Raw genomic sequence first — 57671 nt, 5'->3', positions numbered from 1 at the left:
TGAACGAATATCTCCTGCTTTCAGCGGCTGTCACCGCGCATGAAGCCTGGATTGCCGATGCCCGGGTTACGCTCGCACTCAAGAATTATAGCCATCTCACGCCGGAATCGAAAAATGCGGTTGCCGAAGACATTGCAACTCTTGGGCTGGAGGACGATGGCGCGATCCGGCTTGCACGGATCTATATGGCCAGTGACGGGAACAAGAAAATCATCTCCGATACAATGGAAGAACTGCCACCTGCAATTCAGCGCAGATTCATCAGAAACCTGCGCAAGACGCAACTACAGCAAACCGGTTAGTTTACGGCCCGGAGTTGCAGTTGTCCGCAGATGCGGAGCAACCTCCGCTGAGGTCCACGCAACGTGACAACCTCCGGCCGGCGCCCCAGGGCGGAAGGAATTTTTATGGCGACAACTTTCGGCGAAGCGTTCAGGTCAGGAAAAACCGAATTTATCGGAAACAGTCCGACGCGCCGGCTGAACGATCAGACATCCAACCTTCTGCTGCTGACCCTCGGGATATCAGTGATACCATATGCTAGCGTGAGGCCCTTCTTCTGGGCACTTTGGGCGCTTGTCCTCGGCGGGCTTATGCTCTGGTACCTCGCAGTACTCCATGCGAAGGACTACAAGCTCCGCAGGCCCTTCTCGTCGTTCCGTCTGCTAAGCATACCCTTTCTGGCTGTCGCCGGCTGGATGGCGATACAAATACTGCCGCTCGGCCACATGACTGGCCTGTCCACTTTTACCACCCAGACCGGAACCGAAATTCACTCGACAACCCTTTCCATAAGCCCGAGCGACAGTTTTCTCGCGCTGCTGCGCTGGCTGACCTATGGTGCGATTTTTTTCCTGGTCTCTCAGGTAGCCGTTAGAAAAGGCAGAGCGCGCTACATGCTCTGGGGGTTTCTGATCATCATCGTCCTGCAGGCGCTTTACGCCTTTGTTGCGCTTTATTATCTCGGAGATGGTCTTCTTGTTGCCGACAAGACGAAGTATTTCGGTGATGCGATCGGGACGTTTATCAATCGCAACTCTCTTGCCACCTATCTTGCCTTTGGAACCGTGATCGCAACTGCTCTTTCCATCCCCTCAACGGCACCGGAAAGATATCGCGATCATGGACGGGCGACCAAGCGCTCCCCGCGTCGAGCCGGCGGATTCGCGATACAGAACCTTTACGCCATTGCCAGCCTGGCGATCATTTTCGCGGCGCTGATGACCACCCATTCCCGAATGGGCGTATTTGCCGCCTTGGGTGGCATTCTAACGACGCTCCTTATCAGGTTGCAGACAAACAGGATCCGCCTCATCGCTGTCTTCCTCGCCGTGATTGCTGCCGGCATCGGTTTTATAATTTACGGCGAAGGACTGCTTGATCGCCTCTTCCATATCTCGAGGGACACGGCCTGGCGTTTCCACCTTTACGACCAGGTCTGGCAAATGATAGCCGACCGTCCACTTCTGGGCTTTGGTGCGGACAGTTTCGTCCAGGCTTTTCCGCTGTATCACGCTCCCCCGGTCCCGACAGGGCTGACCTTCTACAAGGCCCATTCAACCTATCTCGCCAACTGGCTGGAGCTTGGGGTTGTCTTTGGTACTCTGCCTCTCCTGATCGTGGGAATCTGTCTCGCCTACCTGATGAAACGGGTGTTCGTGCACAATGACCGCAGAACGGAATCATGTGTCGCCATCGGTGTGATTGTGGTTGCCACGCTGCACTCTGTTTTCGACTTCAGCCTTGAGATAGAAGCCATTACGATGATTTTTACCGCACTGGTCGCCATGGGGACAACGGAGGCCTTGGAGACCCGGTAGTCGACGCCCGAAAGCAACAATCCTTTTTAGAACTGTTTCATATGATCTCATTCCTACGCAAACTCTTCCCGGGCTTCGAAAACAGGTCCGCAAGCACGACCGCGGCAAGCGGTCTGCGGCTAACGATTGAACACCCCCCGGAGGTCATCTACGCGATAGGCGACGTTCATGGCTGCTATGACCTTCTGCTCCAGTTGGAAGGCATAATCCAGAAGGATTCGGAAGCAATTGACGGTGAAAAGTGGATCATATTGCTTGGAGACATGGTCGACCGGGGACGGTCATCGGCACAGGTGCTTGACCACCTTCTCGCCCCGCCTCCGAAAGGCTTCAAACGGGTCTGCCTGACAGGCAATCATGAAAGAATGATGGTGCAATTCATCGAGCACCCCAGGTCCGCCCTACGCTGGCTGGACTTCGGCGGCCGGGAAACGCTGCACTCCTACGGGATCGATCCGAGAACTCTGGAAAACGCGGGAAAGTCGGAACGCAAGCTGACCCAACTCCTTCAAAGCCACATTCCCGAAGAACACGTCAATTATCTGAAACAGTTACCCTGTATGATTCAGTCCACCAAGTATATCTTCGTCCATGCCGGTTTGAAGCCTGGTGTCCCGATTGCCAAACAGGCCGAAAATGATATTTTGACGATCAAGGCTGATTTTCTAAATGATACAACCGACTACGGATTTATCGTGGTCCATGGGCACACGCCGGTCGAGAAACCGGATATCCGGCCCAACCGGATCAATGTCGATACCGGCGCTTATGCAATTGGCTGCCTGAGCGCCGTCCGATTGGAGAAGAACGCACCACCGACATTCCTGCAGGCCAAACTTTGCAGTCATCACGACACCTCGTCATCCTTCAACTGATTTTTTTCACATCCTCTTTACGATTGCGAAGACGTCTGTCCTCGATCTTTCAAGAGACCAAATAGAAAGCGCGCATTTAGATGAACGATGATGAAATCGATATTCGCCATCTTCTGGGCATTCTTCGCCGCCAGGCCAATCTCATTATAGGCACCATCGCCGTTATTCTCGCCGTTGCCATTCTTGGTGTCTTTTCAATTACCCCCCTTTACACGGGCACAACCCTGATCCTGGTTGACCCGAGCCGGAAAAATCTCCTGGATCCCGCCTCGGCCATGGCATCCAACTCGACGGATAGCGCACGGGTGGACAGTGAAGTTGAACTGGTTGATTCCGACAGTGTCCTCCTGTCCGTGATTCAAGACGGCATCACGCCGGGCGGCGGTAACCTGCTGAAGGATCCGGAATTCGGTGTCAAACTTCGTCTGCGGGACAAGCTTCTCGCCTTCCTGCGTATCAAGGACGCGCAATTGCCGAGCGGCGATGAAGCACTCGGACGGGTCCTGGAAAACCTGAACGACAGGATATCGGTCGATCGCCGCGGATTGACCTACCTGATCGCCGTTCAGGCGCAGTCGGAAGATCCCCAAAAGGCAGCCAATCTGGCGAACGCGGTGGCCGACACCTACATCCATAGTCAGCTAGAACATAAAATTACCAATGCGGTCGCCGCCCGCGATATCGTTCAGAAGCAGATCAAGGACGCGGAACAGGCCGTAATTCTCGCTGAGCGAAATTTCGACAGCTACGTTTTCGACAATGTCGACAGGTTCGTCTCCGATACCGGTCGAACAGACCTCGCCTCCCTCCGGGACCAGATCCAGTCCATTGCTTCGAACAGGAATGTACTTGAGGACAAGATCGCAGGCCTGCGAGCCAACCTGACGAGCAACAACCTGGATGCCATTACCAAAAGCCTTGGCACGGAGGCAGCCGCCGAACTGGCCCAACAGCGCGCGGACCTTCTCAAGTCACTGGACGAAACTCAGACAAGTTCGCCAACAGCAGTCAACCTGCGGGCTGAACTTAAGCGGGTGGAAGACGACCTGAAGAAAGAGGCTGAGAACAGCCTTTCCGCTTTCAAGGCAACCGCTTCGAACTACGAAACCGAAACCGGAAACCTGCGCAAGGAACTGAATACGGCCATTCTCAACAGCAACCTGCCACCGAATGTCCTTGCGCAGATATATGGCCTGCAACAGGTTTCCAAAAATGCCACGGCGCAGTATCAGACCTTGCTTGCCCGGTCACAAGCCCTGGAGACGGAAGCCGCCCTGCAGATTGCCGACAGCCGCATCGTCTCGCCGGCCTTCACGCCGACAAAACCGAGTTCCCCGAAGATCCCGCTCATCCTCGCAGTCGCGACATTGTTCGCCCTTGGCGCGGGCGTGGCTTTTGCCTTCCTGTTTGAAAATTATATCGGCGGCTTCACCAGCGAAGGTCAGGTGGAGGCCGTGACGCGCATTCCGATCGCAGCGGTCATTCCCCGTCAGGCGCATATTCAGGATGAACATTCCGTCGCGGATCACCTGGTCGATTCACCGCTATCGATGTATGCGGAATCCATCCGCCGGCTCCGGGTATCGATTGACCACATTCTTCAGAAGTCCGACCCGGTCGATACGCCGGGTACAAAGAAGCGCGGACGGGTCATCATGGTGTCCTCTGCCCTGCCCGGTGAAGGCAAGTCGACGATCGCCCTGTCGCTGGCGAGAACGCTCGCATTGTCCGGGTACCGTACAGTGATCCTGGACTGCGACCTGCGCAAACCCAGCATCCAGCGGCAGCTGGATGTGGCACCGTCCAACGGTTTGGTCGATCTTCTGACCGGAAAGCTGTCTCCGGATGATCTCACCCAGATCGTCAAGGACGATCCGAAGACGGATTTGACCGCAGTGGTCGGCGATCGCCGGGCGAATATCCCGACGGATCAGTTGTTCATTCGCAATCCGTTTGCCCAGCTGATTGCCAGCGCCTCGGCGCGTTTCGACTACGTGATCCTGGACACGCCGCCGATCGAACCGGTCGTGGACGGCCTTTACCTGGCGAAATATGCCGATCTCATTGCTTTCGTGGTCCGCTGGGCAAAAACCCCACAGCATCAATGCATCAGCTCGCTCTACAAATTGGCGGAGGCCAAAAGAGACGACGCCCAGATTGTAGCACTGCTGAACCAGCAGGAAAGCAAGAAGCTGGCCTATTACTCTGCCTATTCGGACTACTATTCCGAATAGGCGTGGTTGCGATCAGCCTCTGCAACCGCAGCGCCCGGGCAGCCTGCAGACTCCCCATGCCCATGTAAGCGCAGGACGAGAACTCTTTCGTCCTGCGCGCGCCAAGGATCAGCACCACATTGGCGAACCGCGCTTACGGTATCTTCCGGTACCTTCGACCGGACAGGACACCAGTCACCCCAAAAATGCTGCATTGCACAATTAATCTAACCGTTCTGATTTTTGATAAATACAGCATTACGCCTTCGAGTAGCACCGCAGCGCGCTGAAAATAAGTTATTTCTTTTCAATGCGTTACAAACAATTACCTTGACACCGGCTATCATTTTCGGTAAATAACTCCGAATACTGGTGACGAAATCTCACTCGCAGATGCCGGTGAAATTAACGATGAACCCAAAATTCGTTTGATTTTTTTCCGCGCTGCGGTTTAAATTTTTAACATAAAATTAATCAAGAACTTTTGCCAGATACCTAGTGATAATTAGCGGCGTTTTGAAAGGTATGACATGGGTAATTTTGTTGAGCATTCGGCGAGCCCGTTTTTTTTTACATCGTTCATAACAAAGAAAAAGAACACGGACACCAACGAAGCTGTCTCGTCCAAGGCCTTTGACAGTTTGTCCCGGTCTCAGAAAATCTCTTTGAAAGCCAAGCGGGTGGTTGATGTGACACTGGCGTCTTGCGGGATTGCCACGCTCTCGCCGCTGCTGCTTCTTGTCGCGGTCGGCATTCGCCTCGACTCCAAGGGTCCGATCCTCTTCGCTCAAGAACGCTGGGGCAAGGACAACAATCCGATCAAGGTTTACAAGTTCCGCAGCATGCGTACGGATTTGTGCGATGCGGCAGGAACCCGTCAATGCGCCGAGAATGATCCCCGCGTGACCCGTCTTGGCCGATTTCTTCGCAAGAGCAACATCGATGAGTTGCCGCAGCTGTTCAACGTCCTGAAAGGCGACATGTCGCTCATCGGACCGCGTTGTCATCCGATCGGCATGCTGGCGGCTGGCGTACCTTATGAGGAGCTCGTCCCGAATTACCATGAGCGCCACAAGATGCGCCCGGGTATCACCGGCCTGGCGCAAGTCCGCGGTCTCCGGGGCCCGACCGTACGGCCAAGCAAGGCCCGGGCACGTGTCGCAATGGATATCTACTATATCGAAAACTACAGCCTGTGGTTGGACGTGAAGATTTTATACCAGACTTTCAAAAAGGAATTTCTGAACGGAACGGGCTTCTAACGCCCCTCCTTTGTCCTCAATTTTTAGGAGTTGTTAATGGCTGACGGAAAACGCATCGTCGTTACGGGCGGCGCAGGTTTTTTGGGTTCGCATATTTGCGAGCGCCTTATTTCGCGCGGCGAAAACGTTGTCTGTGTCGACAACTACATGACCGGTGCCTTCGCAAATGTGGAGCACCTTGTCGGAAACCCGAATTTCAGCATTATCAAACATGACGTCTGCGATCCGCTCGAGATCGACGGCGACGTGGACGAGATCTTCAACTTCGCCTGCCCGGCATCGCCGCCGCGCTATCAGGCCGATCCGATCTATACGACCAAGATCAGCGTGATCGGTGCGCTCAACATGCTCAATCTGGCAGAGGCCAAAGGCGCGAAGATCATTCAGGCTTCCACGTCCGAAGTTTACGGCGACCCGACGGTTCATCCGCAAACGGAAAGCTATTGGGGCAACGTGAATTCCATAGGTATCCGGGCTTGCTATGATGAAGGCAAGCGCTGCGCGGAAACGCTGTTTTACGAGTATCACCGTTGCCGCGACATCAATATCCGCGTCGTCCGTATTTTCAATACCTATGGGCCACGCATGAGCGGTGATGATGGCCGCGTCGTTTCGAACTTTATCGTGCAGGCGCTCAAGGGCGAGAACATTACCATTTACGGTGATGGCTCTCAGACCCGCTCCTTCTGCTACCGGGACGATCTGGTCGAAGGCATTCTGCGCCTCATGAATGCCGAAGATGATGTTACTTTCCCGGTCAACATCGGCAATCAGGGCGAGTTCACGATCAAGGAGCTTGCCGAAATCGTTCTCGAACTGACCGGCTCACGGTCCGAGATCAAGTTCCTGCCGCTTCCGCAGGACGACCCGCTTCAGCGCTGCCCGGATATTTCCCGGGCCAAAAAACACCTGGGATGGGAACCCCAAGTACCGCTGCGCGAAGGCCTGAAAAAGACCATCGCCTATTTCGAACAGTCATTTCAGCACTCGTTTGCTGCGATCGCAGAATAAGCAGTAGGAACACGCCATGAAAATCGTTGTTATCGGTTCCGGTTATGTCGGCCTCGTCGCCGGCGCATGCTTTTCCGATTTCGGCTTCAATGTTGTCTGTGTCGACAACAATCAGGCCAAGATTGACAACCTCAAGAAGGGCATTCTGCCGATCTACGAACCCGGTCTTTCGGAAATTGTTCAACACAATGTGCAGGCCGAGCGTCTGTCCTTCACGACGAATCTCGCAACCGCGCTGAAAGGCGCAGACGCCGCCTTCATCGCAGTCGGAACGCCTCCCCGCCCGAATGACGGCCATGCGGACATGAAATATGTCTATGCCGTGGCCGAGGAAATCGGTCGACAGGCTGACGGCGACCTGGTCGTTGTCGACAAGTCGACTGTTCCGGTGGGAACCGGTGATGTGGTTGAACGGATCTTGCGCACGGCAAACCCGAAAGGCCGCTTCGCCGTCGTTTCCAACCCGGAATTCCTCCGCGAAGGCGTTGCCATCGGCGATTTCAAGAAGCCGGACCGGATTGTGATTGGCGCAGAGGAAGGCTGGGCCAGGGATGTGATGACCGATCTCTACAGTTGCCCGGGTTTCGAAGGCGCTCCGATCGTCCACACCTCGCGCCGTTCCGCCGAACTGATCAAGTATGCCGCCAACGCCTTCCTGGCGACCAAGATCATGTTCATCAACGAGATGTGCGACCTTTGCGAAGCTGCCGGTGGCGACATCCGTGATGTGGCCAAGGGCATGGGGATGGACAGCCGTATCGGCGAAAAGTTCCTGAATGCCGGCCCCGGTTACGGCGGCTCCTGTTTCCCCAAGGACACGCTGGCCATTGCCAAGACCGCCCGCGATCACCGTGTCGGCCTCGATCTTGTCGAATCCGTCATTCGTTCCAACGACAACCGCAAGCGGGCCATGGCATGGAAGCTGATCGACGCGCTTGACGGCGACCTCGCCGGCAAGACGGTCGCCGTTCTCGGACTGACCTTCAAGGCGCATACCGACGACATGCGGGATTCCCCGGCAATCGCCATTGTCCAGGCCCTTCTGGACAAGGGGGCAACGGTCCGTGGGTTCGATCCGGAAGGCATGGAGAATGCCAAGGCGCTGCTTCCAGGCATCACCTACTGCGCCAATGCCTATGAGGCGGCGGCGAACGCCGATGCGATTGCGATCGTGACCGAATGGCCCGAATTCGCGGAGCTGGATCTGGCGCACCTGAAGACCAGGATGTCCCGGCCGGTCATTGTCGACTACCGGAACATGATCAAGCCGGCCACCGCCAACGCCGCCGGCTTCGTTTACACCGGTCTAGGCTATCCGAACGGCAGCTTCACGCAGCAGTCTTACTATACGGCAGTGGCTGCGGAATAACGGTCCAGGAACAGCGAGGGCGGCATCCCCTGCCCTCGCATCCACTGTCGGGGCCTCGAAAGTCGACAGCCCTGTCAGAAGAAACATTCCCTGCCGGATATGAAGACGCCTGTCGGGTTTGATCAAACCGCACAGAATTTCCGATTGAGCATCTGCAAAAACCGTTGACGTACATCAAGGTGGGCGCCGCCGGCTGATTGCCTCGGATACGCCAAGAGGCCTGCCGAACGCAGCGGGATGCGGGTGCAGACAAGCGATCAGAACAGGAACAATCGAGTGGCAAAAATTCTCGTCACAGGCGGTGCTGGATATATTGGCAGCACCACGTGCAAGCTGCTGAACCGGTCCGGTCACGAAGTGATCGTTTACGACAACCTCTCGACCGGTCATTCGGAGCTTGCCAAATTCGGCAAGCTCGTGATTGGCGACATTCGCGAAACGTCGAAGCTTGCCGAGATGATGTCCGCGGAAAAGATCGAAGCCGTCATACATTTCGCGGCGAGTGCCTATGTCGGAGAATCCGTCACCAATCCAAGCTTCTATTATGACAACAACGTCGGTGGGACCCTGTCGCTGCTCAAAGCGATGACCGAGGCCGGGGTTAGTTCCATTGTCGTCTCCTCCACATGCGCCGTCTATGGCCAGCCCGACAGGATGCCCATTGACGAGACTACGAGTCTCGACCCAATCAATCCCTACGGCGCCTCCAAGGCAATGATGGAGCGTATCTGCTGGGATTTCGGAACCGCCTACGGCATACGCGCGGTTGCCCTGCGCTATTTCAATGCCTGCGGCACCGAACCGGAGCTCGAGGTCGGCGAAAGGCACGATCCTGAACCGCATGTGATCCCACGTATCCTGATGGCGGCGGATGGCGTCATAGACAGCTTCGACATCTACGGCACCGACTATCCGACCGCCGACGGCACCTGCATCCGCGATTACATCCATGTCTCCGATCTGGCTTCGGCCCATGTACGCGCCTACGATTACCTCGCGGCGGGCAACAGCTCCTTCGCCTGCAATCTGGGCACAGGAAAAGGCTTGTCGGTTCGCCAAATTCTGGAATCGGCCAAACGCATCACCAATCGGGAAATCACGGTCCTCAACAAGCCGCGCCGTCCGGGCGATCCGGCGGAACTCGTGGCAAACCCGTCCCAGGCCTACGAGACGTTGGGTTGGCGGGCCGAACACTCGGATATCGAGACCATCATGTCGTCCGCATGGTCCTGGTACCGCCAGGAAGCACAGGCGCGCGAACAGGTTAGCTAGGGCCCCCGCCGAACATCCTACGCTTGATCAGAAGCATGATAATCTTCCACGGTTCAAGGAGGTAGCGCTCAGCATAGCGGGTCGGGTTGCGGAGGAGACGATACAACCACTCCACGCCCAGACGCCCGGTCCAGCGCGGCGGCATCGCCTGGCCTCCGACGAAATATTCGAAAAATGCTCCTGAGCAAAGGGCAACCTTGAAGTCGAGTCGGTCGAAATGGAGATGAAGAAAGGTTTCCTGTCTGGGCATGCCCATACCCACGATCAAGAGGTCCGGTCGGAAGTCGTTGATTTCGCCGATCATGCGCTCGAGTTTGGATGCCGGTTCCTTGTCGGACATATCGAAGTAACCGTCCCATCCCCTGATGGAAAGAGAGGGATGAAGAGATTGGAAATAGTCGACGCCCTTGGCACAGATCTCTTCCGTAGATCCGATATAGGCAATCCGCCAGTCGGACCGGGCCGCAAGCTCGATCACGTCGCTGGCCCAATCGAGATAGGTGAGCCTGTTATCGCGGGAAACATCCGCCCCTTTGGCGCGAAGCAAGGCAACGATCGGCATGCCGTCAATGTGCACATAAGTCTCCGGCCGGGAGTACAAAGCGCTCATTGCAGCAGACTTCAGGGAGCAGTAGATTGCATGAACGTTAACATGAGCAACAACTACTTTTTTCCGAAGGCGAATGCTATCGGATATAAAGTCTAAGAGCGTTTTTTTATTAAATGTATCTACAGGGATGTCAAAAAGCTTGTAACGCGAAAATGCATTCATAAAACGATCACACTTCTTACTAATTGGTAAGTATTAGCTCATGGAGATGTTAGCCCAAAAATTGCTACCAACATGTTATTTTTGTCTTCCAACCTAATAGGAGCCATCGACACTTTGATGACTTTCATTTCCAATCGCTGATGTCATTCTCTCTTCCCTCTCAATAAAACAGCATTCGAAACGGCGTCACAGAGACACATTTCAACCTTCACCAACAGAATTTATGAAGTAGCGCAGTGACTATGAAAGAATTTCCATGAAGCTCAAAATTTTGAGAACGCTGATTGAGAAAGGCGCTGCGGCTGCGATTGTCAAACTTTCAGGGGTATCGCTTACTTTCCTCTTCCTTCTTTACGCTGCAAGAACTTCGTCTACGGAAGATTATGGGAAGTTCGCGTCCATCCTGTCACTCGCAACCATCTTTGGTTACGTGCTTGCCTTTGGTCATCACATTACAATTCTCAGGTTTTGGCCGTCGATCGACGAATTGAGAGGCCGAGAAACGGCCAACGCAGCGCTTCGGCATACATTCAAGATCATTTTGAGGATCTGTATCGGCTGGCTGGTGCTCGGAGTAATCGTTTCTTTTAGCGGCCTGAAAGTCGGAGATTTCGACAATCGGGCACTGGTTTTCTGGTTCTTTCTATTGTCCGCCGCATTTGCACTCTCAGAATTCTCGATTGGTGCTTTACGCTCGCAAGAAAGTATCTTTCTCGCGCTTTTTCCCCGTGAAATCGGGTGGCGAATACTCAGCATTGCCATGGTATTCGCATCTACAATTATTTTTACAACAACCAATCTACCCGCCATCACGGCCATAGCGCTATTACTGGTGACAGTAATCCAAGCCATAATTATTCTGAGAAAAACAAACACCAGCAAAAAGACCAAGCTGGAAAAAAGCATCAAGACGGATATCTCGCGCGCCGGGTGGGGCCTTTGGATAGGGTCGGTGGTCGATCCGATTTCAGCTCACTCCGCAACCGTCATCGTCGCAATAGTACTTGGAGCGCCGACGGCCGGCGCCTTTTTCGCGGCCGACAAGATTGCAAAACTGCTCGCCCTTGCCTTGATGGGTGTAAATCTTGTGATCTCCCCCCTGATAGCACGAAACTATTACTCCCAAAACCTCCAGGAAGTTCGCCTTCTTACACTCTTTGGATGCCTGATTTCTGTTATCGCCGCTGGAGTCGGTTTCTTAATATACTTATACTTTGGAAAATTTGCGCTTTCACTTTTCAACCCGGAATACGTGGAATACTATAAAATCCTTATTGTACTGTCCCTCGGTCAGATCGTGAATTGCGCTTGCGGGCCGGTTGGAACATTGGTTCAGATGGCCGGCTACCAAAATCTCTATGCGACCATATCGACCATTACATCGTTGGTCGGCCTGTTGCTGCTTTTCCTCCTCACAAACTGGTATGGCACCCTCGGAGCTGCGGTAGCGTCCGCCGCAACACTATCGGTCTGGAATCTGGCCATGCTGAGCACCGCATATTTAAAAATTCTAAAATCCCGCACTTGAGGTTTTAAATGACAAAGACAGAGAACAAGCACCGCATTCTCTTCATTTGCACGCAGATGGAAGCCGGTGGCGTGCAAGTTCGCGCGACATCAATGCTCAAGAGCCTCAGAGAGGAAGGATACGACGCGCGCCTTATATTTCTCTATACTAAAAGACCCATCTTCAACGACCTCGAAGGCGCCATCTCACTTAGCGCATCACCGCCGAAATCGGTTTCCGACTATGCCGGCATTTTCTCCAGACTGGCCGCCGAATTCAAAAGCTTCAAACCGACAGCAGTCGTCGGCTTCGCTCATTATTCGTCACCAATCGCATCTGTTCTGGGATGGCTGAACGGAACGAAGATCAGACTTGGAACGCAGGTTAACCCGCCTACCAGCCACGGAGTGCCTAGCAGGCTTATGGATCTGATCGTGGGTACACTGGGTCTGTATACCCGAAATATCGCCACCTCGGATGCGATTAAAGACTGCTTCAGGCGCTATCCGTCCTCATACAGGAAACGTATAAAGGTTATTTTCAACGGGGTTGATCTGAAACAATCGAAAATAACCAAACAAGAGGCTAGGTCCACCTTTGGCCTGGATCCAAGCAAGTTCTACATTCTGAATTGCGGCCGGATATCGCAGCAGAAAAACCAAAAATTTCTCATAGAGTTACTGAGCCGAGTGCCTGATGTGCACCTTGCCATCCTGGGAGATGGTGAACTCAGGCCATCTCTGGAAGAAGAGGTAGCGAAACGGGGCTTGAGGGAAAGGGTCACATTCGTTGGTGAGGTTCAGCCGTCGAAGGTCAAGGACTTCCTCAGATGCGGTGATGTGTTCTTGTTTCCATCCCTTTACGAGGCTTTTGGGCTGGCACTGGTCGAAGCCATGGCCGCCGGGCTACCGGTCATCGCCTCCAATCATCCTGCCCTTGTTGAAATCGCGGATTCAGGAGGATTGACCCTCTCCCTTGATATCGATACCTGGTGCGAAAAACTGAACGACTTGATCGAACTGAGAAAACACAGCCCAGATTCATTCTACAATCTCGGCAAAATAGCCGCCGAACGCTCCAGCCTGTTTTCTTATGAAAGAATGTACTCGAACTTCAAAAATGAAATCACTTCCGATTACTGAAGTGATTTCTCGGACCTCCACTCCAATATCTTCTTTTCCATATGGAAACATATCACCAGAAACAAGAAGAGAGCCACATCGGTAGAGCGCATTATGTTATTCTCATAAAGATTGTGACCAAGAAAAAGAATAACAATACCCACCATGAAAGACATTTTTTCTTTTTTCAGTCTCCTGATATTTGAAGCAAAATAGACCAACAGTGAAAACACCAACAGAAGCAAAGCTGCTAGGCCGGGAACACCCAACTCCATCAATGTAGCGATGTAGCCATTGTGAAAGTTCGGAAGAACCCAGCCATGCAGATTGGTAAAATCGGCCATCCTGTCCGGCGTCCAGAAACCCAATCCGAAGCCGAAAAGCTCTCTGCCGCGCAAGACATCAAACCCGTATTCCCATATCAGAAGCCTGTTGCTGGTATCGATTTCGATCGAAGAAATCACCAACATTCCACCATGAAAATTCACGAATTCACGACCGACTATGAAAATAATCGGGATAAATATTACCATAAAAAGAATGATGAACCGCGAAAATCCAAAGTGGATAGACATTGGAATAAAAAACATGAGAAACAATATCACGTCCACCAATGCACTTCTGGATCCGGTTTTTATGATCGCTATAGCGACAACAACAAATACCCCATAGTAGGCAATGCGCGACTTGGAAAGCGGCCGAGGAAGATACTTCCTGGGCATAAACAGCAGAACAAATGTAAGAGCCACAACAACTCCGAATACATTTTTCTGACCGCTAAGCCCCCTCCACTTGCCAAAATGCTCCCAGGAATTTTCCAAAGCAATACTTGGAGCAAGGAATACCAAAGCGACACTTACAAGAACATATACTATAAATGCAGCGGCAATGGATTTGAATAATTTCTCTGTATCGTACTTCCTCCCCATGATCATACTGGCAAAAACAGTAATTGAAAACGCAACCGCCCTTTCAAATGAATAACGCGTCTCCTGACTCCAGACGACTGACAAGGCGCCAAATACAACGATGAAAAGAATACAGTATGTAATCATGGTTCTGCGTTTCAAATTAAGTAGAAATTTGAAATTTCTATAGATAATATAAGAACATAAAAGAACAAAAACAGCATATCGTCCGGAAACGACATAAGCAGGATACCCCATTTCCGTATACGGCACCCATATCGAAATCAAAAATAGGAGAAATACATATATCGAGATTGCACCAGATGATTTTTCTCTTGCGCTCTGATGCCCCATGAATACTGCGTTAGCTGTCATCTTCGTTTCGGCGCCCGATTTTTCGTGCAGACTGTCATTGTTGTGCTGTCTTGATTAACAAGCAGATACTTCAAAGGATATGTTCGTGCTCCGGAAAGACGTAATATAAATGCCCCAGCTCAAACTACTGCCCCTTCGATCTCCGCCGGTTGTGGCAAACATGGACAGCCCAAGCTGATACATATCGAATGTCCGCAATATAGTTCTGGGAAGAAGCGTCGAAACCGCCTTTCGATGCGTTGAAAAGCATAGACCGTTTAATATCTTCTCATCCGGTACATACGGCCAGAAAGGGAACTTGAAATACGTCAACCAGATAAATGATAGGATACGGGACAGGTATTGGCAAAGTGTTTCGGCCGACAGGATTACCCGTGACAGCGTTTTTCCCAACGGCTTGGCCCGTTGTGTTGGCAGCGGGCGGGACACGAGAGAAAAGAGGCAGAGTACCGTAATCCAGATACCTCGGGACGTCCTCGCCCTCCGACTAATTTATCGAGCGCCCGCGCCATCCTGGCCGTGTTTGCTCTGACCGGTTCCACCCACACCCCGTAAAAAACTGTGTCACTGTCCAGCCAGTCATCGTGATCGTCGGAGCTGCGGACCTACGCCCGCGAATGCTAGATGGAACAGATCGCAAAAAACAGCCAACTATCCGCAACGAGTATCAATCCGGATGATCGCGAACCCCTTCTTTAATATACCCTTTTTCGAACCATTCAGTTCCCCGAAGACCGTAGCTTCGGATCGGCGCCGTTTACTCATTGTCATTAATTATGATGCACAGCAGCAATTGTCGCCCTATAATCACACAGTTCGTACGAACCTATGCATCGTCCTAATTTTTAGCATGTTTGTTAGGAGCATCCGCATGCACTCTTTTCGCATTTTTATGCCCAGCCTCATTTTCATCGGCTTCATTCAGACAGTCACCCCAGCAGCAGCTGAAGACCCCATGGTTGAAGTCACTCTGGCCGGCGAAGCGTACCAGGGTCCTCCCACCTTTGAAATCGACTTTGCCGGAACGAAGATAGGCGTAGGCGCTGTAGACAAGGCCATCGACACCACGACAGAAGGCCGCATTCAAAAGCTGAAAGACTGGGCGCCTTACACGCAAACCCTTTCATTTCCCATCCCTGCCGACGTGTTCACTGCAGACGGCGCCGTTTCAATCCGGCTGACCAACGACGCCTGGGGCGGTCCCGGTTCGAACCAGGATCGGAACATCTATCTGATGGGCGCCAAGATCGACGGCGTCGAGATGAGCCCGCAGGATTTCGTTTGGCTCGTCAAGGGTGAGGAATCCAGTATCGGCGCAACTGCAAAATGGGTCTCTCTGAGCAGCAACAACGCTGTCGCGGTCGCGAACCCGCCATCAGGCGGCTGGCCCTCCACCAACACCGGAGCCGCCACTCCTGTTGCAAGTGCAGAAACTGCGCAAGCAGCCGCTCCGGGTTCGGCTACGGCGGCCTGCAACACCACCCTGTCCGTTACCATCACCGGTTATGGTTCAAACCAGATTGCCGTACCTGCCGGCGGCAAGGCCCTGAAGGAACTGGCAGACAAGCTGAAAGATCAGTCCTGCGCGATCACCATCACCGGCTATTCCAGCATCAGCGGTCCCACTGCCTTCAACAAAAGCCTGTCGGGCAAGCGCGCTGAAGGTGCCGCAGCTTACCTGAAAAAGGCCGGCGTGGACATGAGCAAGGCCAAGACCATGTCCGGCGGTGAAACCAGCCAGTTTGGCAAACGCTTCGCGGCCAACCGACGCGTTGTGGTGGATGTCGCTCCGGCGAAATAGGCATCGCGAAAGGCGGCCTTCGGGCCGCCTTTCAAAAATCGCCTAATCCGCCCTTCCGATCTCACATATCGGTTCGCGCACTTGCCCGATCACCGGCCGGCGGGCCTTAGGCGGAATTGGTATTTTCCTGAGAAAAATGGTCGGGGCAGCAAGATTCGAACTTGCGACCCTCTGGTCCCAAACCAGATGCGCTACCAGGCTGCGCTATACCCCGATCGTGTCGCGTGTCGCGAACAGGTGCTGACTTATACGCAATCGTCGCGCGGACGCAAGGGGCGACACATCCCCCCAGTGGATATTGCGGCGTGAAAATCAGCCGGCGGCCTTCGCTCCGGGCAGCCTGACCTCCTGCAGCCGGTTCATGACGACCTTGAAAATTTCGACCGGCTTGTAGGGATAGTCGATAAAATCGTCCAGGCCGGCTTCCATCAGGCTCTCCTTGCGCGTTTCGCTCATGCTCGGCGGCGCCAGAAGCACCCGCCGCGAAGCGCCTGCGCCGGTCTTCCCGGTTTGTCCGGTCAGATACCGGTTCACGACGTCGCTGTAAGTCAGGATCGTAATGCTGTCGTCCTCGAACAGCGACCCGCCGTTTTCCAGGTTGGCCTCCGGCACGGTCCGCACCTTGCAGCCCAGTTCCAGGAGCGCGCCGCGGATCGGCGCGATCACCTTCGGGTTTCCGGTGACGATGGAGATCGTCAACGGCTCCTTCGAGCCGCGCAGGCGCTTGACCTCTTCATAGATCTGCTGCAGCCGGATGCGGTTGAGCCCCTCGACCCGCGAAACCTGCCGGAGATGGGCTTCGACGGTCGCAAGAAGAAGATCATAGTCGACCGGCTTGGTCAGATAGTCGTCCGCGCCCATCTGCTTGCCGGCGACGATGTCCTCGCGCATGCCCCTGGCCGTCAGGAAAATGAGCGGCACGTCATTCAAGGCCGGCATGGCGGAGCGGATGTAGGTGAGAAACGCCGGACCGTCCATGTCCGGCATCATCACGTCGCACAGGATCAGGTCGGGCTTTTTCTCGCCGATCCTCTCGATCGCGACCTTTCCGTCCGGCGCCGTCAGGACATCGTAGCCGGCGTCCTCCAGTTCCTCGCGAATATCTTCCAGGAGGAGCCCCTCATCCTCCACACACAATATAGTTGCCTTGGCTGCCATGGCCTTCTCTCCTTCAGGCAGACGCCGCCCGCCGCCGCGGAGACGCCCTTTCAGGCAGCTCTCCAGCATCTTCCTGCGCGATTGGCAGGCGGAGCGTGACGCGGGTTCCCTCGCCGACCCGGCTTTCCAGGTCGACCTTCCCGCAGTGCTTGTCCATAATCATCGAAATCATGTTGAGCCCGATTCCGGTCCCGGCAATGCCACTGGATGTGGAGGCCCGGAAGTAACGGTCGAACACCTTCGGGAGTTCCGCTTCCGGAATTCCCAGCCCATCATCTTCGACGCTAATCGACGCCCAGGTCCCGTCTACCTGACCGGTCACCCGGATCTCTGTCGCATCGGGCGAGTACTTCGCCGCATTCGACAGAAGGTTGTCGATGCAAAGCTCAAGGAGTTTCCGGTCGAAATGCAGGATCTCCGGCAGGTTCGCTGTATCGAGAACGATCCGATGGCTTGAACAGCTGTCCTGAAAGCGGCGGCAGCAATCGCCGATGGTGTCCTTCAGCGGTTGATCGCGGCTGTCGATCTCCATGCGTCCTGCCTGGGAGCGGGTGAAATTCAAAAACCGGTTGATCAGATACTGCATCCGGCCGACCGCATCGCGAATACGCGTCCCGCGCTCCAGAATGGCGGCGCTGTCGAGCCTGTCGGACCGGCGGATCAGCCGTTGGGCGTTGCTGTCGATTATGGCAAGCGGCGTGCGGAATTCGTGCGAAGCCATGGAGACGAAGTCGCGCTGCAATTCGCTGAGCTGCTTTTCCTGGTTGAGCAGCTTGACCAGTTCGTGGGCCTGTCCCAGCAGCGTGGACTGCTGCTGCTTGTATTCGGTAATATCGGCGTAGACGGAAATGATACCGCCATCCGGCGTCAGCGTGCGGTCGATCCGGTACCATCTGCCATCGGGGAACCGTTTTTCCTGGGACGGACCGTTCCGGCTCATCAATTCTTCGAACGGTACTGCCGGTTCATCCGGGAAGGTCAGCTTCAAGAGTTCGGGTACGTAAATTCCTTCCTCGATGCGCTTGTCTATCCCCGGATAAATCTGCTGCATCCGCTCGTTGGCGAGAACCACCCGACCGTCCGGCGCGGCAATGCCCATGCCGTCCTGCACCGCATTGATCGCGTTCAGGAGCAGGTCTCTGTTGTCCTGGAGTTCACGTGTGCGATCATCGAGCCGCTCTTCCAGCTGCGCCCGCACATCGTGCAACTCCCGTTCCTGGGTGCGTTCCCGGGTGACATCGGTGTAGATCGTGACGAAACCGCCATCTGCGGTCGGAGTCCCCTGGATACGCAGGATTGTGCCGTCTGGCCGGACACGCTCGAAGTCATGCGGCTCGAACCGCCGGGCCCGTTCCAATCGCAGGCGGACCTGTTCTTCCGGATCGCCAGGACCATAGTCCCCCCGCTTGGCGTTGACCCGGATCAGGTCTTCCAGGGTCGGGTTGTCGCCAATGGCATCGTCGGGAAAATTTAAAAGACGCCGCGCAGCCGCGTTGAGCAGGACCACATTCAGATCCGCGTCGATGACCGTGATCCCCTGATGCATGGTTTCCATCAGGCACCCGAGAAGCGCGCTTTCGTCAGAGCCGTCACGGATGAAGTGTCCGGTCATTTTCCCGCATCACAAGCCAAGTTCACCACACCAATTTCCGGCAAATGTATTTAGAAACTCCTACGTAAAATTGCCGAGAACATGAAAAACCCGGCGGAGAAACCGATATGAGACATCCGATGAGATTATCTTGAGGAAATATTACTTGATGGAACTTGTCTCAACCTGATCACCCGGCTTGATCCCGAGCCGCCGCGACGTGCCGGCGAGCAGTTCCAGCACGTATTGCGCCGGCCCCTGCGAGGAAATGGTCTTTTCCGAAAAAGGCGTCGTCCCTTCCGCGATATGGATGATCCGTCCCGCATCGTCGATGAAGATGATATCCAGCGACAAGGGGGTGTTCTTCATCCAGAAATAACGTTCGCCGGCAGCCTGGAACAGAAACAGCATGCCCTCGTTGAGCGCCATTCTTTCCCGGAACATCAATCCCTTCGCTTTTTGCGCGTCGGTCGCTGCAACTTCCACGGTGAACTGCTGCGGTCCCTTTTCCGTTACGATCGTCAGGGTCTCGGTCGGCAGCGGCACGTCGTCGCCGGCCGCCAGGCCAGGGCTCAAGAGACCGACCAAAAGAAGAAAGGCCACGATCAGCAGTCGGGGACGTCGAAAAGGCATACGCAGCATGAACGAGGCTCCATGTGATGGGGCTGAACAGAGCCGGCACAAATTCAGCAGGCCCTGCCTGCGATTAAAGGCCAACAAAAAAGGCCGGACCATGTCGTCCGACCCGCGCATGCAGAAGATTCAGTAATCCGGGAAACTAGTGCGAAGCTGGAATATGGGTTCCGGTTCCCACCGGCCGGATTTCGGCGGCCATGCGGCCTTTCGGTCCATTGCCGAAGCGCACCATCACATCCTGGCCCGGACGCAGTTCGGCGATACCGAAGCGGCGCAGGGTTTCCATGTGGATGAAGATATCTTCGGTTCCCTCGCCCTGGGTCAGGAAGCCGAAGCCCTTGACCCGGTTGAACCATTTCACGGTCGCCTTTTCGAAACCGCTTTCCGGGACAACCTGAACATGCGTGCGCGAAGGCGGAAGTTGCGACGGATGCAACGCCGTGGATTCGTCCATGGACAAGATCCGGAAGGCCTGCAGCCCCCGTGGCCGGTCCATGACTTCGCAGACCACCCGGGCGCCCTCATAGGCCGTCTGATAGCCGTCGCGCCTGAGACAGGTCACATGCAAGAGAATATCGGCCTCGCCCGAATCCGGGACGATAAAGCCATACCCCTTGGCAACATCAAACCATTTGATCGTGCCTGCAATCTCGACGACATCGACGGCAACATCATCCGTCAGCGCCTCGATTGCGCGGGCATCCCGAGCGGTTTTGCCCCCCATAGCCTACTGTCCCGTCTTTGGTCCGCATCACCCAACCGGAACGAAATTGCGACTCACGCACCGGCTGATTCCTAACAAAAGGATAACATTCGACTTCGATCCGGAAAGGGGGATTGTGAAACTAACCACAAGGCATTTGCATTTATTGGCCGGCTATGGCGCAAAATCCACAAAACTCTCGGCTATCGGAGTGCGGATGCAGGCCGCAGCCAACGGATCGATCGGGGTCGGATCCCTGTTGACGATGACAAGTTCGGCTCCGGCCTGGGCTGCGAGCACCGGCAATTGGGCCGCCGGATGCACCACGAGCGACGATCCGATGACGACAAACACATCCGCCTTGCGCGCCGCCTCGGCAGCCCGGATCAGGGCGTCTTCCGGCATCATCTGGCCGAAACTGATTACCGCGGCCTTGAGCAACCCTCCGCAGGTCGCGCAGACCGGACTGTGCCCGGCTTCCACCGCCAACCTCTGATCTTCCAGGGTCGCCCGCGCGCCGCACTCCAGACAGGTGGCATAAGTGCTGTTGCCGTGGAGTTCCACGAGCAGGTCTTCCGGCACGCCGGAACGCTGATGCAACCCGTCCACGTTCTGGGTGATCAGAAGCGAGAGCCGGCCCTCTCGAGCCAACTCCGCCAGTGCGATGTGCGCCGCATTCGGTTCCGCCTTGCGGAAGATTTCCGCCATCTGAAAGCGTCTGTTCCAGTCCTCCAGGCGGCTTTCCTCATCGGCCACGAAATCCTGATATTCGATCGGCTGCATCTTCGACCAGAGCCCGCCGGGGGAGCGAAAGTCGGGAATACCGGACTCCGTCGAAATGCCCGCTCCGGTCAGAACCACAATCCGCCCTGCCTCCGGTCCCAAAAAACTCTTTATCCGTTTTCGCGCGGTGGCAAGATCGGTGATTTCTGTCATATTGGACACTCTTTCTGATCAACATCCAAAGCACACGCTATTATCGACAAGGAAACGCAATGCGCTACCTGCACACAATGGTCCGCGTCCGCGATATCGATGAATCGCTGGATTTCTACTGCAACAAGATGGGCATGACCGAGGTCCGCCGCAGGGAGAGCGAGGCCGGCCGCTTCACGCTGATCTTCCTGGCCGCCTCCGAAGACGTCGGTAGCGGCAAGGAAGTCAATGCGCCGCTTCTGGAACTCACCTATAACTGGGATCCTGAGGAATATGCCGGCGGACGCAACTTCGGCCATCTCGCCTACGAAGTGGACAATATCTACGACTTTTGCGCCAGCCTCCAGGAAAAGGGCGTGACCATCAACCGGCCGCCGCGCGACGGCTACATGGCTTTCGTCCGGTCGCCCGACAATATTTCCATCGAACTGCTGCAGAAGGGCGAAGCGCTTGAAATCGCGGAACCCTGGGCCTCCATGCCCAATGTCGGCGAGTGGTAGGAAACGCTTTTTAAAGCGTCACGGGCCCGCAAACGCGGGCCTGTGAATTTCATGACAATTTGCTCTTGCGGCGTGAAGCAATACTGCCTATAAGCCTCCCCACGACGCAGCGACGTCGTCCGCGCGCCCATCGTCTAGCGGTCTAGGACGCCGCCCTTTCACGGCGGAAACACGGGTTCGAGTCCCGTTGGGCGTGCCAAACTGTACTCTCAGATGTGAGAGCGGTTCTATCGACCCCTTCCCTTGCGATAGCAGCTGTTGTTTTCACAAGCAGATCAAAGGGTTGTCTGAAGTTTGGCTTGATCTCTCCCTGGTGCCATTCGCAGTTCGACAGTAGCAAATTCGAAGCCGTTTCTTCTCGTGCGGTGTCTGACGGGCGAACAATTGGCTTGCGTTGCGGGCAAGTTCCAACAGCCGCATACCGCCTTCTATGTAAGTCTCTTCCACTTGTGAGTAGCGTTCGATCTCACGCAAAAGGCGGGTCTGCTCAGTGCGTCATTGCGCCGACATTCGGTCATAGAAAGTGTCGTCATTGCGTCCGTCGAACTTGTCCATGTACATGGCGTGCAAGCGATTAAGGCTGCCGGCGTCCGGGAAGCCATCGAAAGTGCCGGTGCCGAGCTGCGCTATCTGCCGCCCTACAGTCCCGACTTCAACCCGATCGAGATGGCGTTTTCGAAACTCAAGGCATTGTTGCGTGCCAGGACAGAACACACAATCGACGCCCTGTGGAGCACAGTTGGCGATCTCATCGCCCAGTTCAAACCACAAGAATGCGCAAACTACTTTGCTGCCGCCGGATATGAACCAATATAAAATGGATACGCTCTAGCTGTTTCAAGAACCCATAATCATATTGTGGTCGGACTGTCCGTCGTCAGAAATAATGGGATAATTTGAACTGATTTAATGTTTTGAGAATTTTGAGGATCTACGTACAAACACAAAGATATAATTTTGATCTGCGTCCGTAAGACCCTGAAAAGTTAATGGCCGGACAACGCGCCCGGCCACTTTGCATTGTCTATTGTGGAGTTACGCATGCGCCGTCTGGTCCGACCACTTGCCCCTCAGGGCATTGCGGCAGAGGCAGAGGTATTGGCGCTTGCTTCGGTTTCACCCTTGCCGGCGGGGTCGGTTCAGGCGCCAGCGTAGGCTCGACAGCCGGTGCCGGAGTGGCCTCTGGCGCCTGCTTCGGCTGCACCTTTGCCGGCGGGGCCGGTTCAGGCGCCGGCGTAGGCTCGGCAGCCGGTGCCGGAGTAGCCTCTGGCGCCTGCTTCGGTTTCACCTTTGCCGGCGGGGTCGGTTCAGGCGCTGGCGTAGGCTCGACAGCCGGTGCCGGAGTAGCCTCTGGCGCCTGCGTCGGTTGCACCTTTGCCGGCGGGGTCGGTTCAGGCGCTGGCGTAGGCTCGGCAGCAGGTGCCGGAGTGGCCTCTGGCGCCTGCTTCGGTTTCACCCTTGCCGGCGGGGTCGGTTCAGGCGCTGGCGTAGGCTCGACAGCCGGTGCCGGAGTAGCCTCTGGCGCCTGCTTCGGTTTCATCTTTGCTGGAGGGGCCGGTTCAGGCGCCGGTCGCACCTCGGACTTAGGCTGTGCCTCTTGGACCGAAGGCGGCATTGCCTCGACCACCGGAGCAGCGCAGAGACCATGCTGCTGGCGCTCCGTGCCTTCCGGACACTGGCCCGTGTCCGCCGGGGCGATCGCCTCGGCCGGCGGTTGCCCTTCTGCCACCGGTAGCGGGGCGTCGGCGGCCGGCGTTTCCGGCGTCAGTTCCTCGGCCGGCTTGGCCGCGGCGACCGGCGCAGCGCAACTGCCGTCGGACTGACGTATTGTGTCTTCCGCGCAAGCCCCCACGCCTTCCAGCGCCGCACCTTCAGGTATCGCTTCTCCAGCGGGAGCCGTGGCCACGGCTCCCTCCATGGCGACACCTTCCATGGGAGGTGCCGACATGATGGCTGCTGCGGGCACCTGATCGGCAGCCGGTGGCGGTGGCACCATGTCTTCCGTCGCCGGTTCGCTGCCTTGCTGGCCGGCCGTGGTTGGCTCTTGCGCCACCTGCTCCTCGGTCGTCACCTCGGTTGGCGCCTCGGTCGGGATCAGGGCCTGCGGCTCGGGGTGGTAGATTTCCACCGTATTGCCTATCAACTGGCCATTGTTCTGTTCGGACGACGTCAACGCGACATCGCGAACCTCGACCGGTTGGCCTGTCGCCTCCTCGACATAGGTAATGTCGATATCGTTGTTGACGACAATATTGTTGACGACGTTGACGGTGCCGACTTCCCGGCTGTTGTTGACAATATTGATGACGGTGTTGTTGTCGCCGATCACGACGTTTTCCATGTTGTCCGACTGGAAGTTGCGGGCGGGTACCGCATTCCAATAATAGTTCGGTATGCTGCCGAACGAGAGGGTGACGCTGACCCCGTACGAATCCGACGGCTCCGGCGGCAACGGCGCCCAGGCAAGATGATCGTTGTCGCTGCGCCAGGCAACCCAAGCTGGCGCCCATTGGGTGCCCGGCACCCAGAACCAGCCAATACGCGCCGAGTAAGCCCAGCGGCCATAGTGGTAGGTTGCCCAGCCAAAAGGCTCATTCGATACCCATGTCCATCCGTGCCGGTTGGTATAGACCCAGCGGCCGTCCGTGTAGGGACGCCAGTCATGCCTGACATGCGGCACCCAGACATAGCGTCCGCGCACCTCTACCCAGCGACCATGTGCGGCGAGTGGCTTGTAGAACGAGCCGATGGAAACATTCACCGAGCCGCTACCGGAATAGACGTTCAACTGCGCGTAGAAAGGTCGGTCGCGATAGTACCTCTCCCAGTAACTGTTGATGTTGAAAGCGACCGTGGGAAGATAAGCGTAACGCATATAACGCGCGACTGAGAGCTGCGTACCACGATACGGGATGGCGAGGTAACGAGCCGCGAACCAGCCCCGATAGCCGCGATATGCACCGTCGCACCAGGCCAGGCTACGCACGCAGCCGAATAGCGTCACCGCCACGCCGCTCGGCGCGACCACCAGCACCGGATAACGCGTATCAGGGCCTGCGCGCTGGTTTAGATTGGTGGTTGTGTTGGCGTAAACTTGCTGCGCATTAGCGCCGCCAGCAACAAATGCCGCTGCAGCTACAACCAGACCGAATATCGCGGCTCGCTCAAATATTCGTCGTAGGAGCCTCATCGGCTTTCTCCTTTAAGGTGCGTAATTCTCATATGAAAGATATTTTCATTTTACTTGGTGTCCGCGCCGTTCAACATGACCGCCGCTTCATCTTTCAAGGCACCCACCCCTACAAAACAATGGTCCATATTCGCTATCCATCTAGTCGACGCGGCCATTGGCGCAACCTCGATTGCAGGAGCAGCAGGAACACCATTCGGCACCCTCGACGCGAAGCCTCAAGAAGAACCTACGGAGGATAGCTGTCCGCCGCGCTAACATGGATCATGACAGATGCGATTTATGTGAGGCACTTGGCACCAATGAAGCCCTCGGGAAACAAGGGGGTATCTCCCGCAGGCCTCATTGGAAGTCGGCGCACGTCGCAGACGATCCATTAGGGCCTGTCCGCATTCCAAATTGACCTGTTGCTAGGGACCCTACGCTGACGCTGGTCAGTATTGACGCGAAAAAGCCGGATAGTGCGAGGCAACAGCGTGGCACGTTCCAACTCGCCGGGAGGAGCCTTCATCAATTCCTCCCCGATCGGATGGTCGATCATCCCTTCGCTTTCTGCCGCCCGCACGTACAGTAGCCACGCCAGGTACTGCGGTAGGCCCCGTTTTCCAGCACCTGCAGGCCGACAGCGGGGCGGCACGGTCCGGCCAGCCGTATCCAACTCGCCTATCGAAACCGAGACATCGGTTTGGATGAAATCCCGAGGCCGTAAAATGGGCGCCCGAACTCGCCGCCGCCGGACCGAATTCCCACCTGCCGGCATCCGATTGATGAGCGCCGCTACAGCAGCTTGGTGCCCCGGTCTTTCTTTCTCCTCGGACATGATCGCATGTGTAAGGGCCGCATCCTTGAGGATGCCGAGAATCTCGTGCTCCGGCAGCACGTTCCGATCGTTGAGTGCAAGCAGCAGCTACTCTGCGATCGTCAGCGCGGCGGCTCCCGAAACGTCCAGGTCGAGCGGCCTGTGCAGCGTGCTTTTCCGAACCGCCGACAACAACACCGAGCCGGTCACCCGGGTCGAGGCGTCGGAAGTGGTCGCCAGCGACTTGATCTAAACTTTCAAGCGGTCGCCGCGGCTCGCCACTGCGGTGCTTTGGGCCGCCTCGCGCAACGAGGCTATGTTAGTGGAACACCTGATCGATCTTGGCCGTCGCGACGCGATCCGCGGCGCGCCGAAGCGGCGGGTTTGGAGGCCGGTGATCCCGTCCGCAGCCGGAATGGCTGGTCCATCGAAATCAAAGCAAACGAGATCCGCGGTCTGAAGCACAATCAGTCGGGCAGAATGCTTCCAGTTCGACCGGAGGTGCTGGGATTGAATTTCCTCGATTATGTCGAGAAGATCAGGTCGCTAGGGTCTCGCCCCCTACTCCCGGAACTTGTTAATCCCTATGCGAAAGGGACTGATCCGGGTGATCGGGTCTACAAGAATTTCAATCCTCTTTTTGTCGACAACCCGACCAACGGCGGGCCAAACTGATTTACAGTTTCATTCCGCTGATCGGCGTATGGCTGGCATTTTCGATAATCCTTCGATGAAAAAGGGTCGGAACGCTTCCGGGTGCTCGCTCATGGGAAAATGGCCGACCTCGTCCATGACAGTAAGCGTCGCGCCGCGGATCGCGTCGGCGGTGCGCTTGGCGTCTTCGGGTGTGCAGGTGAAGTCATAGGCCCCGACGATCAGGTGTACGGGCGCCTTCTCGGTGTCGATGTCCTTCAGCAATCCGATCAGGCTGTCGTCCTTGGTATAAAAGCTTAAATCGCCGCGAAAGACGCCCGGGCCGCTCGCCATGAACATCCACAGTGTATTCCAGCGCTCCGCCTCTGGTGCGTATGGGGAGATATTGGTGGAAACCAGCGCTGCTCCCATCTCTCCGCCATGCGCGTCGGGCCGGTGAAACCAGTCGATGTCATACCATGCGGGCTGAAAATCCGATGCTTCGATGGCAAGGAAGCCGGAAAAGTGCTCGCCATGGCGTGCCGCGAGCTGCAGTGCGATCCGGCCGCCCATCGAAACCCCGGCAAGGACCGGACGGTCGAGCTCAAGCCCCTTGATGACCGCCAGGATCGTTTCCATGTAGACCTCGGTCGTCAGCAGATATTCCTCAGTCTGGAATCCCTCCGGCGGCAGACTCTTGCCGTGCCATGGCATGTCGAAGGCGATGATCCGGTTATCGGCGGTGACCTCGGCATCGTTCAGGATATGGCGCCACTGGCGTGTGTCGGCACCGGCAGTATGCAGGCAAAGTACCGGGCGGCCCTCGCCTGCCTCCTCGAAATAGATACGTTGGCTGCGTCCCGCGACCTCGACGGTGAGATAACGGCCGAGAATGGGTTCGATCGTCATCAGGCCTTTACCTGTTCTGTTCGCCCGAGGGCGATGAATTCCTTGAAAAAGCGCAGGTTCTTCACCAGCAGCAGAATGTCGCCGAGGATCTCGGCCCGGCCGATCTTCACCATCGCGAATATGTCGTGGAAGCCGGGAGCGGGAAAAGGCGTCCAGAACGCTCTCAGCGCGTCCCCGTCCGTGACGAAGGCGAAGCGATAGGGCATCTTCTTGCTCGGCCCTTCGACGATCCGGGCCACCCGTCCCTTCTCGAAAACCAGGTAGAATTCGACGCCGTCCACCTTGAGCAGCACCGTTTCGGAGAATACGGCGCCGATACGGTGCAGGTGCGGCAGGTCGTCAAGCCGGGCCTGCATCTGGCGTAGTTTCTCGATCATGGTCTGGTCTCCATGGACGCCGGCGCAAGCTCTCCGAACTGCCCGCCGCAGAACAGGAGTGGCGAGGCCGCGGGATCGCGCTCAAGATGACGTACGCGCCCGATGAACAGCGAATGGTCGCCTGCCTCGATTTCCTGAACCACCTCGGTTAGCAGGAACGCCGACGCGCCGCCAAGCACCGGAAACCCGTGACGTTCCTCGAAAATATCGGCGAAAGCGGGATCGTGCTTTCCGGCGAAATGGAGGGCGATCGGCTGCATCTCGCTGGAGAGGATGTTGACGGCATAGCGCCCTGCTTCCCGCACGCGCTCCAACATCTTGCATTTGCGATCGAGGGAAATGGAGATCAGCGGCGGGTCGAGCGAAACAGACATGAAAGCATTGGCGGTCATGCCATGATCGCCCTCGGCGGAGCGGGTGCTGATGACGGTCACTCCGGTTGCGAAAGCCCCGCAGGCGTCGCGCAGCGAGCGCGTATCGATGTCAGTCATGGCTAGCCTCGCCGTATCGCATGTCTTGTATCTGCAGCCGCCCGGCCAGAAGTGCTGCCGCGCCCCGGCAGCCCTGAAGCTGTGCGGCCTCGGTGGCGCGACCCTCGGACCTGAGCGCGCGAATGCGGCTCGATGAAACGACTTCGCCCGCGCGGCAATGCAGCGTTTCGGCCAACCGCACGTCGAAGTGACGTGCAAGAAGGGCTACGTCGCCAGCCTGTTTCGCCCCGAACCGGAAATCGGCACCCACCAGGATTCGGCGCGGGCCGAAGCGGGCGATATCCGCCAGAAATCGTTCGGGCGAACGCGCCGAATAGGATCTCGTGAAGGAAGCAACAACCACATAGTCGGGACCGAGTTGGGCGATGCGGGCGAGCTTGTCGTCGAGCCGCGACAGCCGCGCCGCCCTGCCGAAAAACACCTTAGGCGGCGGGTCGAATGTCATGACGACTGACGGCAGACCTGCGTGCCGCGCTTCCTCGACCGCATCTCCTATCAGTCGCTGATGGCCGCGATGCACACCGTCGAAGGCGCCGATTGTCACGATCGAGGCGTGCAGGGAAAGCTGGCCGTCGGACAGGACGCGGGTTTTATGACCGCCGAAATTCATTCCGTCCTCCCTTTCGTTGCGGCGCGGCCGAGAGGTGTCGGCCGCGCCATCGGCCTCAGTTGAACCCGCCCTTGAGGCGGTTGACATCCCAGGGCTGCACCATGTCGGGCACGGTCCAGCCTGAAATGTCGTATTCGGCCATGTATTCCTCGACGAGGTTCTGCATCATCTCGTACTCTCCGGTGGCTTGAGCCGTCAGCATGGTCTCGATACGAATGTTTTCGTAGTTGCCCGCATAATTGCTTTCGTAGAGCTCGTGCCGGCCGCCGAATTCCGATCCCATCGCATCCCACAACAGCTTGAGAAGCTTCACTCGGTCCATTGCGACCATGCCGTTCGAACCTCGAACGAAGCGCTCGAGATAGGGTTGCACCGCCTCGCTTTCGAAATCGAGCGATGAAGACGGCAAATAGATCAGGCCGGAAGCGACGTGCCGTTCGATCAGCTCCTTGATCCTGGTATAGGCCATCGGCGCAAACACCCGGTAGGCAAGGCCGTAATTGATGTTGGGCAGGTTGTAACCGTCGGTACCCTCCCACGGGACCGGGCTCTTCACCATCGCATCCGAAATGCCCCAGAAGAGGTTGCGCCAGGCGATGACTTCGCCGACGGCCGTTTGCGGCCCGCGGAACACGCCCGAACCGGTGGCTTCCAGCGCCTTGGAGAACAGGCCCGAGATGAAGTCGAGTTTCACGGCGAGTCGGGTGACGCCGTGCAGCGTGAAACGCGGGATGAAGCCCGAGGCCGGGAAGAAGGAATTGATCTTCTCGATATCCCCGTAGATGAAAACGTTTTCCCAGGGCACAAGGACCTTGTCGAACACGAGGATGGAATCGTTCTCGTCGAGCCGGGAAGACAGCGGATAGTCGAACGGCGTTCCCATCACCGCGGCGTTCAGCTCGTAGCTGGCGCGGCTGATCAGCTTGACGCCCTCGGCATCCATCGGCGCCGTGAAAATCAGCGCGAACTTCTTCTCCTTGATCGGAATGCCGTAATGGGCGATGAAGTTGTAATGCGTCAGGGCCGAACCGGTCGCCACGACCTTCGCACCGGAGACGATCAGGCCGGCATCGGTCTCCTTCTCGACCTGCATGTAGACGTCACCGGTTTCCTCAATGGGCAGATGACGGTCGATCGGCGGATTGACGATGGCATGATTCCAGTAGTCCAGCCGCTCCTGCGTCTTGGCATACCAGTGCTTGGCGTTCTCGGCATATTCCCCGTAGAAGCCGCTATTGGCGCCCAGCGTACCGAGAAACGCCGCCTTGTAGTCCGGCGCCCGCCCCATCCAGCCATTCGCCACGCGCTGCGTCACAGCAATTGCGTCGCGGCTCGCGATAAGGTCTTCCGCGGTTTTCGATCCCTTGAAGAAGGGATGGGTCCAGCCGTTCGATCCCGTATCGGTCGTCCGGCCCAGTTCGTCCTTCTTACTGTGCAAACGGTCGTACCAACGGGCGACCATGCGCGAAGAGTTGCGGAAGGCGGGGTGCTGCGTGACATCCTTCACGCGCTCGCCATGGATATAGATCTCGCGCCCATCCTGCAGGCTCGAAAGGTACTCGGCACCCGTATAGGGGGCGGATAGGCCGCCATTGGCTCGTTGGTTCATTTCGTTTTCCTCCCTGGCAAGCGACGCGTGAAACGCGCCTTGCATAACGGGAGGACATTAGAATGCGCGGCATCGGTATCGGAAGGTATCGTATAATACCCTTGTATTTTCCGGCATTACCGGAAAACTACCCAAACGCGGGCAAGACAAGGTGTTGAAATGAAGACTCTTCGGAAAGTAGGCGAGATTTTACGGTGTTTTTCCGCAACCCAGCCGGAACACAATGTCTCTTCGCTGGCTCGCCGGATCGGCAATTCGGTCAGCGGCACTCATGATCTCGTCGCCGGCCTGAGCCAGATCGGGCTGCTTCAGAAGGTCGACCGGGGCCGATACCGCCTGGGTCCGCTCGTCGCCTCGCTCCACCGTGCGCTAGAAGACAGCTCCGCGCTGACGGAAGCCGCCCGTCCCGTGATGGACAGCCTGCGCTCCGAATACGGCGAGACGCTGCACCTGACGCAGCATGATCACGGTCGCCTCCTGGTCCTGAGCGCGCTCGAGGGGCAGCGGAACCTGCGGGTTTCGACCGATATCATCGGCACGCAGATCGAATTGCACGACTGCCCGCCGGGACTGCTGCATCTGTCGGCACTGATCCACTCGCGCCTCGAAACCTACCTCAACCGCCACTCCAGCCCGGGCGGCGGCATCGAGTCCCGTTCGCGTTTCCGCACCGATCTCGCCAACCTCGCGGAGGCCGGTTTCGCGGTCGGGACGATCCGCGGCGAAGACGATGTCGTATGCACCGCAGCCCGAATTCTCGACCACATCGGGCAGTCGATCGCAGTCCTGAGTCTCGCCATTCCAAAAAGTCGCCATGACCAGCAACCGCGCGCCTTTCGCACGATCACGATCGAGGCGGCGCAAAAGATCTCGCGGCGTTTGGGGTATGCTGAAGTCTGATCTGAAACCTTTCGGGTATCGCACGATACCTGCCACCCGGCTGTTCACGGCTAAGGGACGGGTGCACCCTGCAACCATTATTTCGGTGTGCGGCTGCCGGGAGGCTGCCGCGCGCCACCGGAGGAGCGAAGAGGAGGAAAGCCTATGCGCAACGTAACCATGGAGAACGTAACCGACGTCGTCATTGAGTCGCTCGGTAAGCACGAGAAAATCAGCGCCCGCCAAGGGGAGATAATGGAGAGCCTGATCCGTCACCTTCACGGATTCTGCAAGGACGTGAAGTTAACGCATGACGAGTTCCTTTATGCCTGCGATTTCCTCGGCCGGGCGGGGGCGCTCTGCAGCGACAAGCGGCAGGAATTCATTCTGCTGGGCGACATTCTGGGCGTTGAAGTCCTGGTCGACATGCTTTCGAACCCCGTGTCCGGAAACGAAACGGTCTCAACCGTTCTCGGCCCCTTCTTCCGCGAGGATGCCCCGGTCATGCCGAAAGGCGCATCGACCGTACAGAAGGAGTTCGAGGGGCAGGAAACCGTCTATGTCGAGGGCTATGTCCGCGACACCGATGGCAATCCGATCGCCGGCGCCATTCTCGATATCTGGGAAGACGCGCCGAACGGACTTTACGAGAACCACGACCCCGATCAGCCCGAATACAATCTGCGCGGCCGCTTCGAGACCGACGAGACCGGGCATTATGCGTTTCGCGCACTCCGGCCTGTACCCTACCCGATCCCGGGCGACGAGACGGCGGGCGAGCTGATCCGCTACATGGGTCACCACTGCATGCGCCCCGGCCACATCCACGTGATGATCACCCGCGAGGGATATCGCCCGCTGATCTCGCAGATCTACGACAGCACCAGCGATTATCTTGACGAGGATTCCGTATTCGCCGTGAAGGAAGAACTCGTCGGCGAGTTCCGCAAGGCGCCTGAGGATGCCGACACCGATCTCGTCCTGCGGTTCGATTTCAATCTTCCGCTCAAGTCCCAGGCGATGGCGGCCTGACACACTTTGTCCCGCCGGCTTCGGTCGGCGGGGTTTCCCTCGGCGGCGCGGTCAATAGCGCCGCCGGAATCAACGACACCAGACAGGAGCCGTGCCTTATGAGCCGCTTGAACGCACCTGAAATGGTCATTCCGCTCGACGAAGCGCCGGTTCATCGCAGAACGCGGATCGCGGCCATCGAAACGGTGATCGTTGACTGTCCGACAACACGGCGTCACCGGCTCTCCAATACCGAAGTCAGCGCGCAGTCCTACGTCATCGTGCGGGTGGCGCTCGCCGACGGCACCATCGGCTGGGGTGAAGCTGCGACACTCGGCGGCCCGCGTTGGTCGGAAGAAAGCGTGGAGGCCATCAAGGCGAACATCGACACCTACATCACGCCGGCCCTCGCCGGTGTCTCGGCCCTGGATTTCGAGCAGAATGCGCTCATCATGCAGAAAGTGGTATCCCGGAACACGGCCGCCCGTGCCGCTGTCGAAAGCGCGCTTTACGATGCGGCGGGAAGGTCGCTTGGCCTGTCGGCCTCGGTGTTTCTCGGCGGGGCGGTGCGCGAAAAGATCGAGGTCGCCTGGGCGCTCGCTTCCGGAGATGCCGACCAGGAAATCGAGGAAGCAAAGGCCAAGCTCGCCGCGCGTGAACATCGCCGCTTCAAGATCAAGCTGGGATTCCATGACCCGGCTGCGGACATGGATCGCCTGCGACGTATCGTGGATACGCTCGGCGGCGAGGCCGAGATCATCGTCGATGTCAATCAGGGATGGAGCGAGGCCACAGCGCTCCGCCGTCTGCCCGAACTGGCCGAAATGGGCATCGCGCTGATCGAGCAGCCGCTGCGTCCGGGCTTGCTGGCCGCGACGGCCCGGATCGCCGCGCGCAGCGCGATCCCGATCATGGTGGACGAAGCCGCATTTTCGGGAACGGACATCGTCCAAAACGGCATGGCCGCAACCGGCAGCGTGCTTTCGCTCAAGCTGGTCAAGAGCGGCGGACTGCTGGAAATGAAGCGCGCGGCGGGGATCGCCTCCGCCTTCGGGATGGAGATCTACGGCGGCTGCCTGCTCGAGAGCGGCATCGGCGCGGCCGCGCATCTTGCCGTCTTCGCGTCGCTGCCGCGACTGGAATGGGGCTGCGAGCATTTCGGCCCGCGCATCCTGCGCACCGACCTGGTCAAGGGCGGCATCACATTTCGGGATTTCCATATCCATGTGCCGGACGGACCGGGGCTCGGCATCGAGGTCGACAGGGACGCGCTACGCGAGGTGACGCGCAAGGGGTGACGCCCGGCAATGCCGGATCGCTTCTGCCGTCACTTCAACCGGACGAACTTTCGGGTCACGTCTAAGAAATTCATCACCTGCGCCGCCTGATTGTCGCGGCGGGCATGGATGGTAAGCGCCGTGCCTGGATTGTGGCCGATATATTCCCGGAAGAACACGCCCGGGCGCGTTGTTCGCGAAACCGATTCCGGCACGACGGAAATACCCACCCCGACCGAAACGAGACTGATCGCCGTCTGGTAATCCTGCGCAAGCTCCAGGGCGGCAGGCTCGAAGCCTTCCTTGCGGCAGATATCCAGGACGACGTCGGCATAGCTGGGTCGCGGCCGGCGCGGATAGAGCACGAATGTCTGGTTGCTCAGCTCCGCGAAGCGGATTTCCGACAATCCGGCGAGTTCGGAATTGTCCGGGATCGCAAGGACCAGCTTTTCGCGCGCCAGCAGTTCGCGCCGCAGTTCCTCGTCCCGCAGCTCCGGGCGCGCGACCGCCACGTCGATCTCGCGCTGGATGAGGGCGCGGTGCAGCTCGGCATTGTTCATCGCCGAAAGCGCCAGTTCGACATTCGGGAAATGCGATCGATAGGATTTGATCAGGGTCGGCAGAACGCCGTGCGACGCCGATCCCACGAAGGCGACCCGCAGCCGGCCGGCCCCGCCTTCGCCAACGAGACGCGTCTCGCGATACACGGCGTCGAGCCGGTCAATCAGAAACCTTGCGTGGCTTTCGAGCACGGTGCCCGCCTGGGTGAGACGGATCTGGCTTCGGCTGCGGTCGAAGAGCTGTGCGCCGATCTCGGCTTCGAGCGCCGAGATCTGTCGCGACAGAGGCGGCTGGGCGATCTTGAGGCGTACCGCTGCGCGCCCGAAATGCAGCTCTTCGGCGACCGCGAGAAAATATTTTAGGCGGCGCAGTTCCAAGGCCTCCCTCCCTCGAATTGCGATCACGGGTAACAAAGTCAATATCTTGATACTTTTCAAGTATTATTATTGGGGCTGCTTTCTCTCCGGTTCGGCAAAGTTACGCAGGCTGAGTCCGCATCGACCTGTGAAGACCACACCGGTCGCTCGCGGCCAGGAATTTATCTCGGCGTTTCAACCACGTTTTGGCTGGACGGCTGGCGGTGCTCTCTGTTTCTTGAGACCTGCTCCCCCGATAGTTCGCGTTCATAAATTAGCTCTGTTCACGGTGTGATCTTTGTTGGACCGGGTTGCAAATTCGTGTGGTGTGAGCCCGTCGAGGCGCGTATGCGGTCGGTTCAGATTGTAGTCGATCCTCCAGCTTTCAATGATCTCACGGGCATGCCGATAGCTTCGGAACAGTCGTTGAGACATTCGTCTCTCAGGCGCCCTTTAAAGCTCTCGACAAAGCCGTTCGGCATGGGGTTGCTGGGGCGATATAATGCCAGTCCACGCTACGGTCCGGTCGCCATTTAAGCATGGCGTTTGACGTCAGCTCGGTACCGTTGTCGCTGACCACCATCAACGGATAGCGGCCACGACGGTCCGCGATCCCGTCCAGCTCCCGCGATACCCGCGCTCCGGAGATCGAGTTATCGACAACGGTCGCCAGACATTCTCGGCTGAAGTCATCAATGACACACAGGATCCGGAACCGGCACCCATCGATCAGGGCATCGGAGACAAAGTCGAGGGACCAGCGCTGATCGGCTGCTTGCGGCACAGCCTTCGGCGCTTGCGCACCGCCACAGAATTGAGGGTTGGGCGCCTGTCTTGCACGGTCCCTTCAGGCAGATTTCCTGGTCGCTCCCTCCGGAAGTTCGATATCGATACCGAGAGTCGTGATGTCGCCGGTGCGGTCCATTTCCAGGCGCACGGCGTCTGGATCGATGGAAATATGCTTGGCGACCACAGCCAGTATGTCTTCACGCAGGGAGGAAATCAGCCGGGCGTCTTCGGCCGAGTTGCCGCTGCGCTCATGGGCAAGCAGAATCTGCAGTCTGTTCTTGGCAACCGAGGCCGTGTCGCCCCGCCTGCCGAAGAAACTCATGATATTCATGCCGCCCTCCCCTTGAAGAACTTGCCGAACAGGCCCTTCTTCTCGGTGGGAATGGTGATCGGAATTTCTTCGCCCAAAAGCCGCTGGGTGGCTTCCGTATAGGCTTTGGCGGCCAGGGACGTCTCATCGGACAGGGTGACGGGAAGACCGACGTTGGAGGCTTTCAGGACATCTCGGCTTTCCGGAATCACGCCAATCAACGGCACGGACAGAATGTCGACCACGTCCTCGACCGCCAGCATGTCGCCAAGCCTGGCACGCTCCACATCGTAGCGGGTGATGAGAAGATGCTTGGGCATGCGCTCGCCCTGTTCCGCCAAAACCGTCTTGGCGTCCAGCAGGCCGATGATCCGGTCGCAGTCGCGCACGGAAGAGACTTCCGGATTGGACACGATGATCGCCTCATCCGCATAGCGCATGGCAAGGGTCGCACCGCGCTCGATGCCCGCCGGGCTGTCACAGACGATCCAGTCGAAATACATCTTCAGCTCGTTTATGACACTGGCGACGCCCTCGTCGGTCAGTGCGTCCTTGTCGCGGGTCTGGGAAGCCGGCAACAGGTAGAGGTTATCCAGTTTCTTGTCGCGCACCAGAGCCTGTTTGATCGAGGCTTCGCCGCGCACCACGTTGACCAGATCGAAAACCACCCGGCGTTCCGCGCCCATAATCAGATCCAGGTTGCGCAGACCGACATCGAAATCCACCGCGCAAACCTTGTATCCCTGTTTGGCCAGCGCCGAGGCAATGGCTGCGGTCGACGTTGTCTTGCCGACGCCCCCCTTACCCGATGTGACCACGATGACTGTGGCGTTGTTCATAGTGTGCTTTCCTGTTTTCCAATTTTCCAGGCGCGGCCCGAAAAAACCCGGCTTGCGACGTCTCGGATAACGTCTCTTCCTAATTCAGCGATTCGAAAATCAGCCTCTCCTCGTCGAAACGGATCTGAGCCGGCTTGTTCACAACATGGTCGGCAAAGTCGTCCGCAATGGTGTAAAGCCCGTTGATGGACACCAGCTCCGCTTCCAGCTTCGAACAAAAGATCCGAGCCCCCTCGTTCCCGGATACCCCGGCAAGGGCCCGCCCCCGCAAGGCACCGTAGATGTGGATCGAACCGCCCGCGATGACCTCGGCCCCCGATGCCACTGAGCCGACGACGGTAACGTCTCCCGTTGGATGAACCACGCTCTGGCCCGAGCGGACAGGTTCGGTGATGACAACCGACTGACCGTCGGCTGCCACACTGGTCGCGACCTTCTGGAAAATGCCATTTGCCGGCTTTTTCCGGTCACTGGCCTCCGTTCGGGATTTTTTCGATCCGGAAAGCGTCTTGGTTTCGGTCTTGTCCACACCGTCGGATTCTTCCGAGGCCGCCGATCCTTCCGGATCCGGCACCTCGATATCGGTTGCCAGACGACCTCCGGCAAAGCTCGGCGGCATACCCGGTTTCAGGCGGGTTCCGGCAATACCGTCGATCCCCATGACCCGGATGGACCTCTCGCCCAGGCCCGCCAGAATCGTTTCTAGATCCTCAATCGGTATCTTCTTGCCACGCACATCCAGAATGATCGGCCGGTCTATGAAGAACCCCGGTGAGCGAGAGATGATGCGGTCGAGTTCCGCAAACCACGCATCGGCGGGCGTCTCCGGCGTCAGGACAATGGCGATAAAGGACTTACCCTTGAACTTCATTAGGGGCTCGCGGCACTTTCATGGCTGATGGCGAAGCAGTCGGCTTCCGTTCACATAAGAGGTAACATTCCTTGGCGCTCGCAATTGGGCAGAGCGTCGTTTTCCACTGCTATTACCACAAAATCGGACCTGGAACAAAATAAGAACATCAACCCTGAACCCGGACAAACGGGCAGGATGTCGCAAGAAACCGAATAGCGACAAATCCCCTGGACCGGGCTGGAGTGAAGAGCGAATGAGAAAGCCTGAACGCGCGCTCGAATCCTGTCCGCGTTAGGGTGCTTCCATGCCCGAATTGGAGGTGCCGCGGAGATCGGTCCAACCGATCTATCTCGCTGTCAGAATGCTGCGGCGGAACCGCAGGGCGGCCAGGACGAACAGGACCAACCCTGCGATCGTCACCTTCAGGAACCCGGGCCAGACGATGTCGAACCCGGCTCCCCGGTAGAGGATTGCCTGGGCAAAGCTGACGAACTGGGTCGAAGGCACGAACTGCATTACATCCTGCAGGACCTGTGGCTGGCTTTCGACCGGCGTCTGACCGCCGGACAGCAGCATCATGGGCAGGATGATCAGGATGAAGAGCAGCCCGAACTGGGGCATGGAGCGCGCGATTGTGCCGAGCAGAATGCCCAGCGCCGAGGCGAAAAAGAGATAAAGCGCGACGCCCGCCAGAAATAAGGGAATCGAGCCTGCTATCTGCACCGCCAACAGGCCCTTGACCACGACCCAGAGCGCAAAGGCAACGGCGCAGATGATGACGAGGCCGTTCGCCCAGACCTTTGCCATCATGATCTCGAACGGCGTCACCGGCATCACCAGCAGATGTTCCAGGGTGCCGTGTTCCCGCTCACGGATGAAGGCCGCTCCCGTGAGAACCACGGTCAGCATGGTGACGTTGTTGATGATCTCCATCACGCTGCTGAACCAGGAGCTGGTCAGGTTCGGGTTGAAGGCATAGCGGGTCACCAGCTTCAACGGCGCGCTCGAACCGGCACTTTGTTCCGCGCCGAACCGCTCCAGCTCCTGCGCAATGATATTGGCGATGTAATTGGCGCCGATCCCGGCCTGCATGACCGCCGTTGCGTCGATATTGACCTGGATCGCCGGCTGGTTGCCGGCCAGGACGTCCTTTTCGAAATCCTCCGGGATGACCAGAACGAAAGAGTATTTGCGGGTATCCAGCCCCGGGTCGATCCGGTTGAACGGGATCACCTCCGGCGTCTTGAATTCCGGCGGCAGAAAGGCCTGCCTCAGCCGGAGAGAGAGCTGCGACTGGTCCTCGTCGACGATCGCAATCGCCGCATTGTGCAGTTCTACGGAGAAGCCGGTTCCGACAACATAGATGCCCAGACTGAACGCCCAGCCGATGAAGATCAGCAGGACCACGTCTCGCCGCAGGCTGTGAAGTTCCTTGATCCCGAGACGCACGATGTTCTGAAGCTTGCGCATCTCAAGCCTCCTGCTTTTTCAGCAAGAAGACACTGAGTGCGATGAGGATCGGTGCCGCGGGGGTCAAGGCAAGAAAGCTCACCGTCAGGTCCGAAAAATCCAAGCCCTTGGTGAAGGTGCCGACGCTGATGGTCAGGAAATGGGCTGTCGGATAGACCTTGCCGATGAGCGCGCCGAAACCCTCCAACGTGGAAACCGGCTGCATCAGACCGCTGAACTGAACCGCGGGCACGATGGACCCGATGGCCGTGCCGGCAATGGCCGCAATCTGTGTCTTGGTGAAGGTGGAAAACAGGAGGCCAAAGGACGTCGTCGCCAGGATGTAGAGAAACGCGCCGAGCGCAAGCGTCGGCAGGCTGCCCTTGATCGGCACTCCGAAGACGATCACCGCCATCAGGGTCATCAGGATGAAGTTCACGTATCCGATGATGACATAGGGCAATTGCTTGCCCATGAGAAACTCAAGCTTGCTGACCGGTGTCACGTAGAGGTTGGTGATGGAGCCGAGTTCCTTTTCCCGGACGATGCTGACCGCCGTCAGGATCGAAGGGATGAAGATCAGCAAGAGCGCCATGACGGACGGAACCATGGAATAGACGCTCTTGAAGTCCTGATTGTAGCGGAACCGGGATTCGATATCCGCGGCGAGCAGCTTCGGCGCCTCGCCGTATATACGGGCATATTGATCCAGTATGTAGGACTGGTTCATGCCCTGCACGTATCCGGCGATCGTTTCCGCCCGGAACGGCATGGCGCCGTCGATCGTAGCCGCAATTTCCGGCGTCTCGCCCCGCAGCAGTTCCCGTCCGAAGCTCGGCGGGATCTGGAGGGCAAGCGCAATCGAACCTCCCCGCAGCCGGTCTTCCAGATCTGCGTGGTTCTTCAGCGTCGGCTGCTCGTTGAAATACCGGGACCCCGAAATGCTTTCCACGTACTGGCGGCTTTCCAGGGAGTTGTCGTGATCGAGAACCGCGAAATTGAGATGCTCCACATCCGTGGTCAGGCCATAGCCGAACACCATCATCAGGATCATCGTTCCGATGAGGGCAACGGCCAGGCGAACCGGATCCCGCATCAGTTCCTTGCCTTCGCGCAGGGAATAGGCACGCATGCGCCGGAGCGAGAATCCGCGTTTGGGCTTCGCGGGTTTTGCAGGTTTCTCCGCAGCGACGGGATCAGGCGTATCATCCGGCGCAACCGCTTCCGTTTCTCCGATCGCCTCTTCCAGGTAGTCGATGAAGGCAGCCTCCAGCGTCTCGGCACCACGCGCCTGCACCAAGGCTTCCGGTGCATCACAGGCCAGAACCTTGCCCGCATGCATCAGGGAAATCCGGTCGCAGCGTTCGCCTTCGTTCATGAAATGGGTGCTGATGAAGATGGTAACGCCCTGGTTGCGTGCCAGATCGATCAGGATCTCCCAGAACCCGTCCCGGGCCACCGGATCGACCCCTGACGTCGGTTCGTCCAGGATCAGGATGTCCGGCTCATGGACAATGGCAACCGCCAGCGACAGCCGCTGGCGCACGCCAAGCGGCATACGGTCGGGCAGATCGTCGGTATAGGCACCGAGATCGAACTGTCCGATCAGCTCCTGCACCCGTGCGTCGATCCTGTCCTCCGGCATATGGAACAGTTGCGCATGAAGCACGAGGTTCTGGCGGACCGAGAGTTCGCTATAGAGCGAGAAGGCCTGAGACATGTAGCCGACACGCTTGCGCGTCTCCATGCCGCCGCCGTCGATCTTCTTGCCGAACAGCCAGGCCTCGCCGCTGGTGGGCGGCAACAGGCCGGTCAGCATCTTCATGGTGGTGGTCTTGCCGCAGCCGTTCGAGCCGAGAAAGCCGAAGATTTCGCCCCGCTCGATTTCGAAGCTGACCTTGTCCACAGCCGTGAAGGATCCGAAGACCTGCACCAGATCCCGGGCAACGATCGCCTTGTCATGGTCCCCATCCCCTTTCGGCGGAACCTTGAGGGTCTTGTGGCCCCGTTTTTGGTCTTCGGGAAGAAGATCGATGAAGGCTTCATCAAGCGTCGCCGCGCCCGTCTGATCCAGCAGGTCGGCCGGCGTGCCTGTCGCCAGAACCTTGCCGTCATTCATGGCAATCAGCCAGTCGAACCCGGCCGCCTCGTCCATATAGGCTGTCGACACCAACACGCTCATGCCGGGACGGCTTCGGCGGATACGGGCAATCAGCGACCAGAACTGGCGCCGCGACAGAGGATCGACGCCGGTGGTCGGCTCGTCGAGAATGAGCAGGTCCGGTTCATGGATCAGGGCACAGCACAGGCCCAGCTTCTGCTTCATGCCGCCGGACAACTTGCCCGCCGGGCGCTTGAGAAACGGCTGCAAACCTGTGCTTTTGGTCAGGTCGTTGATCCGGTGTCGGCGCTCCGCCGCGTCCTGGTCGAACAGACGGGCGAAGAACTCCAGGTTCTCCTCGATGGTGAGATCCATATAGAGGTTCTTGCCGAGACCCTGTGGCATATAGGCGATCCGAGGCAAAACCGCGGTCCGGTGCGCCGTGTCCGCCATGTCGCCTTCAAGCGCCGCCACCGTACCGGACTGGATCCGGCGCGCCCCGGAGAGCAGCGCCAGCAGGGTCGATTTGCCGACCCCGTCCGGCCCCAGGAATCCGACCGTGCGGCCGGAGGGAATATCCAGCGTGATATCATCCAGGGCCCTGGTCTTGCCATAGACCTGGCTGACACCGGTCAGGCTCGCAACCGGATGGCTTGTCCCGATAGTTGCATCGTCCTGCGCAGACATGAGCGGCTCCCTTGGAAAGGACACGGCACAAACGCTATTGCGCAGCGGGTGGCAGGTGGACGGCAAGCTTATCCGGCCATGCGGTTTCCGGCGCCATCATCACATAGGCTTCGCCTGGCAGGCCGGTGCGAACCTTTTCGATATGTTCGCGCAACAGTTCCGCCGGGATCTTGATCTTGATTCTGAACATGAGCTTCTCGCGCTCCGTCCGCGTCTCGACCTCCTTGGGTGTGAACTGGGCGTCGGCGGCCACGAAGGACACATGAGCCGGGATCACGTATTCGGGCGCGGCATCCAGCACGATCCGGGCGTCCGCGCCGATATAGACCCGGCCGACCTCCGACGTCGGCAGGAAAATAGTCATGTAGACGTCGGAAAGATCGAGCAGGGTCACCACCCGGCCGCCGGCAGACAGCACCTCTCCGGGCTCCGCGAGCCGGTATTGGACCCGCCCCGCTATCGGCGCCTTCAGGTTGGCATCGTCGATAAGGGTTCCGATCCGCCGGACTTCCGCACGGGCGGTTTCCACCGAACTTTCCGCGTTCGCCAGTTGCGCCTTCACCGCCGCCAGGGCCGCTTCCGCGGTTTCCTTGGCGGTCTGGCGCTGATCGACTTCCTGCTGCGAGATATGGCCCTTGGAAACCAGAGTTTCCGCTCGTTTCAGATCCTGTTCGGCATATTTCAGCTCGCTCACGCGCTGTGCGATTTGCGCCTTGACGGCAGCGACCGTGTCCTTTGCGGCGGTGACCTGGGCTTCCGCGCCGGCAAGGGAGGCATCGAGTTCATTGGTATCGATTCGGGCGAGCAACTGTCCCTGCTCGACAAGGTCACCCTCCTTGACCAGCACCTCCAGAACCCGTCCTCCGGTCTTGGTCGCAACCTGAACCGTTTGCGCCTCGATGCGGCCATTACCGTAAGCGATCGAAACGGGCAGCCGGTCTCCCTGCAGCTTCCACCAATAGGCACCGCCGCCGATTGCGGCAACGCCAAGAAGGAGAACAGCGATGACAATTCGTCTGGAATTCATGTGCGCAGTGCCTTGATGAAAATACCGACCGACCGGACAACTCTTGTCCTGTTCGAAGCGTCCGGCGAAACGGAGGAAACTTGCCTTGTGCCATGGAGAATGACCACTGCCTCACCTTTTTGCAACGCAGCAATCCGATCCAGCCATGGCTGTGGACCGATTATATAGGCCAACTCCCGGCAGTCCGGACTGAGCCAGATCAATCCAGGCGGATTGATCGGTTTTACCAGGAGTGGAGCGGTTCGGAAGTTCGAAATGAAGGGTTCTATTGACCTTTTCCTGCGCAACCTTCCAATCTCAGGAATGCAATCCCAGACCATAACCCCAATGGACCGGCCGATGACCTCCCAATTCGAAATCCGCACCATGTCCAAATCCGAGCTTGCCACGGCCATCGAATGGGCGGGCAACGAGGGCTGGAACCCGGGACAGGAAGATCTGGCCCCCTTCTTCAGTGCCGACCCTGAAGGCTATCTGATGGGATTTCTGGACGGCGAGCCCGTGACCTGCATCTCCGCGATCCGTTATGGCGAGACCTTCGGCTTCATCGGCTTTTACATCTGCAAGCCGGAACATCGCGGCAAAGGCTACGGCTGGGCGACCTGGCAGGCCGGCATGGCGCGGCTTGAAGGACGCACCATCGGCCTGGACGGCGTGGTCGATCAGCAGGACAACTACCGCAAATCAGGCTTCGAGCTCGCGCACCGCAACATCCGTCAGGGCGGGCTTTCCATGGTCGACACGCCCATGGACCAGCGCCTTGCCCCGCTTGGCCAGGGGATATTCCCGTCCGTCAGGGACTATGACCAGAACTTCTTCCCGGCCCCCAGAACTGACTTTCTGCAGGCCTGGACCGCACCGATGGTACAAACACGGCGCGGCTTTGCCTTCGTCAACGACGGAGAGATCAAGGGCTACGGCGTTATCCGTCTGTGCGGCGAAGGCTTCAAGATCGGGCCTCTGTTTGCCGACACGGCCGAGATCGCGGATATACTCTTTCGGGCCCTTGCCGGACAAGCCAAAGGCCAGACAGTCTATCTGGACACTCCCGAACCGAACCGGGACGCACTGGATCTTGCGGAGCGGTACGAACTCTCGCCGGTTTTCGAAACGGCGCGCATGTATTTGGGCGCGGCACCGGACCTGTCCCTGGGCCGGACCTACGGCATCACAACCTTCGAACTCGGATAGGGGTACGCCGTTTCAGGCTTCCGGTTCGGCCCTGCCGAAGTCGATGTCGCCATCATGCGTCGATTGGAACGCCAGTATGGCTCCTGCCAGGTCTTCTAGCGCCGCTCCGACCGATTTGAACAGCGTGATCTCGTCGTCGCTGCTGCGTCCGGCATGCTTGCCTCTGGTCAGATCGTAAAGGTCGGCCTTGATGTCCTTCATCTTCAGGACACCCGATTCGAGCGGTTGGACGATATCGCCGCCCTCTTTCGTGCAACCGTCTTTGGTATCGACAAACACACTTGAACGTCGAATAGCGTCGTCATCGCTTTCGCGCATGGTCGGTTTGAAAGCTCCGACCAGATCCACATGGGCGCCGGGCTTCAGCAGCGCGCCTTTGATCAGCGGGTCGTTGGACAGTGTCGCCGCGCTGATGATATCTGCCCGGCTGACCGCGTCGTCCAGGTCCTCCACCGCCTCTGCGTCGATACCCAGCTGTTCCGCGGCCTTTGCGGCGACACCTGCCGCCTTTTCGGTTGAGCGCCCCCAGACGGACACCTTCTTGATCGGTCGAACCGCCATATGGGCCTCGATCAGATAAGACGAAAGGCGTCCTGTGCCGACAACCAGCAGATGTTCCGCATCGTCGCGCGCCAGATAACTTGCCGCAAGCGCGGAGGCCGCTGCCGTCCGCCGGGCGGTCAGTTCGCCGCCATCGATGAGGGCAAGCATTTTCCCGGTCCGCGCATCTGACAACAGGTATTCCGCGGAGATGGCCGGCTCACCCCAGGCCGCATTGCCCGGCATCACGTTGACGATCTTCACACCGGCATGTTCGCCCGGAACCCACGCCGGCATGATCAGCATGGTGGCATCAGGCTCGTCAGGCACTTTCATATCATGATGATGGCGCACGGGCATTTCACATCCCTTGCGGAACATCTCCGCCAGAGCCTCGATCAATTCCGGAAACGGCAACGCGTCGCGTGTTTCTTTCTGCGAAAGCAGCAACATGCCAAATAGACTCCCCACGAGATACGACTACCGACGTTGCATAAAAATAAGGCTGAGTCCAATTGCCGTCGACCGGTTAGGACCTGATTTTGTTGGAAGGGTAAATTCGCCCGACGTCTGCTTCGCTGACAACCAACCGGCGAAAAACAGAAAAAAGGCCGGAGCCCTCGGGCGCCGGCCTTCCGGTTTCACATCAAGGGGAACCGTCAGATCGCGAGATATTCCTGGCGCAGCTCCGCGTTGTCGAGAACCTCCTGCGCGCTACCGTCGAAAACGACCTCGCCCATGTCGAGGATCACCGCCCGGTCAGCCAGATGCAGCGCCGCGATCGCATTCTGTTCGACGATGATCGTCGTGATGCCCAGTTCCTTGACCCCTTCCAGGATACGCTCGATCTCCTGCACAATCACAGGGGCAAGCCCTTCATAGGGCTCGTCCAGGAGCAATAACTTGACGTCCCGGGCCAACACCCGTGCCAGCGCCAGCATCTGCTGTTCCCCGCCGGAAAGGGTCACAGCTTCCTGGCTCTTGCGTTCGGCAAGGCGCGGAAAATGGTCATAGATGCGCTCGATGGACCAGCCGATCGGAGGCGCGATCTGCGACAGTTCCAGATTTTCCTCAACCGTCAACCCCGGGATGATCCGCCGATCTTCCGGCACCAGACCGACACCATTGCGGGCTGCCTCATGGCTTTTCATGGAATGCAGCGGCTTGTGATCCAGCCAGATCTCGCCGTGAGTCAGGCGCGGATTGTCCATGCGGGCGATCGTGCGCAGGGTCGAGGTCTTGCCGGCACCGTTACGGCCCAGAAGCGCCAGGATCTCGCCTTCGCGAATATCGAAGTGAACGCCTTGAACGATGTAGCTCTCGCCGTAATAGGCGTGAAGATCCCAGGCCGAGAAGAAGGCCGGAGCGCCGCCCTGAGGCTTGACCGGCTTGACCCCGGGGGCCTGGCGTCCTTCGAACTGATTATCCAAAAGGGTCATAGATGCGCTCCTCCGAGATAGGCTTCCTGAACGCGGGGATCGCCCTTGATGTCCTGCGGCTTTCCTTCGGCAATGATGGTTCCCTGAGCCAGAACGGTCACTTTCTCGGCCAGCGAAAACACCACATGCATGTCATGCTCGATGATAACCTTCGTGATATCGCGATCGCCGATACGCTTCAGCAGATCGATGGTATTGTTGGTGTCGGCACGCGACATACCGGCAGTCGGTTCATCGAGAAGCAGGAGCTTCGGATCCTGAGACAGGCACATGGCCAGTTCCAGGCGCCGCTTGTCACCACGCGACAGGCTGCCGGAGTGCATATCCTTCTTCTCGACAAGCCCCACGTCCTCGAGCATGTGAAGCGCCTTGTCGCGGATCTCCGTATCCTGATCGAGACGCTTGAAGGCGCGCAGTGCAAACTGACCGTCCCGCTTTGCCATCGTCGGGATCAAGACGTTTTCCAACAAGGTAAGGTCGGCGAAGATTTCAGGTGTCTGGAACACACGCGAGACGCCGACCTGATTGATTTCATAGGGCTTCATGCCCGTCAGCGAGATATCGCCGAACATCACCGTTCCGGTGTCCGGTATCAAACGGCCGATCATGCAGTTCAGGAAGGTAGACTTTCCGGCGCCGTTCGGGCCGATGATCGCATGCACCGTTCCCTGTTCGACCGCAAAATCCACATTGTTGAGGGCTCTCAAACCGCCAAACGATTTGTTCACGCCCGAGACCTTGAGAATTTCCATTTCAGTGTTCCCTTACTCGGCCGGAGCTGTTTCTGATTTCTTGGCGGAGCCGCCAAGGCGCTTGAACAGTCGTCCGATGCGCGCCAGGCCTTCCATGATGCCTCCGGGAAGGAAGATCACGATCAGCATGAACAGGACGCCGAGGGTCAGATGCCAGCCTTCGCCCACGAAAAGGCTCGTGATTGCGACGACGGGTGTTTCGATGAAATCGGGCAGGAAGCCGAAGATCGAATGCAGGGTCTGGTCGTTGAAGGCCGAAAAGATATTTTCGAAGTACTTGATCAGGCCCGCTCCGAGGATCGGTCCGAGCAGGGTTCCGGCACCGCCCAGAATGGTCATCAGCACCACTTCGCCCGATGCCGTCCACTGCATGCGCTCCGCGCCCGCCAGCGGGTCCGTAATGCACAGCAGTGCGCCCGCGAGCCCGGCATACATGCCCGAGATCACGAAGGCGGCCAGCGTGTAGGGACGCGGATTGAGGCCGGTATAGGTCATCCGGTTCTGGTTCGACTTGACCGCCCGCAACATGGTTCCGAAGGGCGAACGGAAGATCCGCTGCGCAATGAAGAAACCGATGATGAGAAGGACGGCACAGAAATAGAACCCCGAATAACCGGTCATGTCATAGCCGAATATGGACGAGATCAGTGGTCCCTCGGCCCGCGTCGTACTATCGAAGATCCGCGGATCGGTTTCCAGCACGCGCAGGCCGGTTTCACCGTTGGTGATCGGTGTCAGAACCGAATAGGCGAGATTATAACACATCTGCGCGAAGGCGAGCGTGAGGATCGAGAAGTAGATCCCCGAGCGCCGCAGGCTGACGTAACCGATTGCCAGGGCGAAGATACCGGAGGCCACGATTGCGGCGATCACCGCCGGGATCGGGTTCATGCCGAGCAGCTTGAAGGTCCAGACCGCCGTGTAGGACCCGACGCCCAGGAATGCGGCATGGCCGAACGACAGATATCCGGTCAGGCCGAACAACAGGTTGAAACCGGTTGCGAACAGGCCGTAGATCGCGAACTTCTGCAAAAGGTCCGGGTAGCCTGCGCCGATCGGCGCCAGCCAAAGTGGCATGGTCAGTACGGCCGCCGCGAAGACCAGGAAAAACACGATGTCGCGTATGGAAGACGTTTTGGAATTCATTTTTCTTAGTTCTCCATAACGCCCTTGCGGCCCAGCAGCCCGCGCGGACGCACAAGCAGAATAACCACAGCGACAAGATAGATGATGATCTGGTCAATGCCCGGGAAGATTTCCTTGACCTCGTTCATGGAAGCGAAGGACTGCAGGATACCGAGCAGGAAGCCGGCCGCGACCGCACCGGGCAGTGAGCCCATGCCGCCGACGACGACCACCACGAAGGACAACACCAGGAAGTCCATACCCATGTGATAGTCGGGTGGCAGGATCGGCGTGTACATCACACCCGCAAGACCCGCCACGACGGCAGCGATCGCGAACACGATCGTGAAACGGCGCTCAATGTTGATGCCGAGCAGCCCGACCGTTTCCCGGTCGGCCATGCCTGCGCGCACCACCATGCCGAAGGTCGTGAACTGGAGAAAGGCGAAGACGGCGGCAATAATGATCGCTGAAAAGAGCAGATAGACCATCCGCCACCACGGGTAGACGATTGCGCCGGGATCCATGCCGAGCATGGCCCCGATGTCGGCAGCTCCGCGCACCACTTCAGGCGCGACCTGAGGGATCGGGTTGGCGCCGAAAATCGACTTGATGATTTCCTGAAGGACGATGGCGAGTCCGAAGGTCACCAGGATCTGATCCGCATGCGGACGATTGTAGAAATGCTTGATCAGGCCCCGTTCCATCGCGAAGCCGATGATCAGCATCACCGGAACGGCAAGCAGGATCGACGCCGGAACGGAATAATTCACCACCCAGGTACCGAAATCGCCGAGCCATGCCTCCACATAGGGCGTACGCACCTCAAGTGGCGTGCCCCAGGCCGTGGTCCGGGTCGGATCGACAGTAACCGTTTCCAGGGTGAGAAGCTGGTTGAAGGTGACCGCACAGAAGGCGCCCAACATGAACAGCGCGCCGTGCGCGAAGTTCACAACACCCAGCGTGCCGAAAATGAGGGTCAGACCAAGGGCGATCAGCGCATAGGCGCCCCCTTTGTCCAGACCGTTCAGAAGTTGAAGTAGGATGACGTCCATCTGTTTTGCCGGAGTTCTCTGCCCAAAGCCGCTGTGCGGGATGAGAAAAAGTGGGAACCGGTTTTCCGCCCGCATCCCGCACCAACTAGTCGGATATGATCAGTTTGACGATATTCGGTGGCTTCGACTGAAAATCGCACCTGATCCCGAGAAGGCGGTCGCCCATGAGGGGCGGCCGCCTGTGGTTTTTATCGCCGATCAGGCGCCGTTGTTGCAGGTGCCGAGATCACCCTTAACGTCTTCCATGTCGGGAGCATACTCGACTTGGGCACGCGGAGTGATTTCGACGACTTCCAGAAGGTCGAACTGGGAGGTCGGGTTTTCCTTACCCTTCACGACCAGAACGTCCTTGAAGCACTGGTGGTCGGCACCCCGGTAAAGGGTCGGTCCATTGCCCATGCCGTCGAACTCGAAGTCCTCGAGAGCCGCACCGACCGCGCAAGGCTGGAAGGTACCGGCCCGCTGGGCCGCATCGGCGTAAAGGAGAGTCTGCACGTAGCAGGTATGGGCTGCCTGGCTCGGCGGGAAGCCGTATTCCTGACCGAAGGACTTAACGAAAGCCTTCGAGCCTTCGTCCTGCAGCGACCAGTGCCAGTTGGTGGAACCGAAGATGCCCTTGACGTTGTCGCCGGCACCCTGAGCCATCAGACGGGAGTACAGCGGAACGATGATTTCGAACTTCTTGCCGTTGACCATCTTGTCGCGAAGGCCGAACTGAACCGCCTGGGTCAGGGAGTTCACCATGTCCTTGCCGTAGTGGTTCAGGACCAGTACGTCAGCACCCGAGTTCAGCACCGGAGTGATGTACTGGGAGAAGTCGCCTGCGCCAAGCGGGGTGCGCACGGCAGCGGTCGTTTCCCAGCCCATGGCTTCGGTGTACTTCTTGATGGACCCTTCCTGGGACCAGCCCCAGGTGTAGTCGGCGGTCAGGTGATAGGCCTTGCGGTCCGTGCCGTAGTTGTTCTTCAGCACCGGAGCAAGAGCCGCGCCGGACATTTCCGTGTTGAAGAAGTGACGGAAACCGTTGGCGCGCCGGTCCTTGCCGGTGGTGTCGTTGGAGTGGGTCAGACCGGCCATGAAGATGACGCCGGCTTCCTGGCAGAGCGACTGAACGGCAATGGCCACGCCGGAGGACGAACCGCCGGTGATCATGATGGCGCCGTCCTTTTCGATCATGCGCTTGGCGGATGCGCGCGCCGCGTCGGACTTGGTCTGCGTGTCGCCAGTCACGAAGGCGACCTTCTTGCCGTTCACACCGTTGCCCTGGAGAGCCTTGGACGAGAAGGTATTCAGCATCCCGCCGTCGCCTTCACCGTTGAGGTGCTTGACGGCCAGCTGGTAGGCGCGCAGTTCGTCAGCGCCTTCATCGGCATACGCGCCGGTCTGCGGCACGTTGAAGCCGAGGGTGACTTCAGCACCGGTCGGTTCGTTCAGATAGCCGGCGGACCATGCGGAGCTGGTGAAGATGGTCGGCGTTGCCAGCGCAACACCACCAGCCGTACCTGCCTTCAGAATCGAACGACGGTTAAGGGGTTTGTGAATAAGGGTCATACTTTCCTCCCAGAAAGGCCCGAAAAAGCCTGGACGAATATCTACGGAACAATCCGCAGTCGGCGAGCATGTCCCATGACTTTTCCCAACCGGTTTCCCGGATCCATGGCCAAAGGGCACGCAAGCTGGGCAGACTGTAAAAACACGCGCAGCCTGCGAGCAATACGACTATCGACGCGGTATACGTGAAAACATGTTTGGCACGCGCTCGCCAAGGACCGGGTAAAAAGAGTCGCTTCGCCCTGGTTGCTGCAACGCAAATATGGTTTCCATTCAAGATAACATAGGCTTAATCATTTCATCACCGCAGTGCAAAAGAACGTTCAATCAAATAGTCGGCTAAAGAACTCCTTTCTCGCATTAGTCGAAAGTCAAATGCCGAAATGCCGCTTGTGGTAAATTTCACCGGACACAGGACAGCGGAAAGCCTTCATGACAGACACAATCACCTCCATCGACGCACTTGAACGCATCTACGGCGTTCCGGTCGCCGCTGCCACCGTCAAGGTCGCGGACCGGGTCACCCCCCTCTACCGGCAGGTGATCGACGCCTCGCCGTTTTGCGCCTTGGCGACGGCAGGTCCCGAAGGGCTGGACTGCTCTCCCCGCGGCGATCCCGGCACCTGCGTCTACGTGGATGATGAAAAGACGCTGCTCATCCCCGATCGCCGTGGCAACAACCGGATCGATTCCCTGCGCAATATCGTCCGCGATCCCCGGGTGGCGCTGATGATGCTCATACCGGGATCCGGCAGCACCCTTCGGATCAACGGGCAAGCGGAACTCACCGTCAATCCGGACCTGTTGCAACGCTTCGCCGTAAAGGGCAAGGAACCCCGCTGCATCATTCGCATCACCATAAACGAACTTTACTTCCAGTGCGCCAGAGCTGTCCTTCGCGCCGGGCTTTGGGATCAGGCGGCACACATCGACCCCGCCTCTCTTCCGACCCCGGGCGAGATCCTTGCGGACATGTCGAACGGCGAGACCGGAGGCGAGGCCTATGACCGGGAATGGCCCGAACGCGCTGCGAAGTCGATGTGGTAGGCGCCGGTAATCGTCACCAGGCCGCTGATCCTGCCCCCCGGCGGGTTGAAACATGACGCGGTGATTGGGCCGGCAACATCCCGAAAAGGGGGAAATTGTGCCGCACCGGACAAGCTTCGCTTTGACGGCTGCCGGTCCGACCCCATATGACATTTAGTCTGTTTTCTTATTCCTCCCTACAGGACCTTCCATGCCGCAAAATCCGCTTCTTTCCGACTGGACCACGCCCTTCGAGCTGCCGCCGTTTGCCGATATCAAACCGGACCATTTTACAGAAGCCTTCGAAAAAGCCATGGCCGAAGGCCGGGCTGAAGTGGATGCGATCGCGGATCAGCAGACCGAGCCAACCTTCGAGAACACGATCGTGGCGCTGGAAAAGGCAGGCGAAACCCTGAGCCGGGTGGCCAGAACCTTCTTCAACCTGTCCGGGGCGCACACCAACCCGGAGCTTCAGGCCATCGAACGCGATATCGCACCCAAGCTTGCCAAGCATTCCTCGGAAACGCTCCTGAACGGCGTCCTCTTTGACCGCATCGCCGCCCTATGGGACAAGAAGGACGACCTCGGCCTGAACGAGGAGGAAGCCCGCGTCCTGGAACGCTACCACAAGATGTTCCAGCGCGCCGGTGCCGGACTGGAAGCAAACGACAAGTCTCGCATGGCGGAAATCTCTCAGCGGCTGGCAACGCTGGGCACCAGCTTCTCCCAGAACGTCCTGAAGGACGAAGCCGATTACCAGCTCGTGCTGGAAACGGAGGAAGACCGGGCCGGCCTGCCCGACTTCCTGCTGGCGGCCGCCGAGGAAGCGGCGCGCGAGCGTGGCCTGAACGGCAAGCATGTCATCACCCTGTCGCGTTCCTCTATCGAACCATTCCTGCAGTTCTCCTCCAACCGCGCCTTGCGCGAGGAAGCCTTCAAGGCCTGGAGCGCGCGCGGCGAGAATGGCGGAGACACCGACAACCGCGCCATTGTCGCCGAAACCATCGGTCTCAGGGCGGAAAAGGCAAAGCTGCTCGGCTTCGACACCTTCGCCGATTTCAAGCTCGACGACACCATGGCGAAGACCCCGCAAGCCGTCCGCGATCTTCTGATGAAAGTCTGGCAACCGGCGGTCAAACGGGCTGCAGAGGAAGAAGCCAAACTCGCCGACATGGCCCGTTCCGAAGGCGGAAACTTCAAGATCGCCCCTTGGGACTGGCGCTACTATTCGGAGAAGGTCCGCAAGGCGGAGCACGACCTGGATGAGGCGGAGATCAAGCCCTACCTGCAGCTCGACCGCGTCATCGCAGCCGCTTTCGACACCGCCCACCGCCTGTTCGGCCTCAATTTCGAGGAAAAGAAGGGCCTGCCCGTCTATCACCCGGACGTCCGGGTGTTCGAGGTGACCGACCGGGACGGCAAACATGTCGGCCTGTTCCTGGGCGATTATTTCGCTCGACCCTCGAAACGCTCCGGCGCCTGGATGAGTGCCTTCCGCTCCCAACACAGGCTGAAAGGCGATGTCTCGCCGATCATCGTCAACGTGATGAACTTCTCCAAGGGCGCGCCGGGTGAGGCCACCCTCTTGACCTTCGACGATGCCAACACGCTGTTCCATGAGTTCGGCCATGCCCTGCACGGGCTTTTGTCGAATGTGACCTATCCGATTATTTCCGGAACCAGCGTCGCCCGGGATTTCGTGGAACTGCCCTCCCAGCTTTACGAACACTGGCTTTCGCGGCCGGAAGTGCTATCGCGCTATGCGGTCCACTACCGGACCGGCGAACCGATGCCGAAAGATCTGCTGGACAAGCTGCTGGCGGCAGAAAACTTCAATCAGGGCTTCGCCACGGTCGAATACACCGCCTGTGCGCTCGTCGACCTGGAAGTGCATCTCCTGACCGATACAGACAAACTCGATGTCACCGCCTACGAAAGACAAGCGCTGGCGAAAATCGGCATGCCGGAGGCGATCACCATGCGCCACCGGGTACCGCATTTTGCTCATGCCTTTGCAGGCGACGGTTATTCCGCCGGCTATTACAGCTACATGTGGTCGGAAGTCATGGACGCGGATGCCTTCGGCGCCTTCGAGGAAGCCGGCGACATTTTCCACAAGGAAACGGCGGAACGGCTCTACACCCATATCTATTCCGCCGGCGGCCGTCCCGATCCGGAAGAGACCTATAAGGCATTCCGGGGCCGTGCGCCGAAGATCGATGCACTGCTTGAAAAGCGGGGACTTGCGGCTGCATGATGCGGAGCGCAGGCACGAAACATCACCGCCTGCTTTCTCGACACAGACCGGGCTTGGCACCATGAGTCACAGAATGATCCCCACGCAGGGCGAACCAACGTCGGCTCTGCTGCGCACCTGTCTGATCCTGGGTGGAATCGCAGGAGCGGCAGGCGTCATGCTGCTGGCTATGGCCGCGCATATGGATACGACCGGCCTGATCGAAACGGCGGCCCAAATGCTTCTGTTTCACGCCCCGGCCATCCTTGCGATCGGCGCCCTCAGCCAGACCCACCAGTCGCCGTTTCTGCTCTATGCGCTGATCCTGATGGTCGCAGGCCTTGCCCTTTTCTGTGGCGACCTCACCAGCCGCGCCTTCGCCGACCGGCGGCTGTTTCCCATGTCCGCCCCCACTGGCGGTACGATGGTGATCATCGGCTGGGCTGCGGTCGTTCTCGCGGCCTTGCGCATTCGTCCCAGATAGGTCAAGGATCGGCTAAATTAAAGATCGTTTAAATGAGAAGGAAACGGGTGTGACCCTCGCCGATCCCGTGAACGAAAAGGCCCCGGCGGAAGACTTCATACCGCCCTACCCCTACCGGTATCAAAGTGCGCCTCCGGTCTGGAAGCTGATCGGCATGGCGAAGAAGAATTTCCTCTCCATCTGGAGCACTGAGGATTTCCGTGGCCGACTGAGAAGCCGCAAGGTGTTCAGCCGGGAACTCGTCGTCTGCAACAGGCCGGATGTGGTCCGCGAGGCCTTTCAGGTAAATCACGAGACATTGCAGCGCAAAAGCCCGCAGATGCGCCATGCGCTGGAGCCGCTCCTGGGCGACGGGCTGTTCGTCAGCGACACGGAAACCTGGGCGAAACGGCGCAAAGTGGTCGCGCCCATTATTCACGGCTCGCGCGTGCCGGGTTTTGCCCCGATCATGGTCGACACGATCCTGGAAAAGCGCGCCGAATGGGCCGCCCTCGGCGAAGGCGCGGAAATCGACGCGCTGGCGGAAATGGCTCACCTGACGGCGGAAATCATCTGCCGCACGATCTTCGGCCGCCAGCTTGGCAAGAACTACGCCAGCGAGGTCGTTCAGGGCTTTTCGGAGTACCAGAAATACATCGACCAGGTCGACATGATCTCCATGTTCGGGCTGCCCGAATGGCTGCCCCGCTTCCGCGGCAGCGCGATCAGGAAGTCCAAGGAACGCATCCTGAGCGTGCTCGATGAAATCATCGACAGCTATCAGGCCCAGAAGGAAGCCGGTGAAGCCTCAGTGATCGGCGGACTGCTGGAGGCACGCGACGAGGATGGCAATCCCCTGTCGAGGGACGCAATCCGTAATGAGGCGGCGGTGATCTTCATGGCCGGCCACGAGACCACGGCCAACACGCTTGCCTGGTGCTGGTACCTTCTGTCCCAGTCGCCGCGTGTCTCCGAAAGGCTTCACAAGGAGATCAACAAGGCGATCGGCGGCCGTACGCCTGACTTCAAGGACGTCGCCAATCTGTCTTACATCCGCGCGGTAATCGAAGAGGCATTGCGCTTGTATCCGCCGGTGCCGATCCTCGCCCGCGAAGCGATGGACGACACCGAAATTAGCGGCAAGCGGATCGCCAAGGGGGCGCTGGTCATGGTCGTTCCATGGCTGCTGCACCGCAATCCAGGACTGTGGGAAAAACCGGACGCCTTCTGGCCCGAACGATTTCTCAAGAGAAGGTCTAAGAAGCCCAACAAATACGGTTACGTTCCCTTCAGCATCGGCCCGCGGATCTGTGCCGGCCTGCAATTCGGCCTGACCGAGGCAATCCTGAGCCTGACGATCCTGGCGAGGGATTTCGATCTGAAACTTGTCCCCGGCACCGATGTCCAGCCGGTCTGCCGTCTGACCTTGCGGCCGGGCGACAAGCTGCCGATGACGGTGCACCCGCGCCGGGCCTGAGATTGCGCCATTACCCCGCGGCACGCCGCCACTGGCTGCGCCACCCGATTGAGGGAACCGTCAACCGGATCTTCCACGAACTTCTGCGGTTTACGCCCTGTGAGGTGACGTCGGGGATCGGCGCGGCACTGAGCCCCTTTCTCCTCGCGAAGCCCCGAATGGACAACCGGATGAAAGCTCACACCTGGAGCATCGGACGCCACCAAACCGATATCCCTCACTATTTCGCAACCTGCCCTTGGCAAAAATCCGAAGCGGCCTGTACATAAGTTGAAAAGCTCACGGGAGATCAGTGGCATGGATATCGTAATACTCGGCGCAGGCGCACTCGGTTCGGTCCTGGGAGGCCTGATGGCGCGCGCGGATATTCCCGTCACGCTTCTGGACGTCAACCAGGCCCATATCGACGCGATCAACGATACCGGCCTGCGCCTGGATCTGGGCGGTGAAAGCAACACCTGGAAAATTCCGGCTATGCGTCCGGAAGATTACACGGGTCCCGCCGACCTCATTATCCTGCTGACCAAGACGATGCACACGGCCACTGCCCTGCAGTCGGTGGAACGGCTGATCACGGCCGGCGCTCATGTACTGACCATCCAGAACGGTCTCGGCAATGCCGACCGCGTCGCCGAATACGTGCCGGACGACAATATCCTGGAAGGTTCGACCATGATCCCCGCGGATCTGAAAGGGCCGGGCCACGCAGCCACCCATGCGGGCATGGCGACGACCTTCAAGTCCCTGACCCCTCGGGGCCGTCCTTTCGCCGAGAAACTGGCCGAAATCATGGAGCCGGTCGATTTCGTGCTCGATGATCAGGCGGATGTGGTCATCTGGCAGAAGGCCGCCTTCAATTGCGCGCTCAACACCATCAGCGCGCTCTGCGGCGCCCGCGTCGGCGACATCGCCAACGAGCCCAGTGCCGTCGTTCTCGCCAAGGCCGCGGCCGATGAAGTCGTCGATGTGGCGAACGCCAAGGACATCGCGGCAATGATTGATGCGGTCCATGCCAAGATCGACGAGGCTCTCGCCCATCACAAGCCCCACAAGGCCTCCATGCTGCAGGATGTGGAGGCCGGGCGCCCGACGGAAATAGAGGCGCTATGTGGCATGGTGGAAAGGGAAGCGGCCGCCTACGACGTCCACGCCCCGATCAACAAGGCGCTCGCCGCCCTGATCCGGCTGAAGGAAAGCGCTGCAAAGGCGGAATGGTAGGCGCGATCAGCCTTTGAGCCGTTCCGCGTGCCACTGCACGTGGTCCCTGCCGAAGGTGGACACGAAATAATAGGAGTGGTCATAGCCTTCCTGCATCCGGAAGGTGGACGGTGTCCTTGTTTCGGCAAGGGCCGCCGCCAATGCTTCCGGCTTCAAAAGGTCGAGGAACTGGTCACTCGCGCCCTGATCCACAAGGATGTCCGATTTCCAGCCCTTGTCTCTCAGAAGCAGCGCGGCGTCATGCGCCGCCCAGACCGTTTCGCCCGTCCCCAAATAGGCCGACAACTGCTTGCGTCCCCAATCGGATGCCGTGGGATGGGCAATCGGAGCAAAGGCGGACAGCGACCGGTAGAGATCCGGATTGGCGATCGCCAGCGTCAGCGCCCCGTGTCCGCCCATGGAATGGCCGGTAATTCCGTGCGCATCGGAGACAGCGAACTTCTCCTGCACCAGGGCCCGCAGTTCCTTGGTGACATAGTCAAACATCCGGAAATGCGGTGCCCAAGGGGCTTCGGTTGCGTTCACATAAAAACCGGCACCCTGGCCGAGATCATAGGCCTCGTCATCCGCCACGCCTTCGCCGCGCGGACTGGTGTCGGGAAAGACCAGAGCCAGTCCGAATTCCGCGGCATGGGCCTGCAGGCCCGCCTTGGTCATGGCGTTTTCGTGGGTGCAGGTCAGGCCGGACAGATACCACAGGCAGGGCACTGGGCCGTCCGCGGCCTGGGGCGGCATGTAGACCGCAAACGTCATGTCGCAGGAGCAGGCTTCGGATGCATGGCTGTAAACGCCCTGTACGCCGCCATAGGCGCGGTTCTCGGAAACGGTCTTCATGTCTTAATTCCTTGAAATTTGCCTGAAAATTCAATCCGCACCTGACAATACCCGCCCTTCCCGGCTCAGGAGAAGGGCGGGATAAGCAGAACCGGTTCGACTGTCCTCAGTAGAGCACCACGGAGCGGATCGACTCTCCGGCGTGCATCAGGTCGAAGCCCTTGTTGATGTCTTCCA

General features: G+C 58.3%; 49 protein-coding genes, 2 tRNA genes and 2 pseudogenes (1 of these 53 running past the window's edge). 24 read left to right on the top strand and 29 right to left on the bottom strand.

The genetic code is table 11. From position 1 onward, the window contains the following. The 8 genes from ACN0SO_RS17060 to galE form a co-directional block, all read left to right on the top strand. A protein-coding gene (locus ACN0SO_RS17060) for a hypothetical protein (RefSeq protein ID WP_417679893.1) crosses the window boundary here: on the top strand, positions 1-302 show its end. Its footprint begins 361 nt before the window's first position; the window shows 302 of its 663 coding nt (coding positions 362-663); its start codon lies beyond the left edge, outside the window; it ends in the stop codon at positions 300-302. Positions 303-407: 105 nt separating this feature from the next. Then, positions 408-1820, top strand: a complete 1413-nt coding sequence (locus ACN0SO_RS17055) for an O-antigen ligase family protein (RefSeq protein ID WP_417679891.1) — start codon at positions 408-410, stop codon at positions 1818-1820. Between the two features lie 41 nt (positions 1821-1861). Next, a complete protein-coding gene (locus tag ACN0SO_RS17050; protein WP_417679889.1) occupies positions 1862-2695 on the top strand; it encodes a metallophosphoesterase family protein in 834 nt (277 codons plus the stop codon). A gap of 80 nt (positions 2696-2775) precedes the next feature. Then, positions 2776-4929, top strand: a complete 2154-nt coding sequence (locus ACN0SO_RS17045; protein WP_417679887.1) for a GumC family protein — start codon at positions 2776-2778, stop codon at positions 4927-4929. Positions 4930-5438: 509 nt separating this feature from the next. Beyond that, the gene (locus ACN0SO_RS17040; RefSeq protein ID WP_417679885.1) at positions 5439-6170 is read left to right on the top strand and encodes a sugar transferase; all 732 of its coding nucleotides are present in this window, start codon (positions 5439-5441) and stop codon (positions 6168-6170) included. A 36-nt stretch (positions 6171-6206) separates the two neighbouring features. After that, positions 6207-7181 carry a UDP-glucuronic acid decarboxylase family protein gene (locus ACN0SO_RS17035; protein WP_417679883.1) on the top strand — a complete coding sequence of 325 codons (975 nt, stop codon included), beginning with the start codon at positions 6207-6209 and terminating at the stop codon, positions 7179-7181. A 16-nt stretch (positions 7182-7197) separates the two neighbouring features. Beyond that, complete coding sequence (locus ACN0SO_RS17030; RefSeq protein ID WP_417679881.1) at positions 7198-8550, top strand: UDP-glucose dehydrogenase family protein; 1353 nt, start codon at positions 7198-7200, stop codon at positions 8548-8550. A 276-nt stretch (positions 8551-8826) separates the two neighbouring features. After that, positions 8827-9822 (top strand): UDP-glucose 4-epimerase GalE, encoded by a 996-nt coding sequence (galE, locus tag ACN0SO_RS17025; RefSeq protein ID WP_417679879.1) that lies wholly within the window; start codon positions 8827-8829, stop codon positions 9820-9822. Here galE and ACN0SO_RS17020 read toward each other — a convergent pair. Continuing rightward, on the bottom strand, positions 9815-10594 hold the full coding sequence (locus ACN0SO_RS17020; protein ID WP_417679877.1) for a WecB/TagA/CpsF family glycosyltransferase: 780 nt from the start codon (positions 10592-10594) through the stop codon (positions 9815-9817). The two genes, galE and ACN0SO_RS17020, sit on opposite strands and share 8 nt — an antisense overlap. Positions 10595-10850: 256 nt before the next feature. Between ACN0SO_RS17020 and ACN0SO_RS17015 the strand changes: the two genes are divergently transcribed. Both ACN0SO_RS17015 and ACN0SO_RS17010 read left to right on the top strand, forming a co-directional pair. Continuing rightward, the gene (locus ACN0SO_RS17015) at positions 10851-12122 is read left to right on the top strand and encodes a lipopolysaccharide biosynthesis protein (protein WP_417679875.1); all 1272 of its coding nucleotides are present in this window, start codon (positions 10851-10853) and stop codon (positions 12120-12122) included. Positions 12123-12130: 8 nt separating this feature from the next. Then, entirely contained in the window at positions 12131-13243 is a 1113-nt protein-coding gene (locus tag ACN0SO_RS17010) for a glycosyltransferase family 4 protein (protein WP_417679873.1), read from the top strand. On the opposite strand, the gene ACN0SO_RS17005 is transcribed toward ACN0SO_RS17010, so the two are convergent. Continuing rightward, the gene (locus ACN0SO_RS17005) at positions 13237-14505 is read right to left on the bottom strand and encodes an O-antigen ligase family protein (RefSeq protein ID WP_417679871.1); all 1269 of its coding nucleotides are present in this window, start codon (positions 14503-14505) and stop codon (positions 13237-13239) included. The two genes, ACN0SO_RS17010 and ACN0SO_RS17005, sit on opposite strands and share 7 nt — an antisense overlap. 871 nt (positions 14506-15376) lie before the next feature. On the opposite strand from ACN0SO_RS17005, the gene ACN0SO_RS17000 reads away from it, so the two are divergent. Next, the gene (locus tag ACN0SO_RS17000; RefSeq protein WP_417679869.1) at positions 15377-16306 is read left to right on the top strand and encodes an OmpA family protein; all 930 of its coding nucleotides are present in this window, start codon (positions 15377-15379) and stop codon (positions 16304-16306) included. Between the two features lie 137 nt (positions 16307-16443). Here the strand turns inward: ACN0SO_RS17000 and ACN0SO_RS16995 are convergent. The 6 genes from ACN0SO_RS16995 to ACN0SO_RS16970 all read right to left on the bottom strand — a co-directional run bounded on the left by ACN0SO_RS16995 (position 16444) and on the right by ACN0SO_RS16970 (position 21330). After that, positions 16444-16520: transfer RNA gene (locus ACN0SO_RS16995), tRNA-Pro, on the bottom strand. Positions 16521-16618: 98 nt separating this feature from the next. Continuing rightward, the gene (locus ACN0SO_RS16990) at positions 16619-17464 is read right to left on the bottom strand and encodes a response regulator transcription factor (protein WP_417679867.1); all 846 of its coding nucleotides are present in this window, start codon (positions 17462-17464) and stop codon (positions 16619-16621) included. Between the two features lie 13 nt (positions 17465-17477). Then, positions 17478-19076, bottom strand: coding sequence for a PAS-domain containing protein (locus tag ACN0SO_RS16985; RefSeq protein ID WP_417679865.1), 1599 nt, complete (start codon positions 19074-19076; stop codon positions 17478-17480). A 141-nt stretch (positions 19077-19217) separates the two neighbouring features. Then, positions 19218-19697, bottom strand: coding sequence for a DUF192 domain-containing protein (locus ACN0SO_RS16980; protein ID WP_417679863.1), 480 nt, complete (start codon positions 19695-19697; stop codon positions 19218-19220). A 136-nt stretch (positions 19698-19833) separates the two neighbouring features. Then, a complete protein-coding gene (locus ACN0SO_RS16975) occupies positions 19834-20415 on the bottom strand; it encodes a cold-shock protein (protein WP_417679861.1) in 582 nt (193 codons plus the stop codon). 153 nt (positions 20416-20568) lie between these two features. Next, complete coding sequence (locus ACN0SO_RS16970; protein WP_417679859.1) at positions 20569-21330, bottom strand: SIR2 family NAD-dependent protein deacylase; 762 nt, start codon at positions 21328-21330, stop codon at positions 20569-20571. Positions 21331-21389: 59 nt separating this feature from the next. On the opposite strand from ACN0SO_RS16970, the gene ACN0SO_RS16965 reads away from it, so the two are divergent. From ACN0SO_RS16965 to ACN0SO_RS16955, 3 genes and pseudogenes are all read left to right on the top strand, one after another. Next, positions 21390-21830, top strand: a complete 441-nt coding sequence (locus tag ACN0SO_RS16965) for a VOC family protein (RefSeq protein WP_417679857.1) — start codon at positions 21390-21392, stop codon at positions 21828-21830. Between the two features lie 123 nt (positions 21831-21953). Then, positions 21954-22029 (top strand) — tRNA-Glu (locus ACN0SO_RS16960). A 377-nt stretch (positions 22030-22406) separates the two neighbouring features. Further along, positions 22407-22646 (top strand): annotated as a pseudogene (locus ACN0SO_RS16955) (transposase); the annotation flags it as partial. 208 nt (positions 22647-22854) lie between these two features. On the opposite strand, the gene ACN0SO_RS16950 reads toward ACN0SO_RS16955, so the two are convergent. Then, positions 22855-24705, bottom strand: coding sequence for a DUF6600 domain-containing protein (locus tag ACN0SO_RS16950; protein ID WP_417679855.1), 1851 nt, complete (start codon positions 24703-24705; stop codon positions 22855-22857). Between the two features lie 1166 nt (positions 24706-25871). Here ACN0SO_RS16950 and ACN0SO_RS16945 point away from each other — a divergent pair. Then, complete coding sequence (locus ACN0SO_RS16945; RefSeq protein ID WP_417679853.1) at positions 25872-26072, top strand: hypothetical protein; 201 nt, start codon at positions 25872-25874, stop codon at positions 26070-26072. A 431-nt stretch (positions 26073-26503) separates the two neighbouring features. On the opposite strand, the gene ACN0SO_RS16940 is transcribed toward ACN0SO_RS16945, so the two are convergent. The 5 genes from ACN0SO_RS16940 to ACN0SO_RS16920 are packed head-to-tail and all read right to left on the bottom strand — an operon-like array spanning position 26504 to position 30448. Beyond that, positions 26504-27361 (bottom strand): alpha/beta fold hydrolase, encoded by an 858-nt coding sequence (locus ACN0SO_RS16940; RefSeq protein WP_417679851.1) that lies wholly within the window; start codon positions 27359-27361, stop codon positions 26504-26506. Next, positions 27361-27738, bottom strand: a complete 378-nt coding sequence (locus tag ACN0SO_RS16935) for a hypothetical protein (RefSeq protein WP_417679849.1) — start codon at positions 27736-27738, stop codon at positions 27361-27363. The genes ACN0SO_RS16940 and ACN0SO_RS16935 overlap by 1 nt, the downstream gene beginning before the upstream one ends. Beyond that, on the bottom strand, positions 27735-28229 hold the full coding sequence (locus ACN0SO_RS16930; RefSeq protein ID WP_417679847.1) for a flavin reductase family protein: 495 nt from the start codon (positions 28227-28229) through the stop codon (positions 27735-27737). The genes ACN0SO_RS16935 and ACN0SO_RS16930 overlap by 4 nt, the downstream gene beginning before the upstream one ends. Beyond that, a complete protein-coding gene (locus ACN0SO_RS16925; protein WP_417679845.1) occupies positions 28222-28839 on the bottom strand; it encodes an FAD synthetase in 618 nt (205 codons plus the stop codon). Before ACN0SO_RS16925 ends, ACN0SO_RS16930 begins: the two co-directional genes overlap by 8 nt. 55 nt (positions 28840-28894) lie before the next feature. Further along, a complete protein-coding gene (locus tag ACN0SO_RS16920; protein ID WP_417679843.1) occupies positions 28895-30448 on the bottom strand; it encodes a 4-hydroxyphenylacetate 3-hydroxylase N-terminal domain-containing protein in 1554 nt (517 codons plus the stop codon). Between the two features lie 159 nt (positions 30449-30607). On the opposite strand from ACN0SO_RS16920, the gene ACN0SO_RS16915 reads away from it, so the two are divergent. From ACN0SO_RS16915 to ACN0SO_RS16905, 3 genes are all read left to right on the top strand, one after another. Beyond that, positions 30608-31348 carry an IclR family transcriptional regulator gene (locus ACN0SO_RS16915; RefSeq protein WP_417679841.1) on the top strand — a complete coding sequence of 247 codons (741 nt, stop codon included), beginning with the start codon at positions 30608-30610 and terminating at the stop codon, positions 31346-31348. A gap of 144 nt (positions 31349-31492) precedes the next feature. After that, positions 31493-32359 carry a dioxygenase gene (locus ACN0SO_RS16910; RefSeq protein ID WP_417679840.1) on the top strand — a complete coding sequence of 289 codons (867 nt, stop codon included), beginning with the start codon at positions 31493-31495 and terminating at the stop codon, positions 32357-32359. Positions 32360-32457: 98 nt separating this feature from the next. Continuing rightward, complete coding sequence (locus ACN0SO_RS16905) at positions 32458-33636, top strand: muconate/chloromuconate family cycloisomerase (protein WP_417679838.1); 1179 nt, start codon at positions 32458-32460, stop codon at positions 33634-33636. A 29-nt stretch (positions 33637-33665) separates the two neighbouring features. Here the strand turns inward: ACN0SO_RS16905 and ACN0SO_RS16900 are convergent, their stop codons facing one another. The 8 genes and pseudogenes from ACN0SO_RS16900 to ACN0SO_RS16865 form a co-directional block, all read right to left on the bottom strand. Then, complete coding sequence (locus ACN0SO_RS16900; RefSeq protein ID WP_417679836.1) at positions 33666-34553, bottom strand: LysR substrate-binding domain-containing protein; 888 nt, start codon at positions 34551-34553, stop codon at positions 33666-33668. A gap of 246 nt (positions 34554-34799) precedes the next feature. Continuing rightward, positions 34800-35337: pseudogene (locus ACN0SO_RS16895) on the bottom strand (integrase core domain-containing protein); the annotation flags it as partial. A 42-nt stretch (positions 35338-35379) separates the two neighbouring features. Next, positions 35380-35652 carry a cell division topological specificity factor MinE gene (gene minE / locus ACN0SO_RS16890; RefSeq protein ID WP_417679834.1) on the bottom strand — a complete coding sequence of 91 codons (273 nt, stop codon included), beginning with the start codon at positions 35650-35652 and terminating at the stop codon, positions 35380-35382. Next, positions 35649-36470: a septum site-determining protein MinD gene (gene minD / locus ACN0SO_RS16885; RefSeq protein ID WP_417679832.1), complete on the bottom strand. Its 822-nt coding sequence runs from the start codon at positions 36468-36470 to the stop codon at positions 35649-35651. Before minD ends, minE begins: the two co-directional genes overlap by 4 nt. A 79-nt stretch (positions 36471-36549) precedes the next feature. Next, positions 36550-37341, bottom strand: a complete 792-nt coding sequence (gene minC / locus ACN0SO_RS16880) for a septum site-determining protein MinC (protein WP_417679830.1) — start codon at positions 37339-37341, stop codon at positions 36550-36552. 327 nt (positions 37342-37668) lie between these two features. Continuing rightward, positions 37669-38793, bottom strand: a complete 1125-nt coding sequence (locus tag ACN0SO_RS16875) for an ABC-2 transporter permease (protein WP_417679828.1) — start codon at positions 38791-38793, stop codon at positions 37669-37671. Position 38794: 1 nt separating this feature from the next. Further along, a complete protein-coding gene (gene rbbA, locus ACN0SO_RS16870) occupies positions 38795-41560 on the bottom strand; it encodes a ribosome-associated ATPase/putative transporter RbbA (RefSeq protein WP_417679826.1) in 2766 nt (921 codons plus the stop codon). A 34-nt stretch (positions 41561-41594) separates the two neighbouring features. Then, entirely contained in the window at positions 41595-42587 is a 993-nt protein-coding gene (locus ACN0SO_RS16865; RefSeq protein ID WP_417679824.1) for an HlyD family secretion protein, read from the bottom strand. A gap of 339 nt (positions 42588-42926) precedes the next feature. Between ACN0SO_RS16865 and ACN0SO_RS16860 the strand changes: the two genes are divergently transcribed. Further along, positions 42927-43778, top strand: a complete 852-nt coding sequence (locus ACN0SO_RS16860; RefSeq protein ID WP_417679822.1) for a GNAT family N-acetyltransferase — start codon at positions 42927-42929, stop codon at positions 43776-43778. A 12-nt stretch (positions 43779-43790) separates the two neighbouring features. Here the strand turns inward: ACN0SO_RS16860 and ACN0SO_RS16855 are convergent, their stop codons facing one another. From ACN0SO_RS16855 to ACN0SO_RS16830, 6 genes are all read right to left on the bottom strand, one after another. Beyond that, a complete protein-coding gene (locus ACN0SO_RS16855; RefSeq protein WP_417679820.1) occupies positions 43791-44771 on the bottom strand; it encodes an ornithine cyclodeaminase family protein in 981 nt (326 codons plus the stop codon). A gap of 206 nt (positions 44772-44977) precedes the next feature. Beyond that, positions 44978-45757, bottom strand: coding sequence for an ABC transporter ATP-binding protein (locus ACN0SO_RS16850; RefSeq protein ID WP_417679818.1), 780 nt, complete (start codon positions 45755-45757; stop codon positions 44978-44980). Continuing rightward, on the bottom strand, positions 45754-46509 hold the full coding sequence (locus ACN0SO_RS16845) for an ABC transporter ATP-binding protein (RefSeq protein ID WP_417679816.1): 756 nt from the start codon (positions 46507-46509) through the stop codon (positions 45754-45756). The genes ACN0SO_RS16850 and ACN0SO_RS16845 overlap by 4 nt, the downstream gene beginning before the upstream one ends. Before the next feature lie 12 nt (positions 46510-46521). Then, positions 46522-47655: a branched-chain amino acid ABC transporter permease gene (locus ACN0SO_RS16840; protein ID WP_417679814.1), complete on the bottom strand. Its 1134-nt coding sequence runs from the start codon at positions 47653-47655 to the stop codon at positions 46522-46524. Between the two features lie 5 nt (positions 47656-47660). Then, positions 47661-48689: a branched-chain amino acid ABC transporter permease gene (locus ACN0SO_RS16835; protein ID WP_417679812.1), complete on the bottom strand. Its 1029-nt coding sequence runs from the start codon at positions 48687-48689 to the stop codon at positions 47661-47663. A gap of 198 nt (positions 48690-48887) precedes the next feature. After that, complete coding sequence (locus ACN0SO_RS16830; RefSeq protein ID WP_417679810.1) at positions 48888-50240, bottom strand: substrate-binding protein; 1353 nt, start codon at positions 50238-50240, stop codon at positions 48888-48890. Between the two features lie 432 nt (positions 50241-50672). Between ACN0SO_RS16830 and ACN0SO_RS16825 the strand changes: the two genes are divergently transcribed. The 5 genes from ACN0SO_RS16825 to ACN0SO_RS16805 all read left to right on the top strand — a co-directional run bounded on the left by ACN0SO_RS16825 (position 50673) and on the right by ACN0SO_RS16805 (position 56660). Next, complete coding sequence (locus tag ACN0SO_RS16825; RefSeq protein ID WP_417679808.1) at positions 50673-51287, top strand: pyridoxamine 5'-phosphate oxidase family protein; 615 nt, start codon at positions 50673-50675, stop codon at positions 51285-51287. Between the two features lie 190 nt (positions 51288-51477). Continuing rightward, positions 51478-53523 (top strand): M3 family metallopeptidase, encoded by a 2046-nt coding sequence (locus ACN0SO_RS16820; protein WP_417679806.1) that lies wholly within the window; start codon positions 51478-51480, stop codon positions 53521-53523. 73 nt (positions 53524-53596) lie between these two features. Next, the gene (locus ACN0SO_RS16815; protein ID WP_417679804.1) at positions 53597-53986 is read left to right on the top strand and encodes a DUF423 domain-containing protein; all 390 of its coding nucleotides are present in this window, start codon (positions 53597-53599) and stop codon (positions 53984-53986) included. Between the two features lie 49 nt (positions 53987-54035). Continuing rightward, positions 54036-55442 carry a cytochrome P450 gene (locus ACN0SO_RS16810; protein WP_417679802.1) on the top strand — a complete coding sequence of 469 codons (1407 nt, stop codon included), beginning with the start codon at positions 54036-54038 and terminating at the stop codon, positions 55440-55442. 297 nt (positions 55443-55739) lie between these two features. Then, positions 55740-56660, top strand: coding sequence for a ketopantoate reductase family protein (locus tag ACN0SO_RS16805; protein WP_417679800.1), 921 nt, complete (start codon positions 55740-55742; stop codon positions 56658-56660). A 6-nt stretch (positions 56661-56666) separates the two neighbouring features. Here the strand turns inward: ACN0SO_RS16805 and fghA are convergent, their stop codons facing one another. Continuing rightward, positions 56667-57494, bottom strand: coding sequence for an S-formylglutathione hydrolase (gene fghA, locus ACN0SO_RS16800; RefSeq protein WP_417679799.1), 828 nt, complete (start codon positions 57492-57494; stop codon positions 56667-56669). Positions 57495-57671: the final 177 nt, after the last annotated feature.

It is taken from the genome of Roseibium sp. (assembly GCF_048260565.1).
Lineage (GTDB): Bacteria > Pseudomonadota > Alphaproteobacteria > Rhizobiales > Stappiaceae > Roseibium.
Note: the sequence above shows the minus strand (reverse complement) of the source record. Positions and strands in the feature narration are given on the sequence as shown.

Excerpts from the sequence above, each read along its gene's own strand:
- ACN0SO_RS17055 (WP_417679891.1), top strand. The coding sequence starts at position 408 with ATGGCGACAACTTTCGGCGAAGCGTTCAGGTCAGGAAAAACCGAATTT.
- ACN0SO_RS17050 (WP_417679889.1), top strand. The coding sequence starts at position 1,862 with ATGATCTCATTCCTACGCAAACTCTTCCCGGGCTTCGAAAACAGGTCC.
- ACN0SO_RS17045 (WP_417679887.1), top strand. The coding sequence starts at position 2,776 with ATGAACGATGATGAAATCGATATTCGCCATCTTCTGGGCATTCTTCGC.
- ACN0SO_RS17040 (WP_417679885.1), top strand. The coding sequence starts at position 5,439 with ATGGGTAATTTTGTTGAGCATTCGGCGAGCCCGTTTTTTTTTACATCG.
- ACN0SO_RS17035 (WP_417679883.1), top strand. The coding sequence starts at position 6,207 with ATGGCTGACGGAAAACGCATCGTCGTTACGGGCGGCGCAGGTTTTTTG.
- ACN0SO_RS17030 (WP_417679881.1), top strand. The coding sequence starts at position 7,198 with ATGAAAATCGTTGTTATCGGTTCCGGTTATGTCGGCCTCGTCGCCGGC.
- ACN0SO_RS17020 (WP_417679877.1), bottom strand. The coding sequence starts at position 10,594 with ATGAATGCATTTTCGCGTTACAAGCTTTTTGACATCCCTGTAGATACA.
- ACN0SO_RS17015 (WP_417679875.1), top strand. The coding sequence starts at position 10,851 with ATGAAGCTCAAAATTTTGAGAACGCTGATTGAGAAAGGCGCTGCGGCT.
- ACN0SO_RS17010 (WP_417679873.1), top strand. The coding sequence starts at position 12,131 with ATGACAAAGACAGAGAACAAGCACCGCATTCTCTTCATTTGCACGCAG.
- ACN0SO_RS17005 (WP_417679871.1), bottom strand. The coding sequence starts at position 14,505 with ATGACAGCTAACGCAGTATTCATGGGGCATCAGAGCGCAAGAGAAAAA.
- ACN0SO_RS17000 (WP_417679869.1), top strand. The coding sequence starts at position 15,377 with ATGCACTCTTTTCGCATTTTTATGCCCAGCCTCATTTTCATCGGCTTC.
- ACN0SO_RS16990 (WP_417679867.1), bottom strand. The coding sequence starts at position 17,464 with ATGGCAGCCAAGGCAACTATATTGTGTGTGGAGGATGAGGGGCTCCTC.
- ACN0SO_RS16985 (WP_417679865.1), bottom strand. The coding sequence starts at position 19,076 with ATGACCGGACACTTCATCCGTGACGGCTCTGACGAAAGCGCGCTTCTC.
- ACN0SO_RS16980 (WP_417679863.1), bottom strand. The coding sequence starts at position 19,697 with ATGCTGCGTATGCCTTTTCGACGTCCCCGACTGCTGATCGTGGCCTTT.
- ACN0SO_RS16975 (WP_417679861.1), bottom strand. The coding sequence starts at position 20,415 with ATGGGGGGCAAAACCGCTCGGGATGCCCGCGCAATCGAGGCGCTGACG.
- ACN0SO_RS16970 (WP_417679859.1), bottom strand. The coding sequence starts at position 21,330 with ATGACAGAAATCACCGATCTTGCCACCGCGCGAAAACGGATAAAGAGT.
- ACN0SO_RS16965 (WP_417679857.1), top strand. The coding sequence starts at position 21,390 with ATGCGCTACCTGCACACAATGGTCCGCGTCCGCGATATCGATGAATCG.
- ACN0SO_RS16950 (WP_417679855.1), bottom strand. The coding sequence starts at position 24,705 with ATGCGTTACGCTTATCTTCCCACGGTCGCTTTCAACATCAACAGTTAC.
- ACN0SO_RS16945 (WP_417679853.1), top strand. The coding sequence starts at position 25,872 with ATGCCGAGAATCTCGTGCTCCGGCAGCACGTTCCGATCGTTGAGTGCA.
- ACN0SO_RS16940 (WP_417679851.1), bottom strand. The coding sequence starts at position 27,361 with ATGACGATCGAACCCATTCTCGGCCGTTATCTCACCGTCGAGGTCGCG.
- ACN0SO_RS16935 (WP_417679849.1), bottom strand. The coding sequence starts at position 27,738 with ATGATCGAGAAACTACGCCAGATGCAGGCCCGGCTTGACGACCTGCCG.
- ACN0SO_RS16930 (WP_417679847.1), bottom strand. The coding sequence starts at position 28,229 with ATGACTGACATCGATACGCGCTCGCTGCGCGACGCCTGCGGGGCTTTC.
- ACN0SO_RS16925 (WP_417679845.1), bottom strand. The coding sequence starts at position 28,839 with ATGAATTTCGGCGGTCATAAAACCCGCGTCCTGTCCGACGGCCAGCTT.
- ACN0SO_RS16920 (WP_417679843.1), bottom strand. The coding sequence starts at position 30,448 with ATGAACCAACGAGCCAATGGCGGCCTATCCGCCCCCTATACGGGTGCC.
- ACN0SO_RS16915 (WP_417679841.1), top strand. The coding sequence starts at position 30,608 with ATGAAGACTCTTCGGAAAGTAGGCGAGATTTTACGGTGTTTTTCCGCA.
- ACN0SO_RS16910 (WP_417679840.1), top strand. The coding sequence starts at position 31,493 with ATGCGCAACGTAACCATGGAGAACGTAACCGACGTCGTCATTGAGTCG.
- ACN0SO_RS16905 (WP_417679838.1), top strand. The coding sequence starts at position 32,458 with ATGAGCCGCTTGAACGCACCTGAAATGGTCATTCCGCTCGACGAAGCG.
- minE (WP_417679834.1), bottom strand. The coding sequence starts at position 35,652 with ATGAATATCATGAGTTTCTTCGGCAGGCGGGGCGACACGGCCTCGGTT.
- minD (WP_417679832.1), bottom strand. The coding sequence starts at position 36,470 with ATGAACAACGCCACAGTCATCGTGGTCACATCGGGTAAGGGGGGCGTC.
- minC (WP_417679830.1), bottom strand. The coding sequence starts at position 37,341 with ATGAAGTTCAAGGGTAAGTCCTTTATCGCCATTGTCCTGACGCCGGAG.
- ACN0SO_RS16875 (WP_417679828.1), bottom strand. The coding sequence starts at position 38,793 with ATGCGCAAGCTTCAGAACATCGTGCGTCTCGGGATCAAGGAACTTCAC.
- rbbA (WP_417679826.1), bottom strand. The coding sequence starts at position 41,560 with ATGTCTGCGCAGGACGATGCAACTATCGGGACAAGCCATCCGGTTGCG.
- ACN0SO_RS16865 (WP_417679824.1), bottom strand. The coding sequence starts at position 42,587 with ATGAATTCCAGACGAATTGTCATCGCTGTTCTCCTTCTTGGCGTTGCC.
- ACN0SO_RS16860 (WP_417679822.1), top strand. The coding sequence starts at position 42,927 with ATGACCTCCCAATTCGAAATCCGCACCATGTCCAAATCCGAGCTTGCC.
- ACN0SO_RS16855 (WP_417679820.1), bottom strand. The coding sequence starts at position 44,771 with ATGTTGCTGCTTTCGCAGAAAGAAACACGCGACGCGTTGCCGTTTCCG.
- ACN0SO_RS16850 (WP_417679818.1), bottom strand. The coding sequence starts at position 45,757 with ATGACCCTTTTGGATAATCAGTTCGAAGGACGCCAGGCCCCCGGGGTC.
- ACN0SO_RS16845 (WP_417679816.1), bottom strand. The coding sequence starts at position 46,509 with ATGGAAATTCTCAAGGTCTCGGGCGTGAACAAATCGTTTGGCGGTTTG.
- ACN0SO_RS16840 (WP_417679814.1), bottom strand. The coding sequence starts at position 47,655 with ATGAATTCCAAAACGTCTTCCATACGCGACATCGTGTTTTTCCTGGTC.
- ACN0SO_RS16835 (WP_417679812.1), bottom strand. The coding sequence starts at position 48,689 with ATGGACGTCATCCTACTTCAACTTCTGAACGGTCTGGACAAAGGGGGC.
- ACN0SO_RS16830 (WP_417679810.1), bottom strand. The coding sequence starts at position 50,240 with ATGACCCTTATTCACAAACCCCTTAACCGTCGTTCGATTCTGAAGGCA.
- ACN0SO_RS16825 (WP_417679808.1), top strand. The coding sequence starts at position 50,673 with ATGACAGACACAATCACCTCCATCGACGCACTTGAACGCATCTACGGC.
- ACN0SO_RS16820 (WP_417679806.1), top strand. The coding sequence starts at position 51,478 with ATGCCGCAAAATCCGCTTCTTTCCGACTGGACCACGCCCTTCGAGCTG.
- ACN0SO_RS16815 (WP_417679804.1), top strand. The coding sequence starts at position 53,597 with ATGATCCCCACGCAGGGCGAACCAACGTCGGCTCTGCTGCGCACCTGT.
- ACN0SO_RS16805 (WP_417679800.1), top strand. The coding sequence starts at position 55,740 with ATGGATATCGTAATACTCGGCGCAGGCGCACTCGGTTCGGTCCTGGGA.
- fghA (WP_417679799.1), bottom strand. The coding sequence starts at position 57,494 with ATGAAGACCGTTTCCGAGAACCGCGCCTATGGCGGCGTACAGGGCGTT.